The 53673-nt window shown below is 52.6% G+C and carries 69 protein-coding genes and 3 pseudogenes (1 of these 72 only partly in view); 66 read left to right on the plus strand and 6 right to left on the minus strand.

Annotation, left to right across the window (positions count from 1 at the left end):
* The 9 genes and pseudogenes from K1567_RS26915 to K1567_RS26960 form a co-directional block, all read left to right on the plus strand.
* Positions 1-336: pseudogene (locus tag K1567_RS26915) on the plus strand (TrbI/VirB10 family protein); the annotation flags it as partial.
* Positions 337-346: 10 nt separating this feature from the next.
* Positions 347-1400 (plus strand): annotated as a pseudogene (gene virB11, locus K1567_RS26920) (P-type DNA transfer ATPase VirB11); the annotation flags it as partial.
* Positions 1401-1935: 535 nt separating this feature from the next.
* Positions 1936-2133: a hypothetical protein gene (locus tag K1567_RS26930; RefSeq protein ID WP_220699068.1), complete on the plus strand. Its 198-nt coding sequence runs from the start codon at positions 1936-1938 to the stop codon at positions 2131-2133.
* A gap of 66 nt (positions 2134-2199) precedes the next feature.
* Positions 2200-3740 (plus strand): annotated as a pseudogene (locus tag K1567_RS26935) (type IV secretory system conjugative DNA transfer family protein).
* 55 nt (positions 3741-3795) lie between these two features.
* Positions 3796-4158 (plus strand): TrbM/KikA/MpfK family conjugal transfer protein, encoded by a 363-nt coding sequence (locus tag K1567_RS26940; RefSeq protein ID WP_259445120.1) that lies wholly within the window; start codon positions 3796-3798, stop codon positions 4156-4158.
* A gap of 37 nt (positions 4159-4195) precedes the next feature.
* The gene (locus K1567_RS26945) at positions 4196-6349 is read left to right on the plus strand and encodes a type IA DNA topoisomerase (protein ID WP_220699069.1); all 2154 of its coding nucleotides are present in this window, start codon (positions 4196-4198) and stop codon (positions 6347-6349) included.
* 33 nt (positions 6350-6382) lie between these two features.
* Entirely contained in the window at positions 6383-6997 is a 615-nt protein-coding gene (locus K1567_RS26950) for a single-stranded DNA-binding protein (RefSeq protein WP_405046006.1), read from the plus strand.
* Positions 6998-7133: 136 nt separating this feature from the next.
* Complete coding sequence (locus K1567_RS26955; RefSeq protein ID WP_220699070.1) at positions 7134-7931, plus strand: conjugal transfer protein, TraL family; 798 nt, start codon at positions 7134-7136, stop codon at positions 7929-7931.
* Between the two features lie 2 nt (positions 7932-7933).
* Positions 7934-8572: a hypothetical protein gene (locus K1567_RS26960; protein WP_220699071.1), complete on the plus strand. Its 639-nt coding sequence runs from the start codon at positions 7934-7936 to the stop codon at positions 8570-8572.
* A gap of 35 nt (positions 8573-8607) precedes the next feature.
* Here K1567_RS26960 and K1567_RS26965 read toward each other — a convergent pair whose 3' ends face one another.
* Entirely contained in the window at positions 8608-8985 is a 378-nt protein-coding gene (locus K1567_RS26965; protein ID WP_220699072.1) for a hypothetical protein, read from the minus strand.
* A gap of 277 nt (positions 8986-9262) precedes the next feature.
* Between K1567_RS26965 and K1567_RS26970 the strand changes: the two genes are divergently transcribed.
* The 32 genes from K1567_RS26970 to K1567_RS27120 all read left to right on the plus strand — a co-directional run bounded on the left by K1567_RS26970 (position 9263) and on the right by K1567_RS27120 (position 31257).
* The gene (locus K1567_RS26970) at positions 9263-9607 is read left to right on the plus strand and encodes a plasmid mobilization protein (RefSeq protein ID WP_220699073.1); all 345 of its coding nucleotides are present in this window, start codon (positions 9263-9265) and stop codon (positions 9605-9607) included.
* A gap of 986 nt (positions 9608-10593) precedes the next feature.
* Positions 10594-10992: a relaxosome component, NikC family protein gene (locus tag K1567_RS27715; RefSeq protein ID WP_259445121.1), complete on the plus strand. Its 399-nt coding sequence runs from the start codon at positions 10594-10596 to the stop codon at positions 10990-10992.
* A gap of 626 nt (positions 10993-11618) precedes the next feature.
* A complete protein-coding gene (locus K1567_RS27720; protein ID WP_259445128.1) occupies positions 11619-14228 on the plus strand; it encodes an LPD7 domain-containing protein in 2610 nt (869 codons plus the stop codon).
* A gap of 55 nt (positions 14229-14283) precedes the next feature.
* Positions 14284-14712, plus strand: a complete 429-nt coding sequence (locus K1567_RS26980; protein WP_220699074.1) for a hypothetical protein — start codon at positions 14284-14286, stop codon at positions 14710-14712.
* A 790-nt stretch (positions 14713-15502) separates the two neighbouring features.
* The gene (locus K1567_RS26985; RefSeq protein ID WP_220699144.1) at positions 15503-16273 is read left to right on the plus strand and encodes a hypothetical protein; all 771 of its coding nucleotides are present in this window, start codon (positions 15503-15505) and stop codon (positions 16271-16273) included.
* 708 nt (positions 16274-16981) lie between these two features.
* Positions 16982-17416: a LexA family transcriptional regulator gene (locus K1567_RS26990; RefSeq protein ID WP_220699075.1), complete on the plus strand. Its 435-nt coding sequence runs from the start codon at positions 16982-16984 to the stop codon at positions 17414-17416.
* On the plus strand, positions 17413-18711 hold the full coding sequence (umuC, locus tag K1567_RS26995) for a translesion error-prone DNA polymerase V subunit UmuC (RefSeq protein ID WP_310794511.1): 1299 nt from the start codon (positions 17413-17415) through the stop codon (positions 18709-18711). The genes K1567_RS26990 and umuC overlap by 4 nt, the downstream gene beginning before the upstream one ends.
* A 28-nt stretch (positions 18712-18739) precedes the next feature.
* Positions 18740-19375, plus strand: coding sequence for an SOS response-associated peptidase (locus tag K1567_RS27000; RefSeq protein WP_220699076.1), 636 nt, complete (start codon positions 18740-18742; stop codon positions 19373-19375).
* Positions 19376-19429: 54 nt separating this feature from the next.
* Positions 19430-19627: a hypothetical protein gene (locus K1567_RS27005; RefSeq protein WP_220699077.1), complete on the plus strand. Its 198-nt coding sequence runs from the start codon at positions 19430-19432 to the stop codon at positions 19625-19627.
* Between the two features lie 103 nt (positions 19628-19730).
* Positions 19731-19970 carry a hypothetical protein gene (locus K1567_RS27010; protein WP_220699078.1) on the plus strand — a complete coding sequence of 80 codons (240 nt, stop codon included), beginning with the start codon at positions 19731-19733 and terminating at the stop codon, positions 19968-19970.
* A 156-nt stretch (positions 19971-20126) separates the two neighbouring features.
* Positions 20127-20399, plus strand: coding sequence for a hypothetical protein (locus K1567_RS27725; RefSeq protein WP_310794512.1), 273 nt, complete (start codon positions 20127-20129; stop codon positions 20397-20399).
* Between the two features lie 30 nt (positions 20400-20429).
* On the plus strand, positions 20430-20717 hold the full coding sequence (locus tag K1567_RS27020; protein ID WP_220699079.1) for a hypothetical protein: 288 nt from the start codon (positions 20430-20432) through the stop codon (positions 20715-20717).
* 51 nt (positions 20718-20768) lie between these two features.
* A complete protein-coding gene (locus K1567_RS27025) occupies positions 20769-20966 on the plus strand; it encodes a hypothetical protein (RefSeq protein WP_220699080.1) in 198 nt (65 codons plus the stop codon).
* 94 nt (positions 20967-21060) lie between these two features.
* A complete protein-coding gene (locus K1567_RS27730) occupies positions 21061-21501 on the plus strand; it encodes a hypothetical protein (protein ID WP_259445122.1) in 441 nt (146 codons plus the stop codon).
* The gene (locus K1567_RS27035; RefSeq protein ID WP_220699081.1) at positions 21498-21728 is read left to right on the plus strand and encodes a hypothetical protein; all 231 of its coding nucleotides are present in this window, start codon (positions 21498-21500) and stop codon (positions 21726-21728) included. Before K1567_RS27730 ends, K1567_RS27035 begins: the two co-directional genes overlap by 4 nt.
* Before the next feature lie 10 nt (positions 21729-21738).
* A complete protein-coding gene (locus tag K1567_RS27040; protein WP_220699082.1) occupies positions 21739-21993 on the plus strand; it encodes a hypothetical protein in 255 nt (84 codons plus the stop codon).
* A 100-nt stretch (positions 21994-22093) separates the two neighbouring features.
* Positions 22094-22816: a hypothetical protein gene (locus K1567_RS27045; RefSeq protein WP_220699083.1), complete on the plus strand. Its 723-nt coding sequence runs from the start codon at positions 22094-22096 to the stop codon at positions 22814-22816.
* A 14-nt stretch (positions 22817-22830) separates the two neighbouring features.
* Positions 22831-23193 carry a hypothetical protein gene (locus tag K1567_RS27050; protein WP_220699084.1) on the plus strand — a complete coding sequence of 121 codons (363 nt, stop codon included), beginning with the start codon at positions 22831-22833 and terminating at the stop codon, positions 23191-23193.
* Entirely contained in the window at positions 23193-23414 is a 222-nt protein-coding gene (locus K1567_RS27055; protein WP_220699085.1) for a hypothetical protein, read from the plus strand. The genes K1567_RS27050 and K1567_RS27055 overlap by 1 nt, the downstream gene beginning before the upstream one ends.
* Before the next feature lie 156 nt (positions 23415-23570).
* On the plus strand, positions 23571-24188 hold the full coding sequence (locus tag K1567_RS27060) for a hypothetical protein (RefSeq protein ID WP_220699086.1): 618 nt from the start codon (positions 23571-23573) through the stop codon (positions 24186-24188).
* A gap of 18 nt (positions 24189-24206) precedes the next feature.
* Positions 24207-24461 (plus strand): hypothetical protein, encoded by a 255-nt coding sequence (locus K1567_RS27065; protein WP_220699087.1) that lies wholly within the window; start codon positions 24207-24209, stop codon positions 24459-24461.
* A gap of 101 nt (positions 24462-24562) precedes the next feature.
* The gene (locus K1567_RS27070; RefSeq protein ID WP_220699088.1) at positions 24563-24781 is read left to right on the plus strand and encodes a hypothetical protein; all 219 of its coding nucleotides are present in this window, start codon (positions 24563-24565) and stop codon (positions 24779-24781) included.
* Between the two features lie 141 nt (positions 24782-24922).
* On the plus strand, positions 24923-25360 hold the full coding sequence (locus K1567_RS27075) for a hypothetical protein (RefSeq protein ID WP_220699089.1): 438 nt from the start codon (positions 24923-24925) through the stop codon (positions 25358-25360).
* Positions 25361-25441: 81 nt separating this feature from the next.
* A complete protein-coding gene (locus K1567_RS27080) occupies positions 25442-25597 on the plus strand; it encodes a hypothetical protein (protein WP_220699090.1) in 156 nt (51 codons plus the stop codon).
* A 34-nt stretch (positions 25598-25631) separates the two neighbouring features.
* Positions 25632-25934: a hypothetical protein gene (locus tag K1567_RS27085; RefSeq protein WP_220699091.1), complete on the plus strand. Its 303-nt coding sequence runs from the start codon at positions 25632-25634 to the stop codon at positions 25932-25934.
* Between the two features lie 44 nt (positions 25935-25978).
* Entirely contained in the window at positions 25979-26632 is a 654-nt protein-coding gene (locus K1567_RS27090; protein ID WP_220699092.1) for a hypothetical protein, read from the plus strand.
* A gap of 67 nt (positions 26633-26699) precedes the next feature.
* Positions 26700-26987, plus strand: a complete 288-nt coding sequence (locus K1567_RS27095; RefSeq protein WP_220699093.1) for a hypothetical protein — start codon at positions 26700-26702, stop codon at positions 26985-26987.
* A 111-nt stretch (positions 26988-27098) separates the two neighbouring features.
* Positions 27099-27482 carry a hypothetical protein gene (locus K1567_RS27100; RefSeq protein ID WP_220699094.1) on the plus strand — a complete coding sequence of 128 codons (384 nt, stop codon included), beginning with the start codon at positions 27099-27101 and terminating at the stop codon, positions 27480-27482.
* 89 nt (positions 27483-27571) lie between these two features.
* A complete protein-coding gene (locus K1567_RS27105; protein ID WP_220699095.1) occupies positions 27572-29473 on the plus strand; it encodes an acyltransferase family protein in 1902 nt (633 codons plus the stop codon).
* A gap of 117 nt (positions 29474-29590) precedes the next feature.
* The gene (locus tag K1567_RS27110) at positions 29591-29854 is read left to right on the plus strand and encodes a hypothetical protein (RefSeq protein WP_220699096.1); all 264 of its coding nucleotides are present in this window, start codon (positions 29591-29593) and stop codon (positions 29852-29854) included.
* A complete protein-coding gene (locus K1567_RS27115; protein WP_220699097.1) occupies positions 29851-30972 on the plus strand; it encodes a zeta toxin family protein in 1122 nt (373 codons plus the stop codon). The genes K1567_RS27110 and K1567_RS27115 overlap by 4 nt, the downstream gene beginning before the upstream one ends.
* An 18-nt stretch (positions 30973-30990) precedes the next feature.
* Entirely contained in the window at positions 30991-31257 is a 267-nt protein-coding gene (locus tag K1567_RS27120) for a hypothetical protein (protein ID WP_220699098.1), read from the plus strand.
* Positions 31258-31295: 38 nt separating this feature from the next.
* Here K1567_RS27120 and K1567_RS27125 read toward each other — a convergent pair whose 3' ends face one another.
* Positions 31296-32255 (minus strand): tyrosine-type recombinase/integrase, encoded by a 960-nt coding sequence (locus K1567_RS27125; RefSeq protein ID WP_220699099.1) that lies wholly within the window; start codon positions 32253-32255, stop codon positions 31296-31298.
* Positions 32240-32803 (minus strand): N-acetyltransferase, encoded by a 564-nt coding sequence (locus tag K1567_RS27130; protein WP_220699100.1) that lies wholly within the window; start codon positions 32801-32803, stop codon positions 32240-32242. Before K1567_RS27130 ends, K1567_RS27125 begins: the two co-directional genes overlap by 16 nt.
* A gap of 451 nt (positions 32804-33254) precedes the next feature.
* Between K1567_RS27130 and K1567_RS27810 the strand changes: the two genes are divergently transcribed.
* The 12 genes from K1567_RS27810 (at position 33255) to K1567_RS27185 (ending at position 40222) form a co-directional block, all read left to right on the plus strand.
* A complete protein-coding gene (locus K1567_RS27810; RefSeq protein ID WP_310794513.1) occupies positions 33255-33542 on the plus strand; it encodes a hypothetical protein in 288 nt (95 codons plus the stop codon).
* Positions 33543-33594: 52 nt separating this feature from the next.
* Positions 33595-34005, plus strand: a complete 411-nt coding sequence (locus K1567_RS27135) for a hypothetical protein (protein WP_220699101.1) — start codon at positions 33595-33597, stop codon at positions 34003-34005.
* 79 nt (positions 34006-34084) lie between these two features.
* Positions 34085-34318, plus strand: a complete 234-nt coding sequence (locus K1567_RS27140) for a hypothetical protein (RefSeq protein ID WP_220699102.1) — start codon at positions 34085-34087, stop codon at positions 34316-34318.
* Between the two features lie 82 nt (positions 34319-34400).
* Positions 34401-35534: a ParA family protein gene (locus tag K1567_RS27145; RefSeq protein WP_220699103.1), complete on the plus strand. Its 1134-nt coding sequence runs from the start codon at positions 34401-34403 to the stop codon at positions 35532-35534.
* Positions 35535-35624: 90 nt separating this feature from the next.
* Positions 35625-36632 (plus strand): ParB/RepB/Spo0J family partition protein, encoded by a 1008-nt coding sequence (locus K1567_RS27150; protein WP_220699104.1) that lies wholly within the window; start codon positions 35625-35627, stop codon positions 36630-36632.
* Positions 36633-37983: 1351 nt separating this feature from the next.
* A complete protein-coding gene (locus K1567_RS27155) occupies positions 37984-38229 on the plus strand; it encodes a hypothetical protein (protein ID WP_220699105.1) in 246 nt (81 codons plus the stop codon).
* 20 nt (positions 38230-38249) lie between these two features.
* Entirely contained in the window at positions 38250-38486 is a 237-nt protein-coding gene (locus tag K1567_RS27160) for a hypothetical protein (protein WP_220699106.1), read from the plus strand.
* A 322-nt stretch (positions 38487-38808) separates the two neighbouring features.
* The gene (locus K1567_RS27165) at positions 38809-39039 is read left to right on the plus strand and encodes a hypothetical protein (protein WP_220699107.1); all 231 of its coding nucleotides are present in this window, start codon (positions 38809-38811) and stop codon (positions 39037-39039) included.
* 169 nt (positions 39040-39208) lie between these two features.
* Positions 39209-39487, plus strand: a complete 279-nt coding sequence (locus K1567_RS27170; protein WP_220699108.1) for a hypothetical protein — start codon at positions 39209-39211, stop codon at positions 39485-39487.
* The gene (locus tag K1567_RS27175; RefSeq protein WP_220699109.1) at positions 39487-39732 is read left to right on the plus strand and encodes a hypothetical protein; all 246 of its coding nucleotides are present in this window, start codon (positions 39487-39489) and stop codon (positions 39730-39732) included. The genes K1567_RS27170 and K1567_RS27175 overlap by 1 nt, the downstream gene beginning before the upstream one ends.
* Positions 39729-39974 carry a hypothetical protein gene (locus tag K1567_RS27180; protein WP_220699110.1) on the plus strand — a complete coding sequence of 82 codons (246 nt, stop codon included), beginning with the start codon at positions 39729-39731 and terminating at the stop codon, positions 39972-39974. The genes K1567_RS27175 and K1567_RS27180 overlap by 4 nt, the downstream gene beginning before the upstream one ends.
* Positions 39971-40222, plus strand: coding sequence for a hypothetical protein (locus tag K1567_RS27185; RefSeq protein ID WP_198831260.1), 252 nt, complete (start codon positions 39971-39973; stop codon positions 40220-40222). Before K1567_RS27180 ends, K1567_RS27185 begins: the two co-directional genes overlap by 4 nt.
* Before the next feature lie 4 nt (positions 40223-40226).
* Here the strand turns inward: K1567_RS27185 and K1567_RS27190 are convergent, their stop codons facing one another.
* The 3 genes from K1567_RS27190 to K1567_RS27200 all read right to left on the minus strand — a co-directional run bounded on the left by K1567_RS27190 (position 40227) and on the right by K1567_RS27200 (position 42112).
* Positions 40227-40421, minus strand: a complete 195-nt coding sequence (locus K1567_RS27190; RefSeq protein WP_220699111.1) for a hypothetical protein — start codon at positions 40419-40421, stop codon at positions 40227-40229.
* A gap of 740 nt (positions 40422-41161) precedes the next feature.
* The gene (locus tag K1567_RS27195) at positions 41162-41638 is read right to left on the minus strand and encodes a DUF6392 family protein (RefSeq protein ID WP_259445123.1); all 477 of its coding nucleotides are present in this window, start codon (positions 41636-41638) and stop codon (positions 41162-41164) included.
* 135 nt (positions 41639-41773) lie between these two features.
* Positions 41774-42112 carry a helix-turn-helix domain-containing protein gene (locus tag K1567_RS27200; protein WP_220699113.1) on the minus strand — a complete coding sequence of 113 codons (339 nt, stop codon included), beginning with the start codon at positions 42110-42112 and terminating at the stop codon, positions 41774-41776.
* 262 nt (positions 42113-42374) lie between these two features.
* Here K1567_RS27200 and K1567_RS27205 point away from each other — a divergent pair, with 262 nt between their 5' ends.
* From K1567_RS27205 to K1567_RS27265, 13 genes are all read left to right on the plus strand, one after another.
* A complete protein-coding gene (locus K1567_RS27205) occupies positions 42375-42890 on the plus strand; it encodes a transcription termination/antitermination NusG family protein (RefSeq protein WP_220699114.1) in 516 nt (171 codons plus the stop codon).
* Positions 42891-43204: 314 nt separating this feature from the next.
* Positions 43205-43519 carry a hypothetical protein gene (locus K1567_RS27210; RefSeq protein ID WP_220699115.1) on the plus strand — a complete coding sequence of 105 codons (315 nt, stop codon included), beginning with the start codon at positions 43205-43207 and terminating at the stop codon, positions 43517-43519.
* A 37-nt stretch (positions 43520-43556) separates the two neighbouring features.
* A complete protein-coding gene (locus tag K1567_RS27215) occupies positions 43557-43880 on the plus strand; it encodes a type IV secretion system protein VirB2 (protein WP_220699116.1) in 324 nt (107 codons plus the stop codon).
* 22 nt (positions 43881-43902) lie between these two features.
* Positions 43903-44316 carry a VirB3 family type IV secretion system protein gene (locus K1567_RS27220; RefSeq protein WP_310794514.1) on the plus strand — a complete coding sequence of 138 codons (414 nt, stop codon included), beginning with the start codon at positions 43903-43905 and terminating at the stop codon, positions 44314-44316.
* A complete protein-coding gene (locus K1567_RS27225; protein ID WP_220699117.1) occupies positions 44231-46642 on the plus strand; it encodes a conjugal transfer protein in 2412 nt (803 codons plus the stop codon). The genes K1567_RS27220 and K1567_RS27225 overlap by 86 nt, the downstream gene beginning before the upstream one ends.
* A gap of 5 nt (positions 46643-46647) precedes the next feature.
* A complete protein-coding gene (gene virB5 / locus K1567_RS27230; protein ID WP_220699118.1) occupies positions 46648-47361 on the plus strand; it encodes a P-type DNA transfer protein VirB5 in 714 nt (237 codons plus the stop codon).
* Positions 47362-47425: 64 nt separating this feature from the next.
* Positions 47426-47770 (plus strand): hypothetical protein, encoded by a 345-nt coding sequence (locus K1567_RS27235; protein ID WP_220699119.1) that lies wholly within the window; start codon positions 47426-47428, stop codon positions 47768-47770.
* 10 nt (positions 47771-47780) lie between these two features.
* Entirely contained in the window at positions 47781-48728 is a 948-nt protein-coding gene (locus tag K1567_RS27240; protein WP_220699120.1) for a type IV secretion system protein, read from the plus strand.
* 503 nt (positions 48729-49231) lie between these two features.
* Positions 49232-49501 carry a toxin co-regulated pilus biosynthesis Q family protein gene (locus K1567_RS27245; RefSeq protein WP_259445125.1) on the plus strand — a complete coding sequence of 90 codons (270 nt, stop codon included), beginning with the start codon at positions 49232-49234 and terminating at the stop codon, positions 49499-49501.
* Positions 49498-51270, plus strand: coding sequence for a PilN family type IVB pilus formation outer membrane protein (locus tag K1567_RS27250; RefSeq protein ID WP_405046007.1), 1773 nt, complete (start codon positions 49498-49500; stop codon positions 51268-51270). Before K1567_RS27245 ends, K1567_RS27250 begins: the two co-directional genes overlap by 4 nt.
* Positions 51258-52589 (plus strand): type 4b pilus protein PilO2, encoded by a 1332-nt coding sequence (gene pilO2, locus K1567_RS27255; RefSeq protein ID WP_259445126.1) that lies wholly within the window; start codon positions 51258-51260, stop codon positions 52587-52589. The genes K1567_RS27250 and pilO2 overlap by 13 nt, the downstream gene beginning before the upstream one ends.
* Positions 52579-53127 (plus strand): type IV pilus biogenesis protein PilP, encoded by a 549-nt coding sequence (gene pilP, locus K1567_RS27260; protein ID WP_220699123.1) that lies wholly within the window; start codon positions 52579-52581, stop codon positions 53125-53127. Before pilO2 ends, pilP begins: the two co-directional genes overlap by 11 nt.
* Before the next feature lie 12 nt (positions 53128-53139).
* Positions 53140-53673, plus strand: partial view of a GspE/PulE family protein gene (locus K1567_RS27265; protein ID WP_220699124.1) — the start only. The gene runs 1116 nt beyond the window's last position; 534 of the gene's 1650 nt are visible here — the first part of the coding sequence; it begins with the start codon at positions 53140-53142; the stop codon falls past the right edge of the window.

The raw sequence follows: 53673 nt of genomic DNA on the forward strand, positions 1-53673 counted from the left end.
GTGTTCGTGCACGACTGGATAGCTTGGGGGCCGGTCCAATGGGCGCGAGTGGGACGAAAGCCTGGATAGATAATCACTACCCGGAGCGTTACGGCGGCGCAATCGTGTTGTCATTCATTCAGGATGCGCTAAAGGCCGCTACAACAGCGACAAAGAGCAGCGATTCTGGTGGCTACACCGTGAATAACAGTGAGCAGAACGTCGAAAGCATGGCGGAATAAGGCACTGAACAGCACCATCAACATTGCGCCTACTGGTTACATCCTGCCAGGCACAGTCATCACGGTGATCGTGGCCCGTGATATCGACTTTTCGAGCGTCTTTGAAAACCGTTAAAGAGGTCAATATGAACAGCGATCCAATAACACCGGCCGGGGAGGCCGAGCCGGCCGATTTGCTGGTGGATTCAACACTGCTCCAAGATTTTTTAGCCCAGGCCGGTATTACCCAGCGACTACAGCGCCCGGATGTCACCGAAGTATTGATCAATCGTCCTGGCGAAATCTGGCCAGCGACGGACACTGACCCGAGCGGCGCTCGTGAAGACGCCCCATGGTTGAGCCATGACTTGTGCTGGAGGGTTGCAAACAGCCTTGCTGCCTACAATGGTGTTGTTCTGTCGCCGGCAACGCCAATCCATACCTTGAAGTTTCCTCGTTCGTTCCCTGAGGGGGTGCGCGCTCAGTTAGTGATTCCTCCGGCCTGCGAAACCGGCACCATTTCATTCTCGATTCGAAACCCATCATTGGAACGCTTTTCCCTTGCGGACTACATCAATAGCGGCCGTTTTGCTAACGCCAAGGCCATCCGGTCAGCGGCTGTGGAGTTGGCCGATTGGCAGAAGGAAATTCTGACCGCGCATGCTGCAGGCGATTGGGAAACGTTCTTCGAAATGGCGGTGTTCCATAAGCTCAATATCATCATTTTTGGAGGACCAGGCAGCGGTAAAACCACCTTGGCTAAAGCGCTGGTGGACAAGTTCCCAAGGCACCGGCGGATGATAACCATCGAGGCGATCAACGAACTATTGCTGCCGTTGCACCCAATCATGTGCACCTGTTATATGGCCCCACGGTTGCGCCTAAAACTCTTTTGCCAGCACGATGAGGATGAAGCCAGATCACCTATTTTTGGCAGAGCTGACGGGTGATGAGGCGTGGCACTACATCGAAATTCTCAACACGGGCGTACCAGGCACCGTGACCACAGCTCATGCAAATGATTGTGTATCTGGTATCGCGCGCGTGTGCGGCCTGGTGAAACAGTCTGAGGTCGGTATGGGCCTCGACTACAGCTATGTAGAGCAGCTGGTGAGAACATCCTTTGACGTCATGGTTTACATGGAAAAAACGCAAATTCTTGAAGTGCATTACGAACCCGAACAAAAACTGAAACTGCTCAAACACTCGGGCTGTATGAGGAGGTTTATGTGGTGGATAGCGCTCGCTGTCTTGATCCTGGTAGTGACTGTGTTGTGTTTCGCTTTGGGCATCTACGCCGGCGGCTGGCTTTTCCTGATGCTCAACGATGAGGGTCATATAGGGGTGACATGGCATACGCTCCTCGATGCATCAAAGTTGACGTTGGACGATTATCGACTGGTTTATTTGCCCTGGGCCTGGTGCGCTACCGCAGCGATTACCTTTTTGCCCATCGGCATCACCATTCTGGCCTACCTGATGAAATTCAAACGCGTGTCGTCGCTACACGGGGACGCGCGATTTGCAAACAACAAAGAATTGAAGTTGTTTGAATATAAGGGGGAGTACCAATAAAAGTTTTCGGTACGCACTGTTTGGTGCGCTACTTCCCATTAACACAGCTTATAAATACCTAATTACTACCGCGCCACTTGCGGCTTGGTGGCCCCTATACACCTGCGCGATGAATCACCCAGCCATATAGGGACTCGATAAACTAACAAAGAGCAGAAGTATGAAATCAGAAGCCCAGCAATCACGCGACGCTGATTTGTTCTTGGCGCGCCAATTTGGTCATGCCTTTGTCCGGGAGAAGAACTCGCACCAGGTGCGGGCAGACTTCAACCGTGTGTTCAAGGATGACAGTGAAGCCGTGGAGCAGTTTGAGCATGGTGTGGTAGAGGAAGACCAAAAGCGCCTTGCGCTTGCATGACGCCGGAAGCCTTTCATGCCTACCACCTTGGCAAGCAAATCGTTTTTTCGAAGAAACGGAGGGCACATGGCAGCTCTAGCGTATAGCCCGAAACGCCCTCAGAAACGAATCGACAAGCACCCAGCGCTTTTGATCGGCAAGCACCCCAAAAACGATTCGTTCCTGGCGTCCTATGGTCAAACTTTCCTTATGCTCGCTGCCCCGCCTGGAACGGGCAAAGGCGTCGGTATCGTGATTCCCAACCTATTGAGTTATCCGGATTCAGTTGTCGTAAACGATCCGAAATTCGAGAACTGGGACACCACTGCCGGATTCCGTGCGGCGATGGGCCAAAAGGTGTTTCGATTCTCGCCAGAACGTATGGAAACCCATAGATGGAACCCGCTCGCTCGGGTCAGTCGGGATCCACTGTATCGGTTAGGTGAGATTCGTTCGCTTGCCAGTGTTTTGTACGTGTCGGACAACCCGAAAAACCAAGAGTGGTACAACAAGGCAGCGAATGTTTTTGGCGCAATCATCTTGTACCTGATGGAAACGCCGGGTATGCCTTGCACACTGCCCCAGGCGTACGAAATCGGAGCCTTGGGCAGCGCGATGGGTGTGTGGGCTCAACAGGTCATTGAGTCCAGGAGCGACGGCCCTGATCGCCTGTCGGTTGAGTGTTTACGCGAACTGAATGGCGTATACGAGGCGTCAAAAAACAAGAGCAGCGGTTGGTCAACTACTGCCGATATCGTGCGCGACATCCTGGCGATGTATGGAGAAAAAACGGTTGCCTGGGCGGTGTCTGGTGATGACATTGACTTTTCCAAGCTGCGCGAAGAAAAGATGAGTGTTTACTTCTGTGTGACAGAAGGATCACTCAAAAAGTACGGCCCTCTGATGAACCTGTTTTTTACCCAGGCCATACGTGAAAACTCAAAGGTGTTACCGGAGCAGGGTGGGCACTGCCCGGACGGTTCTTTGCGGCTCAAGTACCAGGTGCTTTTTTTGATTGATGAGATTGCCATCATGGGACGTATGGAGATCATGGAGACGGCGCCGGCGCTGACGCGGGGTGCTGGCCTGCGATATCTAATTATCTTTCAGGGCAAAGATCAGATGCGCGCCGAGCGCACCTATGGTGAGCAAACTGGTAACGGCATCATGAAGGCGTTCCACATTGAAGTCGTTTTCAGCGCCGGAGATATCAAGCTAGCGGAGGAGTACAGCAAGGCGCTAGGAACCAAGACGGTGCGAATTAAAACCAGTCCATCAACAAAGGGAAAAACGGATCTGCGACTGACAACTACAGCGAAGTTGCACGGGCGCTGATGCTTCCGCAGGAGGTAAACGAGCTGCCATACCACGAAGAACTGATTTTCGTGCAGGGCACTAAAAAAACACCGCCAATCAAGATTAGGGCGCGGAAGATCTTTTGGTATGAGGAGGATGTTTTTAACGACAGGGCTCACATGACACCCCCTACGATCCCGTTGGGTGACGCCGCGAAAATTGATGATTTGACAGTGTCTGTCCGTACAGTCGAAGCAAAGGTAGCCGTCGCCGCACCGCATGACCAGCAACTGCGTAACGAACAAGAAAAACGCAATAACCCGCCTGCATAACCCTGCATAACCCTGCATAACCCTGCGTCACCGCCAAAGCCCAAAGGTATTACTCATGATCAGAATCAAAATGGTCGCGGGCCAGTTGCGCCTGCCGGAACGTTGCTTCCCGCTAAGGTTGCGGAAGTCCATCACGGTAGTAGTTCTAGCAGTTGCAGTATTGGGCACGCCTCCCGCGTTTGCTGCAGATCCATGCAAGACAGCTTTTTGTATGTTCGGTTTGCTCACCGGAACTAATGAGAGCCAATGTGATGATGCAATCAAAGATCATTTCCTCATTATAGTCTTCAAGAAGAAAAAGAAAGTCGACTGGAACCAAACAGCAAAAGCGCGATTGGGGTTCACTAACAGTTGTCCAGGAGCAGATCCAGTAACAAACAAATTAATCAATGACAAGTTTGGCAAAGTGTCTGGTTAAACAAACTTATTCAACCTATATTTAAGGTGGTTTTCATATGCGCGTATTTATTGCTGAAAAACCTGCTCTTGCCAAAGTTATTGCTGAGGCACTCGGTAATCCACGAAGCAAAGGCGGATACATCGAGTGTGGACAAGACGTTGTGACCTGGTGCATCGGTCACTTGCTAGCCCTGGCCGGACCGGAGGCGCACAACCCGGAGTATGCAAAATGGAATGCCGAACATCTCCCTTTGAAGCTTCGGCCAGAGAAGTACGTGCCCATTTCTGCTACTCAGGACCAGCTCAAAACGGTAGGTGAATGGATCGGCAAGGCGTCGGAAATTGTTCACGCCGGCGACCCCGACGACGAGGGTCAGCTGCTGGTTGATGAAGTGTTGCTGTACTTCGCAAACAAAAGCCCAGTGAAACGACTGCTGATCAGCGATATGAACGCGAATGCCGCGCGTAAGGCGCTGGGCAATATGAAGGACAACGGTGAGTTTTATGGTTTGTCGCAAAAAGCGCTAGCGCGCAGCATTGGCGATCAGCTCTACGGATTCAACATGACCAGGGCTTACACGCTTGCTGCTCAGTCCAAAGGTGTTAAAGGCGTTTTGTCAGTCGGTCGCGTGCAAACGGTAGTGTTGGGCCTGATCGTGAATCGTTATCTCGCAAACCGAAGCCACGCAGCGACTTACTTTTACAACCTGAGTGCAAGTCTGACCTTCGGTGAAAACAAGCTTGGGGCGCGGTTCTTGGTGCCGGACGGCGCGCCGGTAAACGATAAAAACCGAATCATTGATGAGGGCTATACAAACATCGTTGCCAGCGCCTGCCGTCAGTCGCCGGCAAACGTCACTGCGGTCAGCGTGCCAGAGAAAACTACCCCCGCACCGCTGCCGTTTTCTCTGTTAGATCTGCAGGTTCACATCAGCAAAGAGCATGGTTTGGATGCCGAAAAGACGCTTGCTATCACTCAAGCACTGCGCGAGAAGCACAAGGCGATCACGTACAACCGTTCTGACTGCAGCTACCTGACTGACGAGCAATTTTCCGAGGCCCCGGAGACCCTGGCGGCACTGGCACTTGGGCTGCCTGAGTTAGCCGGGGCTTTCACCAGCGTGGATCCGACGCGCAAAAGCAGAGCATTCAATGATTTAAAGGTATCTGCGCATACGGCGATCATTCCCACAGCGTCGAAATTCGATGTCGCACAGCTGACCAGTGATGAGCACAAGGTCTATATGGCGATTGTGAAGCGTTACTTAGCTCAATTTTTGCCGGAAAAACGCTATTTGGCAGCGGAAGTGCACTTTGACGTTACGGGTTACGAATTTGTCGCTAAAGCCAACAAGACGACCGTCGCCGGTTGGACCTCACTCATTTCAGAGGATATGGAGAATGAGGAAGGAAAGGTCGAGGAAGAAGACCAGGTTGAGAGCCGGTTTGATGTTTTGTCGGTCATGGCTGTCGCTGATACATGCTTCTGCGCCGACGTGAAGGTCTCCAAGGAAAAGACCCGGCCTTTGCCCCTCTACACCGAAGACACCTTGCTCAAGGATCTGCAGCGCGTTTCTAAGTACGTACAGGATCCGCGAATCAAGCAACTATTGCTGGAGCGGGACAAGGGCAAAGCTGCAGGCGAAAACGGCGGGATTGGAACGCCGGCAACCCGGGGTTCTATGCTCGCAAAACTGCGAGAGCGGAAGTTCTATTCGGTGGAGAAAAAGAAGTTCGTACCGACGCCTCTAGGGCTGGAGTTTGTCGCTGCGCTGCCTTCTATCGCCACTACGCCAGATATGACGGCGTTGTGGCATGAGCAGCAACAGCGGATTGAGCGAGGCGAACTGAGTACCGACGCTTTCCTGGATGAACTGGAATCATTTATTGCTGAACAGGTACGCAATGTCGACGTGGCCAATATCCAGATCCAGGTTCAAGCCCCAGCCTTTCAGATCAGCGCTAAATGTCCAATGTGTGGTGGCGAACTGGCGATCACATCGAAGGTTGTCGCATGCAAAGGCTGCGTATTCAAAGTTTGGCCTCAGATAAGTGGCAAAACCCTGACGTCGATACAGTTAGAAACGCTGCTGACAAAAGGCAAAACGGCGACGTTGAAGGGTTTCAAGTCTACAAAAAATGGCACCACCTTTGACGCGGCGTTGCGGCTCGATGCGCAAGGCAAGGTTCAAATGGTTTTCGCTCGCTAACTTACATTAATCGAATCATATGAGGATTTACCTATGGCACGCGGAGTGAACAAAGTCATTCTGGTTGGCACCTGTGGGCAAGACCCTGAGGTCCGCTACTTGCCGAATGGCAATGCTGTGACCAATTTGAGCCTGGCGACAAGCGAGCAATGGACGGATAAACAGTCCGGCCAGAAGGTTGAAAAAACTGAGTGGCACCGCGTATCACTGTTCGGCAAAGTCGCTGAAATTGCCGGCGAATACCTTGGCAAAGGCTCCCAGGTTTACATCGAGGGCAAGTTGCAGACTCGCGAATGGGAGAAGGACGGGATCAAGCGTTACACCACTGAGATCGTGGTGGACATGCAAGGGACTATGCAGTTACTCGGGGGCGACCCCAGGAGGATAAGCAGGGATCGCGCAGCGGGCAGCAGCAGCGGCCACAGCAGTCTCCCCAGGCAGGCGCTGATGATGGGTTGGATCCAGATATTCCGTTCTAGCAGCGTCTCCTCCGCCCGTCGCACAGTCAGGTGCCGCGCTCCCGGCTCGGCGGAACAGCTTTACCGTTCCGGTGAACGGAAGCACGGGCGAAGCGCACACTTGACGGCACAACCACAAAACAAGGCTCACCGCAGGAGTGTGGGGGTTGCTTCTCCCCCACGCTCCTGAGGTCCACGCGGCCGCTGGCGAGATGACAAGGGCAGAGCCCTTGGTGTTGCTCTAGCCAATACATCCAATTTCTTAATTTTCTTGCGCGGTCATTGATGACTTCGCAGTCATTCCATTTTTATTGTGAGTTAGGTCTATGACTAAAGTACGCAAGCCTGAAAATCCATTAATTGCATATGACTTCCTTTTGAACACAACGCACTGGACACTTCAAGGCAAAGGTGGAGTAGGGAAATCATTTATATCATCTGTATTGGCGCAATATGCGGTTGAGCGTGGCCTTGTACCGGTTTGCGGTGATACAGACCCTGTAAACAGCACTTTCCACCGTATTAGCGCACTCAACGTGCAGTTGGTTCCGATTACAGAGGGCGGTACCGTAATTCAGCGCTTGTTTGACCCATTGTTTGAGGCGATCCTTTGCACTGAGCAGGTATCTATTGTTGATAATGGAGCATCAACGTTTTTGCCTGTTGCAAAGTTTATTAGCTCCAATATGATTCTTGAGACCATGCAAGAGTATGGCAAGCAAGTTTATATTCATTCAGTTGTGACTGGTGGTCAAGCCAAGGACGATACTGTAACTGGTTTGCTCTCTATGATCGAATTGGTGAGGAAGTCAAAGACAAATACCAAGATCGTCGTATGGGAGAATGAGTTTTGGGGAATTCCTGAATTTGATGGTAAAGCACTTTCGGTAATGCCTTGGGTAACAGCTAATTCCGATATTATTCAGGGTGTAGTGAAAATCGAGGATCGCAATAGCGACGCATACAGCACGGATATTCGTTTGCTGACGGAAAATCATATGACTTGCCGAGAGTTTAAGGAGTCCGATAAGTTTGGCTTCATAGCTAAGTCCCGAGTTAATCGCGTATTTGAGTCCCTCTACGCCGAACTGGATAGAGTGTTCGGTTATGTGCCAGAGGTATAATTATGGATAACAATAACGAACTTTTTGAACAGATCAAAATGGACGTTTTCGCCGGGCTTGGAATTAAGCTGTCAAATCAGGATCCAATTTTCGCCATGGTCATGGCGAATCAAGCAGCGATGAGAACATTCTCAGCCCCGATTGTTGAAGCAATCGAAAGCATTCCCCTGGTACTTGAAAGTAGCTTAAACATTATCGCCGGAGCTGTTGAGGAAGCAGAAAGGAGTGCCGGCCAATTGACTACTGAAACAAAGGCTGTTTTGGCAGCCCTTTCAAAAGTCGAGTTGGAGTCGGCTCATCGCCGTATTAAAGACGCAGTTGAACTAAGTGTAGATTCGGCCGTAACTGGTTCAGTACAGCGTCTGAAAAGCGAAGTGGTAAAGCTGGAAACTGACCTTCGATCCCTAGGCGCCCACACAAAAAGTAAAAGGACGTTTTTCGCCAACCTGCTGTTATCGTCGGCTGTACTCGTTCTGCTCGGAGTATTTTCTACTGCGGCCTATGTGTTGTATGGGGTAGGTATCGACAATCGGGATGCTGCAGATTACTGGCGTAGCAAGTACAGCGACCAACAACAGATAGTTGGAACACTTCCGCCAACGTATAAAAAACTATTCGTCGAGCAGCGAAAACCTAACTAATGCGTCGAGCCGCTTAACGCCGCTCGCTAGCGGCGTTATTCATTTATCTTGTCGGGCGTACCGTAGATTTTTGAGAGGTCAGGTACGGAGTTATGAAAGTCTTTATCGCTGATCCTCCTGCGCTCGCCGTTGGCTGTCTCGCGATCTTTAAAGTTGAAGGGATGTTCTTGAGGGGCTGCTAGTTGTGTGGCTGGGCTAGTTCGTTGAGTAATAACCGTCGGTTTCGCAATTTTCAGATGCTGCCTGATGTACCTGGAGAATTGGTCATAGCTGATCTTGACCAACTCCTTGTCCATCAAGTCATCGTGAATCTGTCGATTTGTTTCTCCCAAGGCCAGGCGATCCTGAATTTGCTGCATCAGTGGGAAAAATTGGCTTTTCCCGGTCCTGGATTTGGGCTTTGTAGCAGTCATCGTGAAAATCTCCTCATAACGCAATTCACTGCAAATTAATGCAAATCTGGAGCTTACTCAAGGCTCCAATGCAACCTAATGCAAATCTACGCAAATCTATGCCAATCGAAGCAAGGGCCTTAAAAAGAGAGGCACGTTACCGATTGTTTACAAAAGTGCTTCGCATTTTGAAAACAGTCGTCCGCGCCAAAGGGGAAACCCCTTTGAAACCCCGCAAAGCGGGAAGCCTGCAATGCCTGTTGTCTATTTCGTTGGTTGATCCGTTGGGGTGTTTGCCATGTCAAAAAACAAAACCCGCGTGGTCTCCTTCCGGCTGCGCGAGGAGGATATTGCGCCATATGAAGAGAAGCTCCGTAACAGTGGAGTTAAGCAGTCAGACTTTCTAAGAGAGATATTATTTAACTCTAATGCCGTGTTTGAAGCGCCAACGTTATCTAAAGATAATAGCCGCCTACTTTTTCTATTTAACAAGTCAAGTAATAACCTGAATCAGATAGCGTATCGATTTAATAGTGCATACCGAAAATCCGAGATTATATCTGAGACATTATACATTAAGGCGATCAATGAACTTGTACTAATTCGTGAGCTGATGCTTGCCGGGGTGAAGCATGCTGATTAGGTGCAAGGGCTACAACACTGGTGCCAAGGAGTATCTTGAAGAGGGTAAAAAAGAGGGGCGAGAGTTTTCACGTAGCGAGCTTGATGAGCGCGTCATTTTAGACGGTGATTTAGATTTAACTAAAATGGTCTATGAAAGTATTCCGGATAACGGACAGAACCGTTATTTATCTTTCACTATGGCCTTTCGTGAAGACAATGTCTCTCACGAAACGTTAACGGCGGTCACTGCTGAATTCAAGCAGTTCCTGATGCATGCCTATAAAGATGATGAGTTTAATTTTTACGCGGAAGCGCATTTGCCAAAAATTAAGCATATTAAAGATCATAAGACCGGTGATTTGATTGAGCGCAAGCCTCATATCCACATAATTATTCCTCGTAAGAATTTGCTTAGTGGTAATGAGGCTAATCCTGTAGGTATGTACTCTTCGAATGAGCGCTATTTTGAGGCTTTTCAAGAATACATAAATCAGAAGTACGAACTTGCGTCGCCTAGGGAGCATGTTCGTGTTGATCCAAAGGATGCAGCAAGTGTTTTGTCTAGATATAAAGGTGACGACTTTTACGGGAAAAATCGTGAGTTCAAGCAGAAGTTAGTCAAACAGATTATTGAAACAGGAGTTTCGACGCGTCAGGACTTTTACGAATTGGTCGCCTCTCATGGTGAAATTAAGATCCGCAACCAAGGCAAGGAAAATGAATATGTCGCTGTAAAGCTGCCAGATGACGCGAAGTTTACCAATCTTAAAGACACGATTTTTCAGGATGATTTCGTTGTCAGGCGCCAGTTGAGAAAACCTCCTCTGGAAAAGCACGTTATTCAGGAGCGACTTACCGAATGGCCTCGCAGGGCTAAAGAGCTTAAATACGTTAGTAAGGCGACGCCATCTTTTCGAAAACTTTATAAAGATGCCTCACCAACCGAAAGAACCGCTCTGTTGAACCAGCGCGAACATGCATTTTACGCAGACTATGGAGACTCTCATGACATCAGTCCAAGACACAACAAGCCAAAGAATCGTGGTAAGCGAAGTGCTGCTGAAATTGGAACCACGCGACCTCTTGAAGCTGCCAATGGCTTGCAAAACATGTTCGGCAGCGATGTGGCAGTTGACCGGCAAGCCCGACCAACCCAAGAGCCTGGTGGTGCGCAATTACTGCAGGGCGATGCACACTTTCACCTGGGACAGCCGGACACAGGAGGAGATACTGGATTGCGACCAACTCTACCAGGAGGAGGATCCAGACGAGCCCCGAATGGACGAGGACGACCCGGAGGACGTGCCGGCGTTCTTACGCCAGCAGCAGACGGGGGCACTGCCGACACAATCCCCAGCGACGGCCGACAACAGCGAATACGCGGACGTAGATCTGGAGCCGTAATTCCGCCCTATGCGCGGGACCCACGTAGAAGGGCGACTATTGCAGACATCGAACAGCGCGGCCGACGGCTTTTCGAGCCGTTGAATCAATCCGTCGAGTCGCCCCTTGAGATAGGTTTGGTTGCTACGTTCGATCCAGGAGATGGGACATCTCGGGATCCACCAGCAGCTGATCCAGGATCCGGTCAGTCCGGTAAACCTCGCAAGTCCAGAAGCAGTACCAGCAGCAAACGAAACATCCCGCCTTACGCACTGAATCCTCATCGTGTTGCAACCATCACTGATATTGAAGCCCGGACTCGGCGTTTGTTTGCGCCTTTGAAAAGTCCGGTTGAGTCAGCGCTGGTGATGAAGTTAGCAACTTTTAAAACAGTTGCTGTTAACCGCAACGCTTCAACTGTAGCCGCTTATTTCAATCGGCAAATAGAAGAGAACAAGTTATTACCCTCGCAGCGCAAGGCTGTTCAAAGGGTTAATAAGCAGTTTTTTCAAACACGACGCTCAATTTTCTCAGACGACCGTTTATCCAAACGAGATAAAGCACAACTTGTTTCGGTTCTGACGTTTGAGCGAATGAAAGCACGCGACGCAATACAAAACCCGAGTCTTTATAAAGAGGATTTTTACATGGGCAGTGCTGAAATTCGTGGCTTAGTTAATAAAGAGCCCCAAGAAGAGTTATCTAATTTTACCATCAGCGGTCCGGGACCAAATGCACCTGCTCGTGATCGAGTAAAAGCTTTGATCACCCGCCTGACGCTCCAAACGAATGAGAAGGTGAGCAAGGAGCGCGAACGCGAGTTGAGCGCAAAGGACATCTACACCAAAAAGTCCCGTTTTGGGCAGAACGTCCATTACCTCAGCAAAACCACTGACAAGACGCTGTTCGTCGATACGGGGACAGCAATCGCCATGCGTCGTACTGGAATCACCGAAGCCGGTGTTGGTGTCGCGCTACAGCTCGCAACACAGCGTTTTGGCAGCACGTTGACCATCAACGGTTCTGCTGAGTTTAAGCGCCTGGTGGTGGAGGCAGCGTCAAAAAGCGGTATGGATATTCACTTCACCGATAAGAAAATGAACGAGGCGCTCACGCTGCGCCGTGCAGAGCTGGATATCGAAAAAGAAGGTCAGCAAATCCAATCACCAGAGGCTGCTGGTTCAAAAGCTGCTGTTCAGGAAGTAGTTACATCGGGCGCAGAAGCGGCTCCGGTGGTGGTCGATCGTTCGATAATCACTGGTGAATTGGTTGCCCATGGTCCAGCTGATTACAAGGGAGACCCTAACAACGGTCCAAGCTACTTCGTTACGCTCCAAACCGAGACAGGACCAAGAACGCTTTGGGGTGTCGCGCTAGAAGAAGTGATGGCTGATCAAAACTTAACTCTCGGTGAGCGCATTGTCCTCAAAGACCTAGGGCGTCAGCCCATCACAATCCCGCAGGCTCAAGCTGACGGCACTATTAAGCATATTTCAGGATTCCGTAGAGGTTGGTCGGCTGAACGAGAAACTGTTTCGATCAACCGCAATGAACCGGTCACCGCGTCGACGGTTGTTATGCCGGCAGCTTCAATCGATCCAGTGCGGCAGGCAACGGCGTTTTCGTCAGTAGCAGAAAACCTTGCAGTGGCTGCTCAGCTAAAGGCGCAGGGGCCCCTGAGTTTTGAGCCACGTCCAGGCATTGATCCTAGAGATCGTGATGTGCATGTGGATCAACTGGTTATGGATGCGTTGCCGCGTTACATCACGGTTGTTCCGGATATCAAGTCGGATGCTGATCAAGCGCAAACGTTCTCTGCGTTTGTTGGTGATTTGAAAATCGATACTTACGAAAGCCGTGAAATTGCAGAGCAGAGCGCTGCAGGTCACGCCTTTGCGTTCTTGACCAGTGATCAGCTAATCGAGCAGATGACTCGGCTTGAGCAGCTTAAAACCTCGGCTCCTGATACAGAGGCGTCAACGATAACCAAAGCTGTTGAAAGGTCGCCAGAGCCGGTGCACGCGCCTCTGAATTTTGAGCCACGTCCTGGCATCGATCCTAGGGATATTGATGTACATGTGGATCAACTGGTTATGGATGCGTTACCGCGTTACATAACGGTTGTTCCGGATATCAAGTCGGATGCCGACCAAGCGCAAACGTTCTCTGCGTTTGTTGGTGATTTGAAAATTGATACTTACGAAAGCCGTGAAATTGCAGAGCAGAGCGCAGCAGGTCACGCTTTTGCGTTCTTCACCAGTGATCAGCTAATCGAGCAGATGACTCGGCTTGAGCAAACTGCATCCTCTGTTACCGGAAAAGAGCCTCTTGCACGGGCACCAACAGTAGAACAGGCCCAAAGCCCTAGTGAGATGGTTCAGCGTGAACAAGCCTGGCGCGCTAAGTTCCCGTTGGTAGAAGGGTCAATTCTGAGTGAGGCAGAAGTTCTTTCATCGGACTCCATGATGGGGCTGCGTGGGGAGGATCACGCTGTTTGGCTGGTGGCAACCAGCGATCACACCAAGGAAGGTGTGGCAATGATCACGGCGTACATGGAGAACGATGTTTACCGCGATCGCTTCAAAACGACGCTTGAAGACATTTACGAACAGCATCAGGAATCCCCGGAAAGCATCAAGTTTCTTGATGAGGCCACTGATTTTGTAGAGCCCCTTGTAAATGCGATCGAGCGCCGCTTGTTAGCGGAACATACCTCTGTAGATCAAGCGCATCCTGGATTGGCTGTTCACGTTACTCCGCCGTCGCTGAATTTTACTCACCAGGGCCAACCAGCATCCTTGGGGTTGGCTCCTGTCGTGGAATCGGCGCCGGCAGCACCAACAGCGACGCCAGTTACGACTACCAGTGCGCCAGGACCGCTGAATTTTACTCACCAGGGCCAACCAGCATCCTTGGGGTTGGCTTCTGTCGTGGAATCGGCGCCGGCAGCACCAACAGCAACGCCTGTAACGACAACCAGTGCGCCAGCACCTCTGAATTTCACCCACCAGGGCCAACCAGCGTCCTTGGGGTTGGCTTCTGTTGTGGAATCGGCGCCGGCGGCTCCAACACCAACCCCTCTGACGACAACCAACGCACCAGCTCCGCTGAATTTTACTCATCAGGGCCAAGCGGCATCACTGGGCCTGAGCAACGGCGAGGTGGCTACCAAAGAAACCGAACAAGAGGTTACTCAAACAATCGTCGTAGAAGTTCTCGATGTCGATGTAGAGGAATACGGCCCTGAAATGAATTGACAACTGCATGCCTCCCCCGCTGTGCGGGGGAGGTTTTGTGTAAGGAGTTTGGAGCGTGAAAAAAGAAGACAAACAGGTTCAAACAGCTCTAGCCAAAGCAGGATATGAAGGTTGGCCAGCGGGTAGTCGCGGTGAGCTGTTCGAAACGTTGGCACGTATTCGTAGACAATACCCATTGGTTAGCGAAGATTTTGTTGATCAGCAGCGTGAGATCTTGAGTAAAGCGATGCACCAGGAGGAAGTCGTCGAGCTTGGATTAGTCAGAATTCTCCACCCATTTATCAAAGCCTGTCCGGAGTGCCGCCATAAGCCCGATTTGGGGTCGAGCTACACCACTTCAAATGGTGAATATTTGGTTGTATGCATGAACCACCCCTTAGGTGCCGTCACCAGAGGCGGTGTTACGCTGGCGGCGGCTGTCAAAAGTTGGAACGCAGACGATTGGTTTCACGAGACCACCCCCCGCGACCTTTTTCCTCTCTAAGACGTTTTTCGTAAATCCACCAATTCATGCACATCATGCCCAATAAATAGGGCACTTAACGGTGGGCGTCTTGCATGAATTTGCTTTTTCATGCGCCGACGCTTAGGCTTGTTTCGTTATTACCACAACGATTCGAGGGGCGTGATGGCCGTGGATCTCTCAGCGATGCGCAAATTGTTTCAGGATGGCGGACTACGGTCCGCCATCGTAGTTCCTGTTCCTATGCAGCAAAACGCGTGGGAACTGATTGCCGTCTGTACCGATGGATCTAAGGAACACATGACAGTTGCTCGGTCGGACCGCCGCAAGATTTATAAGAGTCTTGAGTCGGTGCACGCCGATGCGAAACGTGTGGGGTTTGTGGAAGTAACTACTCAGGTGGAGACAATGCAAGTGGCTTAACGGAATAGCAGAAACCAAAAAGCCCGGCTGGTAACCGGGCTTTTTGGAAAATCGAGAACAGGTCTTTCTCTTTCGACGGGGGGAGACCTGCTCAACACATCAATTGGTGAGCTGATTATGGCTGGCACTACGGATTCTTGCAACCCGGAGAATGTCAACAAAATTAGCTTGCCGCCGAACGGCGCATACAAATGGATATGATTTCTACGATCGAAGGTGCCCAGGACATTCACAGCACCTCTGTTGTACCCCCTTATTTCCTCTCTTACGTTGCGGTCGTAGCCTCTGGTGTTCTATGCCTAGGCGGTGCTGCATGAAACGCCACCTAACTGCGGTTAAACTACCCGCTTCTAATCCTCATGCTGCTTTACGCCACCCGGCACGGACTATGCCGCCGTCTTATGCGGCCCCCCGGCGATTGTCCGAACAGCAGCTGAAAAACCCCCTTATTCGATCAGCCTTTGAGCGGCTGGGTAATCTGGTTCAGAACCGAGGCCGCTACTTACGTCGCCTTGATCGCGTCAATGGCGATCGCCGCACACGCGTTGAGGTGTTTATGGCGTTCCAAAAATCTGCAGAGCAGATCCTCGTGCGTTATGACCTGGCCACCGGCGTGCTGGGCTACCTGGATGAGAATAGCGGACGCTACGTGCTCAACACGCAGCGCCGGATTGCTGAAGACTCCCCCATCTCCGCGCCGGTCCTATGTCGACTGTTTAAAACCCTCGACGCCGCCGGCTACGTTTATCGGCGCATCGAGCGTGTACGCCTGGAAGAGAAGGACGAAAACGGCCTGAACCTGGTGCGCACACGCGTGCTCGTGCGCTTTACCAAGCTGTTTTGGAAGGACCTGGGCCTGCTGCACGTGCATGAGCGCGTGCAGGCATCGGCGCGTAAGCGACGCAAGGTGCAACTGGCGAACGTTGGCCAGAAGCGTATGGAGGCTATAGCGCGTTATTCCCAGGCTCAGCACCGACGTGAGGTGTCCCGTGCGCGCTGGCAGGCTAAGGAAAATCCTGACTCACTCTTTCATGAGAAAAAGCCCTCCCTGCGTGAGAGGGCTGCAGAGCGGCCGCCGTCGCAGTCAGCGACACGTGTTAGCGAGCGTTTGAGTCAACTGTTGGACAGCGTGGCCAACAAGGCTGGCCAGCGCGGGTAATTTAAGCCGCACAGGCATCTATCGAGTTTTTTTGCATCCGCTCACGCGGAGGCATTGTCACGCCTGCGATTTGTGCGGGTTAGCCGGTACCGACCAGGTGAGGCCAGGAGGTGGATGGAAAACGCATTTTGGTGGGCATTGCCGGCACCATCTTGGGGTGAAAGAAGGTTCTGGCCGTAAGGCTTAGAAATAAATGGAATTTTATACCCCCTTCAGTAACCCCCAAGGGTAAAAAACAGGGCTTTTCGAGGTGTACCACCTCTTGAGTAATGCCCGCGCACTGTCGTGCCTATGGCACGGCGCGGTTACAGCATGGGGCCAGGCCCCAAACCCCGGCAGGAGCCTGCGGCCCCTGCACCCGCAACCAATAAAGCAAACCCCACTACCGTGTGTATGCCTGTCTAAGCGGCCCAGGGCGATGAAACTGCCCTGCCCTGGCCTTCGGCCACCCTGCGGGCGCTAAGACCCGGATAAATCGCCCCAGGACGGCAAGCCGCCCTGCGCCTCAACCGGGTGCGTGTGCGCACAGGCTGCAACAAGATAGCCTAAACACTACTGCCGCCATGTGCCTTCGGTGAAGGCATGCATTTTGAGGTATGAGCCCGACGTGGCAACCTCGGTGAGCAGCATTTGGTCGGCTCAAATTGACGTGCAATCAGCGGCAACGTTAACTGTCTATCCATACAGCTATTTGTTCAGGCCAGGTTTATGAGCGTGACCCTTCTTGGTCCCATTGCCAGCGGTGGTGTATCACTTCCGCTGTATTCCTCCCAGGTGTCTGCCGGTTTTCCATCGCCGGCAGCGGACCACCTTGAAAAATTGATATCGCTCGATGAGCTGTTCGAAATCCGAGCCCCCCACATTTACCTGGCCAAGATCCAAGGCGACAGCATGCAAGGCGCCGGCATTTTCAGCGGGGACTTGGTGATTGTCGATCGAAGCAAGACCGCGAGGCACGGCGATATCGTCATTGCGGCGCTCAATGCCGAATGTGTATGCAAGCGTTTGCATCACCGAGATGGGCAAGTGGTGTTGATGGCCGAAAATCCAAAATTTCCACCCAGATACGTGATGGAAGGTGACGATCTGGTGATTTGGGGGGTGGTCAATTACAGCGTGCGTGACCACGAGCGCTCGACATGAACATGAAAAGTGCGCTCAATCTCGGTGCCCCGGTATTTGCCCTTGCGGACTGCAACAGCTTTTACGCCAGTTGTGAGCGCGTTTTCCGACCGGATCTGGCTGGCACGCCTATCGTCGTACTCTCTAACAACGACGGGAATGTTATCGCACGCAGTTACGACGCCAAACCATTCGTCAAAATGGGGGCACCGTATTTTCAGATCAAGGACACCTTGCGCCGGCATGGCATATTGGCTTTCAGTAGCAATTACGCGTTGTATGGTCAAATGTCAGAACGGGTCATGACCCTAATAGAATCAATGGTTTGCGATTCAGAAATTTACAGCATTGATGAAATATTTTGTGAGCTCTCGGGCATGCCAGGCGACCTCACCGAATTCGGCCGAACCATTCGGGCCAAGGTCCTAAAACACACCGGTATTCCCGTAGGCGTGGGCATTGCCCACACCAAAACCCTCGCCAAGCTGGCGAACCACACCGCGAAGCGTCTGCAGGCGCAGACCGGCGGCGTCGTAGATCTGTGCGACCCGTTTAAGCGCGACTGGGTGCTGCGCAATACGGCTGTTGAAGAGGTGTGGGGCATTGGTAGACGGATGACGGCGCACATGCACGCCTTGGGCATTCACACAGCGATGGACCTAGCCAAGGCTGATCCGGGGTTGCTCGGCCGAAAATTCAGCGTCGTGCTGGAGAAGACGGTGCGTGAGCTGACCGGCACGTCGTGCCTGGCCCTGGAAGAGGCGGCGCCGGCCAAGCAGGAGATCTGTTGCAGCCGAGCGTTTGGTACCCGGCTGACCACGATGGAGCCGATCAAGGAAGCGGTGGCCACCTACGCGCAGCGCGCCTCAGAAAAACTGAGAGCCCAGCATTCTCTGTGCAAGAAGATCCGCGTGAGCATTCGCACCGGCATGTTTAACCCCGACGAGGCGCGATACGCTAACGGCGTGCTGGTGGAGCTGCCCTATCCCACCAATGACGTGCGCTTGATCACCCGCGAAGCCATCCAGGCGGTGGAACGCCTGTTCCGGCCTGGGTTCCGATACAGCAAGGCTGAGGTGTTGCTGATGGATCTGCGTCAACCAGGTGAATTTACCGATGACCTGTTTGCGCACACGCAGCCAGCCACGGCCGACAAGGTGATGAGCGTCCTGGACGAAATCAATAACCGCTGGGGTCGAGGCACGCTGCGCACGGCCGCTGTGCCGGCGGCGCCGGCCTGGGCGATGCGCCGCGAGCTGAAAAGCCCGAGCTACACCACCAGACTCGACCAGTTATGGACCGTCAACGCCAATTGAGGCGTCAGGATCTGCAAGGAGTGTGAGTATGTGCAGTCATTACGAAGCGCCTTCGCCGCAGCGAGTGGCCGAAACATTCGGCATTGAGCCTTTTGAACAAGGCAAACTGGACCTTTACCCGGGCTACAGCGGGCCGTTCATTCGGCGTGCGGAGCGCTTCGACGACGAATCGCCGGCGCCGCTGGAAGTGCTGCAAGGTGCGTTTGGGCTGATCCCGACCTGGAGCAAGGACACGAAAATCGTGCGAAGCACCTACAACTGCCGATCGGAGACGGCCAGTCAAAAACCGTCGTTCCGCACGGCTTGGCGTAACGCGCAGCACTGCATTATCCCGGCAGCAGCCATTTATGAGCCTGACTGGCGATCAGGAAAGGCGATCGCCACGCGTATTGCGCGGGCAGACGGTGAGATAATGGGTATCGCTGGCCTGTGGGAGCAGTGGCGCAATCCCGGTACCGCAGAGACTGTTCATAGCTTCACCATGCTGACCCTCAATGCGGATGATCACCCGTTTATGTGCCACTACCACAAGCCTCAGGACGAAAAGCGCATGCTGGTGATCCTGCCTCGGGGGCTGTATGGCGATTGGTTGAATGCCGGCGCCTCCGACAGCATGGAATTCATACGTCAGTACCCGGCCGACCGCCTGGAAGTCGCCATGTAGTCCTGGGCAACTGCTACGCGCTGCCCATGCGCCAATAACGACGAGAGCGATTGAATGACCAAAGAAGAACTCAGAAAACAGCTGCAGGAGCATTTTGAGCAGCACCTGCAGGTGAATCCTGACGCGGTGACGCTTTACGCGGCCGTGCCTGAACCCGAAACCAAACCTTGGAAAAAGAAACCGAGTTTGCTCGATCAGGCCTTTGCTCAAGACCTAGCGGATATTGAGAAGGAGTTGGAGGGGAAGGTCTAATTTTCCTGGATGCCCGCCGTTGCTGGTCGGCAGTTCCTGATAGAACTATTATCAGACGGCTACCAACCGCAGTTCGCGGACGGGCATACCCTGGGACATAGCCATGGGCAAAATGACAATGAAAGACGGTATCAAGCAGTACGTTCACGCAGCGCTGGATGCTAAGGACGAACTTGCAGCAAAAATGATGGAGGCAGGCGTTGACCCGAAACAAGCTCTGCTTGCCTCTACAGTCGTCACCAAAGAGAGTTCGGATGCGATGATCGACCGGCATTATCAAAATGCCAGCGCATCCGAATTCAGCACGCATCTCAGCGATGGCGTACCCCCGACACTCAATTGATGGTCTACCCCAAACTAACCCCGTTCTTCACGGGGTTTATCCCCTGCGATTTTCCGTGAACATGCCGAAAACATTGGTGTTAGGCTTCGCTGGAGGCCTACCACTAACTCTCTCAGGATCGACCTCGATCCGTGTTCAATCCTGACAAAGAGACCTATGACCGATATTCGCCGTGCAGCATCCCTTCGCCATGGCCAATTCAAACACCTCATTCGCGTTGCATCAGTTACCGGGCGAAATCCTGAGCGTGACGTGATGCTGCTATGGATCACGCACACGACCGGTATTCGTGTCACCGAGCTGGCCCAGGTCGAAATTTCAGACGTGCTTTATCCAAGTGGAGCGGTGCGACCAGAGCTGGAACATACGAAGCCATACCTGACAGCGAGTCAAGAAACCATTAGACCGGCTTACGAGCTGGCTTTATAGTTCTGTTTATCAGTACTTAGTGAGTATGCAATGACCGACTTACCCGTAAACGACCATGGCGTGCCGCTCTATCCGAAAGGGCACGCGGGCCGGCTCTTTGTGACGATGGCAGCGATAGACGCCCTGGACAACCCGACTGCGGCCAGCGTGGCTGCGCTGACGGGCTTGAGCAAAGGGAACATCGACACTTACGTTGCTGCCCTGAACAGCGAAATGGGTGCGCAGATCCTCAAAGAAGGGCCGGTCTATCGCATTGAGTCTTGGGGGCCAATCCTCAAGAAAGCAGGGGTTAAAAAGATGTTGACCGGTTCTGTTTAACAGAACTATAATTGACTCATCGAAACGAGCAACGCCCCGGAGGGCGCGACGATGAGCCTTGAATTGAAAGCCAACATTGCAACCCTGGCCGCGCTGGAAGCGTTGGATCTGATGGCGAAGAAAGCCGGAGTCGAGCCGAAGGTAATCATGGATACCGTCGTGGCCGATCCCGAGGGCAATACGGCGAGCTACTTCTGCGACCTGGTGCAGATCGCTCTGCGTGAAGTGCCGAAGCTGCTTGCAGCCTAACCTGCCCGCCCGGTTCTCCGGGGCCTTCAAGGAAAATGCCGCAATGAAGTATTTCGAGTGGGAAGGCGCAGTTACCGCGGCGGTGGCCGAGTAGATGACCATCAGTCATTCCGACGCCGCCGGCATCGTCGAGGCGCAGCCGTTGTACATGCAGCAGTCTTGGGGCAAGGGCATGGACGCGCAGCTGACCGCTGCCAAGGTAATTGAAGCCGCCCAGGAGCAAGCCGAGGAACGGGCCGTGACTCCAGCCCCCAAGCAAGAGCGCATGCTGTTCGGTGATGAGGCTGACGCGCACGCCTTTTGGAAGGACAAGGAGTTCAAGGTCTTTGCCGTGGATCTTGTCCAGGGCAATGGCAAAAAGCGGAAGGTCATTCGCACCATGTACGTGCGTGCGCGAACGGCGAAGGGAGCAGCTGAGTGCGCGAAGGAAAATGACTGGACTCCCAGGCCCAAACCCTATTACTCCCCCCGGCTTGCTGGGCCACGTGAACTGGACTGTATCACCAGCTCCACGAACAACGGAAAACAGCGATGAAGACCGGCATGAAAATTTCAGACCTCCAAGCTTGGCTTGAGGAGCAAAAAGCGTTGCATGGCGATATCGGCGTTGTCTGTATGACCGCGTTCGGCAGTGTCGCGGAGGGGGAAGCACTTACTCGCGATGAACTCGGCGTGAGTACCCCTAACATGCTTGGCCTGCTGCGCGATGGTCTGGACGAAGACAAGAAAGTCGTAGCAATCGGCTACGGCAGCGACTTCTAGGAATTCAACGATGAAATTTGTTTGGCCAAGACCCAAGAAATCCAAAGTGCTATTGGCCGCGCTTTGGGGGGCACTGTTGTTTGTGGCCATCTGCTATGGCCTGAGTTTTTTCCAGCACCTCGGCTCAATCCCGATTCCAACTGGTGGACGGCTTGACCTTGGCATGCTGGGTACAACCCCTGTGTCATTTGCTGCTATTGGCGGAGCGTTGTTGGGTGTTTTTGTCGTGTGCGCGCCCACCCCCGTAGCCGACCCAACCAATTAACGGAAATCGAACCAGGTGCACACAAGCCCCGCCTAACCCGTGGGGCCGCTGCAGTAGGAGAGGCGCAATTCTCGCGCCCAGGATCGAGCAGGAAAGAGCCATGTCTGATTCCGATTTGTTGGAAGTACAGCAACCGATCAACCCAGCTGCAGCGAGCGTCGATGTTGCATGTCCGCATTGTCACAGCATTGAAGAATTCCACGCCTCGGCCTGGAGCAAGCAGAACCAGCAAGGGCGTTTTACTTTGTCGCCGATCCACGCTTATGGCGTGACCTGCGCGGGGTGCCGCAATGATTTCTGTTTCAAGCTCACCGCTGCTGAGCATCCATGGCCATCAGGCCCTACACGCGAAGTGACGTGCCCTGCTTGCCAGCACACTGTCACAACCCAAATTTCCGTGATCCGCATGACGGATGGAGAGTGCAGGCCGGAAACCTGTGACAAGTGTGGTGCAGATTTTGAAGTGTACGCCGATGGTCGCGTGGTCAAGATCGAGTACGAGCAGCGGTCAACCGCACGTACGCCCGAGGAGATAATGAAACACTTCGAGGGGCTTGAGTTCGACCCGAATGGTGCCCGTGACTGGCCGTTCACCACCGAGGTTGAAATTCTGCTGACAGTGCCAGTGTTGCGCGTATTTGATGATGGCACCCTGCAATTCATGGACGACGATGCGGTGGAGCTGGTGTACAGCCCCCGCCTAGATCCAGAAGCCCTTGAGCGTTTTTGCGAAACGAATATCGAGACGTACCGAGCGTTTCATGAAGAATACGAAGCCGCACTTGACCGTCGCGAGTCCGTGCCAATGACGCCTTTCTGGTAACAGGGATATATCCGATGAAGACCACCATGACACCAGACCAATTCACCGCTGTTCTTGAGCGGGCCACTGAGGCAGAGCGTGAAGCGCTTGATGCGGCTCATTGGCGTTACATCAGCCTGATTGGGCTTGTTCACGATGCCGTGCCAGCAAAAGTGGTTGTTGCTGACCAGGAGGCGTTCCCGCACTTCATCAAGCAAATGGATGGACGCCCAGCCTATAGCGATGCTGACTGCACCTCGTTCATGGTCGCAGTCACCGGGCTTTCGGCAGATTTCTGTGAGGCTTGGAAGGATCACGATTTCTACGAGTTGCACGGTGAAACCGTCGAGGAAATGGCTGCCGTGAAAGTGCAGCCAGTTGAGGGAAAACATCAGTGATGACCCTATACATCCTCTCAGGCACGGTGGTGCTGTTGCTTCTGATCTGCGCCGTCTGCCTGTCCGCCGTTTGGAAAGCGGTACGACATGCTGATTACGCTGAAAAGGAACGTCACTACATTGAGAAAGCACTCAAGGCGCGTGGCCTTTGGGACGACTACCAACACGCATTGCGCGACTCCTTGGAAATTTGGGGTCGCGAGGAACAAGCCGACAAGTAGGAAAACGACCAATGAGCGTCACGGCTGATGACCTCGATTTGATGGTTGAAAAGTCAGCCGCGACTTAACGGAAAAATCGGTTTCATACCACCGGCCCGAAAGGGCCTTTTGCAGTACAGGGATGCGTTTTTCGCGCCTATTACTAAAAGGAAAATCATGAAAAGCTCAATCAATGATATGGCGTTCACTGAGCGTCGCCGCGTGCCTGTGAGGGCTTTATTAGGTGGCATTGTATTCTTGGCTATGGCCATCCAAGGGTTCCGTATGGAGTCCAATGGAATCGCTACGCTGCTACTCGTTTGTTCGTTTTGGTACTTGGGCATGGCGTGGCTGAATCGCAACGCCGGCTCCCAAACTTTGATGATCCTCAAGGACAAGGGCATCTGGTTTTTCAATGCCGATGGGTTAGTCCCCTACACATCGATTGAAGCCACAGAGGTGGAATCGTATAGCGGGATAGTTCAGATGCAACTCAATACGGTACTTCACATCACTGCCGAAAAGGCTGACACCCTGCCGAACTTTAATGACAGCCGGTTGAAGATTTTTTTCAAAATGCCAAGTGCGCGTAAGGGCAAAGGGTTTCGTAAGCACCTTGTAGTGTTCAACTATGGTGGGCTGCGCGACGAGGACGGCAAAAACGTCGACTATGACAACCTTGAGGATGAAATTGCGTACCGCATCGAAATGGCCTACCAGAAGGAAGCTGCGCAGAGCGAACCAGTTTATGTGCCCTCATCGTCAGCAAACGATGCGCTGTCGCCCGTTTGCTGAGTTGAAGGAAAATGACCTATGAGCGTCAAGGCTGAAATCGAAGCGATCATGGCATCACCGGACACCAGCGATTGGCTGAAAAATGCTCTCACGTCAGCGCTAAAGCGCGACTGCAACGACACGGTGGGGGATGCAGAATTCTTGTTCCACGTTCTTGAGCGGCATGCCATTGAGACACTGGAAGCGGCTCGCGGAACGTTGAACCTGCGCCCTGATCTTGACCAATACAGTATTGCTGACTTGGGCCTATCCGCCCAAGGCATCAGCCGATAGGAAAGCGAACCAGGTGCACCCAAGCCCCGCCGTCAAAACGTGGGGCTGGGTAGTTAGGAGAGGGTGAGATTGTCGAGCCCGCCTAGAACAAGGACATACCCATGAGCCAAACAGTGGCAGATGCACAGGCCGCGCTTGATGCAGCGAAGGCAGCTTACTTGGAAGAACTGCACCGTGACAGCGAGCGCGGCGAAGGGAGCCACAACCATGAGCGTCGTCGCGAGGAACACCAGAAAGAGCTGCAAGAAGAAGTATGGCAATGCGAGCAAGCACTGAAAGCAGCCAAGCTGCGACAAGCAGGTGCGGCCGACAGCGCGTGAGAATGGGCCTAGAATGAGCCCCGGCCTGACCAGCGCGATACCGAGGAAAAATCGCAGCATACCACCGGCCCTTGATTGGGCCTTTTGCAGTAGGAGTTGGGCACTTTGTGCCCGCTGAGTCAAGCAGCAAGAGAAGCCAAAATGACACGGATCGCTATAACACTCGCCAGTGCGCTAGCACTCACTGGCTGCGTAACCCAACTGCCCGAATCCGATTACCATCACATCGCCACGCGCGTCGCCCAAGCCAGTATCTGCAAGCGCGAGCAGTTGATGAGTGTCAACCAATTCAACCATTACGTGGTTTTTCAGACTCAGGGGTATCCCAGCCAATACCTGTACGACCAGGCAAAGCTAGGCAACATGGTCCAGGCGAGCCTGGCACAGGCCGGCGCCACCGTAGTGGGTGAAGCCGATCGCCCGGTTATGGAATTGACGTGCGCGGATCTGGCCACAGTGGCGGATCGTGTAGGGGCTAGGATGCAGCCCTCCGTCGTAGCACCCCAGAATCCGGTCTACACGCCTAAAAACACCAACTGCATCACCAATTACGGCTATACGACCTGCTCGACGTACTGAAGTCCATGAAAACGCCGCGACACCTCAAGCCACGCCAGTCGGGGCTACCCAAAACGAACCGACCTGAAAGGAATCCCCACCATGCCGAAGATCGACACCGCGCAACTCAAACCAGTCAATGACGCCGTGCAGGCGTCTCGGCTGGCGATGCAGGACGCTAATGATGAGATTGCGCGTTCTGCCGTTCTCCAAGGCCGATTCGACGCCTCGGGTGTGGAATCGCCAACCCTTAACTAAACGCATCCCATCAATAACCCAAGGAACCCCCATCATGCTGATGCAAACCCGTGAGTACCGCCCGTTCGCTTCGTTCGCCCAGGCCGCGCCTGTCAAGTTTCAGGTGTCGCCCCGGCACCTGCATGTCGACCTTGGCCAGCCGTACACCAAGCTGGCTTCGCCACTGACAGATGTGCGCTTCGAGGAAAGGACTGTGACGTTCGACAAGATTCCCGTGGTCGACGTGTTCGGTGGTACCGGCAGCGACCTGTTCTGGCAGATCACACTCAAGCCCGAGGATGCGGCCGACCTGCAGGCGACGATTGTCGAGGTGCTGGAAGCGGCCAAGTCGCTGTAAATAACCCCCTGGTTTACACCCTGCGGGTGGAATGGAAAACAGCTATGACGATCATTCGACACCCTACCAACCCTGCAATTTATGTCGGTACGCCTGAGGAGTTCGGGTTAGCTATTGAAGGTGATTTCAGCGCTGCTGGGCACTGGATTGCATCAGTGAATGGCGTTGAGCAGGATTTAATGTGTTTGGAGCCACAGCAGGCAATGCGTGAAGGGGAGCGTGTGTTTGCGTTGGCTAACGATCCCATCGCTCGGGCAAGTGCAGAATCAGCCAAGACTCATCCGCCACTTATACAGGTAGCAACCCAGGACTTGGCAGTCTTGAAACGACAGGAAAAGCTCCAGCGGTTGAACGTTGCTCTGCAAGGGCTTTGGGAAGGACTCAATATCACCCCTCGCTACGTCGAACGAGTGGAAGCCATCGACCCGCGAGACGATGAAATCCACTTCACGTTCACGTTTGAAGAGGAAGACATAGCCGATCAATTGATTCGCGCTGCACGACGAACATTGGCCAGTTTCGGGGCTGAGTATTGGCTGCCGCACTACCATCCCGGTGCAGCCCAGTTCCGCCAGGAGGAACACATGCAATTCAAGGTTCGTAAGAGCCTGATCGTGAGCCACCTGTACTGGGGCGTGTCCTTCATTCTGTGTGAACCGGAGGAAGGTTACTCGCTGGTAGAAGATCACCAACCCTGAGTTCGATGAAAACGCGGCGGATCTGCCGCCTCGGTATAGGGCGATGGAAGCGTACAAGGAGCCGCAAATGACCAAGTTTGGCGTGATTAAATGGATCGGGAAAGCTTTGATCTGCATCATTCTTCCCATCGCGTGTGCACTATTTTCTACCTTAGCCTTGCGGCATCTGCCTGGCTGGGCCTTTGGTTTGTCACTTCTGTTGCTCGTGGCTGGCTCGGTTCCTGCGGTGTTGTTCTTCAAACTGTTCCGTGAAACGGATTCTAAGGCTCCACGTAAGCGCTTTGAATTCAGCAAACAACAGGATGAATGGGATGATCTATTCAGCCCGTGGCATCGCGATGACAATCGCGACTAAATTCACAATAGAATACGCCCAGCTGCACCCTAAAGCCCTGGCCTAAAAAAACCGGGGCCGTGCCCGTAGAGGGATGTTGTTGTGGCGTCCATGTTTTAAAGGAATTAACACATGTTTAAGAAAGCCTTTGTTATCGCCGCCTTGTTTGTAGCGGTATCCGGCTGTGCGCAAATTGCGAACGTAAGCGCGCCGCTTGATTACACTACCGGTGTGAACGTCAGTCCTGCTCAAATGGCTACATTCACTGACAAAAAAACTACGAAAAACGACGTGATTAGCGTTCTTGGTCAACCAGGTAATAAGTCTGAGGTTGCGGGCACTGAAATCTGGAGCTACGGATATACCTTTATCCCTGGAGTCCCATTCACCAGCAAAAAAAACGTCAGCGAAACCACTGTATTTGAATTCGATAAGCGAGGCGTACTCGCTAAACACTACAAGACCGCAAGCAATACTCAAAACAGCAACCCATTGCTAAACGCCGCCGGTTTGTGACGGAGACACAAAAGCAAGTAATAGCCCCCTAGCAGCCCATCAGGGCTGCATTGGAAATGCGTTGCAGCTACTACCCTAAGGAAATGTACATGCAGTTTCGCAACAACATAAACGCGCTCCGGGCTTTGGCCGTTATAGCGGTGGTCATGTTTCACTTCAAGATTGAGAGTTTCAGGGGCGGATTTACCGGTGTTGATGTCTTTTTTGTGATTTCCGGGTTTCTGATGACCGGCATTATTTTCAGCGGTTTGCGCGAGGGTAACTTTTCATTACTGAGTTTCTATGCATCCAGGGCACGGAGGATAATTCCGGCGCTGGTTGTGCTGTGCGTAGCCCTGATGGTGTTCGGTTTTGTGTACTTAGCGCTGGATGACTACCGTGAAATGCTACGCACCGTTAAAAGTAGCTTGGTGTTCTGGTCGAATTTCATGTTCGCCAAGGGCGGCAGTTACTTTGACGCGCCTCTGCACGAAAACTGGTTGCTTCACACCTGGTCTCTTTCCGTCGAGTGGCAGTTTTACCTACTGTACCCGGTCGTTGTGATGGGTTTGTACAAGTACTTGGGCGACACGCGTACCCGGCTAGCCTTAGTCATCATAGGCGCCTGTTCATTGGCTGCCTCGGTCGTAGTCACATCTAGTCATCCAGTATTTGCGTTCTATATGTTGCCAACCCGGGCCTGGGAAATGATCGCCGGCGGATTGGTTTTCCTCTTTCCTTTGGCGCTGTCACGCGGAGCCAAAATAGCATTTGAAGTGCTTGGTTTGGCGTTGGTAATGACCGGCGTGTATTTTTTTTCCGAACACGATTACTGGCCTGGCTACCTGGCCGCTCTTCCTGTAATCGGCACTGCATTGGTGATTTACGCAAACACCAATTCTCTGTTCAGTTCTAACCGCGCGTTGCAATTCACCGGAAAAATCTCCTACTCGGTCTATCTGTGGCACTGGCCGATTGTCGTGTTCCTCTACACCTGTGGGCTATTGGACAGCACAGTCCATGTGGCTTTGGCAATTCTGCTGTCCTTTGCACTTGGCGCCCTGTCGTTCTACGCGGTCGAAGCTCGCACAACTAAATCAGCCAAAGCGAACAATACGATATTCAAATACGCCGGCAGCGGACTTGCCGTGGTGGCGGTCGCTGCTATCACTGCGTCAGTGGTCAAGGATCATCCGCAAGTGCGTTTTGCCTTTGTCGACCAGGGCCAGCCGGCTTACTCCAGCAAGCTTTACAATCAGGAGTGTTTTCCGAACGATTTCGGCGCCTCCGACTGCAAGCTTGGGTCAGGGAATGTGTCTGTGATCCTGTTTGGTGACAGCCATGCCCAATCAACTGCTGCAGCCGTACAATTGGACAACAAAGGTGCGGCGCTGTCTTGGGCGCGCGGTGGCTGCCCCACCTTGTTGGATTTTCAGATGCAAGACAAAGATCTAGAGAGCAAATGCCACAGCTTCAACCAGGTCAAGTTGGCGGCTTTGAAAGAGTCTTACCAGGGAATACCTGTTGTGCTTTTTAGTCGCGCCGCGCTTTACTCAGATCACAGTCGAGATAATGGCTTTCGGGTGTATTTCAACGGGGATAAGTATCAGCGTGAGAAGGATTTTGCTGAGTCGTTCAAGGCTGAATACGCCAAAACCGTTTGTGCCATTGCAGAGCAGCATCCTGTGTACATTGTACGACCAATTCCTGAAATGCCGTTCAGCGTGTACAAGGGGCTCAACCTGCAGTCACGGATCCTTGGCAGCAAGTCAGATATAACAGTGCCGCTGGCCACCTACGAACAGCGTAACCGATTGGCGAATGCCGCTATCGATTCTGCCGTTGCCCAATGCCACGCCAAAGCCGTGGATCCTGTGCCCTACCTTTGCCCGGATGGGCAGTGCATGGGCTCCAAAGGTGGCGTGCCGCTTTACTTCGATGACAATCACCTGGTCGACGCCGGTAACGAGTTGCTACGGGGGTTGTTCAAACCGGTGTTCAATGCGATCTGATGCTATTGACCCCGCTACCCATAATAGGGGCGCGGGGGACGGCCCTAGTCGGACCACTAAATCTGATATACTGATACGAGGAAACCCAGTAATTTCGTCTCGACTCAGGGGGTTGTCATGGCTCAATCGCTATTCGAAGAAATCGGTCTCGATAAGGTTTCCGAAATCATGGCTGTTGCCACTGCGAAAGCTGCGAGAAAGGCAGACGAACTTGGCCTACCCCATGCCGAAGAAGTGAACGGCAAATGGGTGTTTCGCTTTCCAGATGGCTCCTCGAAACCCTTCATCACGAAGGGCGACGTCCGGGAATCAGAAGTGCAAATCGCTGCGCCTAAAACTGTACCGGCCTCCAAAGGCAAGGTAGTCAAACGACACGCATGACTCATGTAAATACTCGGATCGGACCTCGCGCCATCGTTTTCGCAGGTCCGAATGGCTCAGGGAAGAGTACTTTGATAGGCGGCTTTCAGGCTGCTCAAAGCCTTCCTGATGTGTATATCAATGCTGACGATATTGCCCGGACAGAGTTCGGCAATATTTCTGACCTCAGGCAACGAAATCTCTTTGCCGCGCAAACAGCTGAAACTCGACGTAGGGATGCTCTTGCGAGCGGGGCATCCTTTGCCTTTGAAACAGTTATGTCTACACCTGGACGTGTAGCCCTTCTTGATGAGGCCCGGGTACGCGGATACCAAGTTGAGCTCGCTTTTGTTGCAACTCGGGATCCCCATATAAACATCGCGCGTGTAGCCGCGCGTGTAGCGCAAAACGGCCACGATGTTGACCCACAGAAAATTATCGAGCGGTACCACCGTACCCTAGCCCTGCTGCCGTCCGCTCTGGACCTTAGCGACTTCGCCTACATTTTCGACAACAGCAGTCATAACAATGGCGCGACACCGGTACCGCCTGTACAACTTGGCTTTAAAAAAGACGGAGTGATCGCACGCGTGCCGCTGGAGGGAGTCAGTTGGTTCGATGAGAAGGTACTTCCTATTTGCAATGATCGACTCATCGAAAGATCGCTAATTCAAGGCGTTTTGCTGCCAGGCATTGGCAATTCTCAGTCATACGCAGGCAGCGTTGAAATGAGTTCGACCAATTTCGTTTGGCTCCGTCTTGACGACCAGTCGATCACGATCCACGACCGCGCGTTGATCGCTCCTCAGCGTTTTAATGTAGGTGATCGTGTTGTGATTTCTTACCAATACGGTGCAGATGGGAAGGCCGTCCGGTCCCAGGCTGTGGATGTGTCTAAAGCCTCACCTGTGCGGGAGCGCTTCAATAACCTGGTGTCTAATACACGTACGGTGTTGGAGTCTGCTGGATTACAGCATGGAGCTGTCAAGCCCGAGAGCCGGGGCCAGGAAAGTGCCGCGCCACTGTCGCAGACAGACCATAAGCCCCCTCGGCTTGAGCTGTCGAAGAAAGACAAGAGTTCTCGGGATATCCAATCAGGGCCTGATCATGAACCTGACGACCTGGGAATGGACATTTGACATCACGGAAAATCGACTATGCGCAATGAACCCAACATCACGATTCTTCCTGGAGCCAGATTCCGCTTAGGCGCTGGGCCGTATGACCAGGCGACCAATACACCGAGGTACAGCTTTGAAATTTTGGCCGCAACTGACGCGATGCGGCATCAAGTGATAGACAGCTCGCACCTCATGGGGCCAGAAGGTAAGAATTTTTGGGTGTGGGACATCGTCAATGAATCCAGCATGCCTGTACTTATCACATTGACCAAAAATGGCACTCCGTTCCATCCATTGGCTTGACGTGTCGCGCATGCTGGTGGACGCGGCGAAAACACATTTCAGTACTTCACCTTGTAGGTCGGTGAATCTTCCGGCCGCTGGCCGCGACGGTCATAGAGGCGCGTCGTACTGATATTGGCGTGACCTAGCCAAACCTGGACCTTGGCGATATCGGCGTCATGATCCAGGGCATTGGTTGCGGCTGTTGCGCGCAGGCCATGCACACCCAGGCCATCAACATCGATCCCCACCACGCTGGCCCACTGAGCCACGATCTTATATATCCCATTACCCGTCACTCGGGCGCCGGTGGTCTTGCCACGCATCGAGCGGAACAGCGGGCCGTTACCTGGCTCGCGTTTGTTGTCGCGCTCCAGGTACGCGTAGATCCGTTCTGCGGCAACCGGGTGCAGCGGCAAATAGCGTGTTTTACCGCCCTTCCCTCTCACCTGCAGGTGTTTGATACCACGGCGCTCCTGCAGATCGCCGTTCATAAGTTGCGCGGCCTCTTCCCGGCGTAGGCCGTGATACAGCAGCACCGCCAAAATCGCCCGGTCGCGTCGACCTTTCAGGGTGTCAGGATCCGGCGCATCGAGCAGAGACTTGGCCTGGTGATCCCCCAGTGCCGGCGTTTTGCCCTCATTGGTTTCAATTCGCGGCCGTTTGACGCCGTGCACGGGATTGCCGCCGGCGACGGCATTGTTCTCCAGGAGGTGATCGAACAGGCTTGCCAGCGCCGCCAGTTTGCGTCGAATCGTGGCGCCGGCCAGGCCCCGGGTTTCCAGCTGGGCCCGCCAGGCGAGTACGTGCGCACGCGTGACTGCGCGAAATTCATCGGCGCCGGTGAGCCCGACAAAGCTGCAGAAGTCTGCTAGGTCGATCTGGTAGGCGCGTCGAGTGCGCGGGTTATCGATATTGGCGAACCATTCGGCCGCTGCCGGCACGCTGGCCAGCTGCTGGAACTCGGCGGCGTTCAGGCGTCGTACGCCGGCGCCGGTGGCGATCAGTCCTTGTCGCATGGGCCGTACTCCGCTTCCATGCGGGCCTTGATGGCCGGCCACTCCGGAGAAGCCTTCAGTTCCCGGATCAAGCGTTCGTGTTCCGGCTCGGGCACCAGATGCTGCCAGCGCTCTTGTTCCAGCGCCATTTGCTCCTGGCCGCGCAGCTCGGGCTCAAGCACTGCGCCGGCGGCAGCCAAGCGCTGGCGAGCCCGGTACCAGAAACCATCGGATGAGGTGTATTGGTACAGCGGCACTATCGGTACCTGGTGCGTGCACCACAGCTGCCACAGCACACTCAAGCCGGTGCCTTTCTGCTGCTGCACAGGATCGATTTCGAGCATGTTGATGTACAGGCGATCGCCCAAGGGATTAACGCCGTAATCGACGTGGCCAACACGATGGCCATAGACCTCGATGTCGTCCAGGTAGTCGGTACCGGGAAACACAAAGTTGCCCCGGGGCGATTCTTGCCGGCGATTGACCAGATGCACCCGCCCTGCCCGTTCATTCAGGTTTTTGGCTGCGCGTCTACGAAAAGAGCCCTGCACTTGCTGAAAAATCGACATACGGACGAACCTTTCTAAAAGTGGTGATAACCTATTTTATCACCACTTATTAAACGCGCGAGCGGAATAGCTGATTTTGTCGCAAGGTGACCAGAATGTGGCCCTTGTTCGCGATAAGAGCAAAAGCGGGTTAGTCAGTATTGGAGGCGTTTTTGAGGCCGGAGTCAGCCAGATCGATCAGCGGAGGGCGACCATGTGAGGGAGTGCTGCGCGGGGTCGCCTCGGCCGGTGTGACCGAGGCGAATTGTAGGAGGGGGTGATCAAGGCGCCGCGACAGAACAGGCCGGAAAGCGAGTTATAAGTCACAGCAAGCAAACTATTAGTTAGGCTGATTTAGCCTAATTATTTCTTGCTACTTAGGCTGATTCAGCCTAAGATGATGTTGTTGGTGGCACGCAGAGAGCCACTCGACTCTTGAGGAGGCTAGTCGTTGCCGCTGACGGAGAACGAGATGAGACTTTCAGATGTAGCGACGATTCAGACTAACTTTCCAGAGGCTCATTTCTGGATAGTTCGGAGAGGGTCAGCGGATCGATGCGGGGAGCCCAGCCGTGAGTTCAACCCTGAACATATCGGCATACGGATTACCCGGCTAGACCTTCTGTTACCTGACTACCTTTTCTATGCCCTGATGCACATTCACCAGGGCGGTCATTGGAAAACAGTAGCTACAGGAACTCTGAGTTTAGTAAACATCCGTGTTTCAGACGTTCGACGTATCGAGCTGTCGCCACGGTAGAGAGCGGGGGGGGAAGCCCCCTCCCAACTCTGACCCTTACAGGAGCTGCACAATGTTTATCGAATTGCCAGGCATCTCCACACAGCAGGCAATGGTTTTTGAGGAAGGGACGAAAGCCGCAATTGCGCAGCTTGAAGCCAACCTTAAAGCCCCCAGGCTACCGCCGCAGACCAAGGTTGATGAAACCCAATACCCACGCACCCATCTGCTGAGAAAAAATGAAGGATGGGTACCACCAGCCCCGGAAATCGTTCGTGCTTACTTTGAACACTTCCAGGAGCACTTTAAGGAGTTTGACACAGATAAGAAGCTTGCTCAGTTGCTTGAGCTGTCCGGGAATCGACGCATAAGAGCGTTTAAGAATGGAGAATTTACGGTGCCATATGAAGTATGGCGAAGCTTCTTGGTGATGACTGGGCGTGTACCGCAGGACGCCATAAAGGTTTTGGCGTTCATGGGGTAAAACTTTGAAAAGAGGATCGCCAGGGCGCGGCTGCAACCACCCCTAGCGTGAGACAAAACTACCTGGTTAGGAGCAATTTATGTCTGTCACAGAATATACCACAGGTGTTCATTCCGTATTGGAGGTGCCTCTCGTTGAGCTGGCCCATCCAAAAAACCTGCCAAGCGTTCTTGAGTTCATCGCGAAGCTCGCACCGCCATGCATCGCTGAAGCGCTGATTACCAAAATTATTGCGGATTTGATTTCAATCAGCGGTTGCACCCGCAAAGCCGCTATTTCATTAGTAAATCGCATGATTCAGGTATATGGCTGAAAAACACGATAAAACCTGAATTCGTGCTATTTTGTCGTAAATTTATGAACTGCGGTAATCGCCACTCAATTGGACGCCTGCTATGAATGTCGAAAACGAAACATCGGATGAAATTCAGAATTTCGTAGATTTTCAAAACCTCGTATATCCGCCAGCCTTTGCGGCCGGCTGCTTTGGACTAACTACCCGACGCTTGAAGGACATTGAAGAAGAACACGGTGTCAACATTCGCCGTGTTGCTCGCGGTTCTGTGCCCTCACGGGCTTACACCATCCCGGATATTTTCGAGATTTCAGCTTTACGTCGCTCGCTCAACCAGGCCAAAGGCCTCCCCCGTCAGATCGTAGTTTCAACGTTCGTTCCCAAAGGTGGGACATCGAAGACAACCACGGCGGTAAATCTGTCGATTTACTGCCAGTTAGCGGGCTTGAAGGTTCTATTGATCGACAATGATCCGCAGGGTGACACCTCAGGTACGTTGGGCTATGACCCCGATCTAGGTCCTGAAGACTTAGTGGAAATGGGCATACCAGCAGACCGACTGGTTGATGGTCACTTGGGTAACCTAATAGGGCCTTTGCTACGCATGCGACCATTTGAAGAAAAGACGTTGGACCAGGTTATTAAAAAACCCTTCGGTGAGAACGGTATCCACCTGATCCCCGCTGACGCCTATTTAGAAGACTTGGGGGTTCCACTGGATGCTTCCAACAACTCTGACATGTGGTACGCGAAATGGATCGAGGATGGCAACACGGGTCAAATCCCTGGTTGTGACTTATCGGTTTACGATTTGATAATTTTCGATAATGCACCGTCTGGCTCTCGACTGACCAAGAATTCCGTTGCGGCCAGCGAGTTACTGTTGTGCCCTGTACGCATGGATAAATTTTCATTCCGTGCGCTGATTCGCTTGCATGACTGGTGTGCCAGGTTCGCCAAGGAATACAAATTTGCCCCGGCAATTTCTGCGATACCTACTATGTTCAAGCGGAATCGCAGCCGTTTACTGAGCAATCTCGTGACTCTCAATGAACTGTTCCCAGGCGGTGTTACTGACGAAAAGATTTATTTTTCCGAAGACTATGAAAAGGCGCTGGACCTGGGGATCCCGTTGATGCTTTGGAAGGGGGCAAATAAGGCAACGCTTGATGCTGCCAGGGATGTTTACAGTGAAATTCTCGGGCGTATCCGAACCTTGGCAAACGAAGGGTAGTGTGTTGCTACTAGCAACACTCCTCTCTTCACCCGGTCGATGCAGCGGTGTTGCTACTAGCAACACCAATAAGAAAATTGAGGTTAACCCATGAAATCTAATGACTTTCCAGGGAACAAGCGGAACCGAACGATGGTAGGGCTGCGCCAACCCGAGCCAATTCCAGGTGCGAACTCAAGTGTTGTTCGCAGATCCACTGCGCGCGCCGATATGCTTAAAAATGCCGGAATAAATAATGAAGCAACGCCCGAGGATGTTCCGACTATAAAACCCTTGGAAGGTGAATGGCTCAGTGGGAAGTCAGCTCTGAGCGATATTCCAGTCGCAAATATCGTGCAGTCTAAATATCAGCCACGCATGGTTTTCGATGAGAAAGCTATTGATGAACTGGCTACCTCTATCCAGGCTATCGGCCTTGGTAAACCAATTCTTGTTCGACCTTTGCCTGAGGGTAAATATGAGCTAATCGGCGGGGAGCGCCGATGGCGTAGTGTGAAATTGCTTGGATGGACAACGATCCAAGCACTGGTCCGCGAAATGTCTGACGGCGTGGCAATGCTGTTAGCGCTCACCGATAACAACCAAGAGGATCTTAGCGATTATGAGCTTGGACGCAGCTATCACCGGATCCTTGAAAATGGCGAAGAACAAAGTCAGCGAGCGTTGGCGCGTAGGTTGGGAGTTAACGTATCGACCGTGAGTCGCTGTCTCTCGCTTATGCAGCTGTCAGAGAAAATACGTAGCTTGCTCGATACAAATCCAACACTAATTACTGGGAATTACGCCAAAAGGTTTCTTGAATTTTCCAAGACCCATCTGGAGCTTGTAGAAACTACGGTTATCTCCATGGCCAAGGATGGCGTTCAGCAGGAAGCGGCGCTTCGGCACATTGAAAAAGCAATTGCGGCCGCCACCAAGTTTCCTGCTTCAGCGAAAGTCACCGGCATAGGGTTTGAAGGTCTAGGGAAACTGAAGATCGTTGGATCGCGTGTTGAATTTAAGTGTATGAAAGGCATCAATCCCGAATTGTTGAGCCAGCATTTTGAGAAGTTGCTGCGATCTTTAGATCCTGCAAAAGTTGTTGAAAGTTCGGACTGATGACTTTCTCCAATGGGGGCTGCCTACAGGCTCTTTTCTCCACACGGCTTGTAACGCTGTTTGAGCGGCGCGCCTCGTTAGGGCTGGCAAGCGCATGGCATGCCGCCCTAAAACGTCCCTGTCGCGATTTTACGAGGTCGATTTCAACCGCCTATAGAGGGCAAGTTGTTATGACGCCTAGATAAGGAACGGGCTGGTCAACACACCAATATTTACATCTGTGAACAGGATTCCCAAAGGTGTATGCCATTAATGAGGCGCGCCTGCTGTGCCCTTCGGTTGTTTCTGCCCAGTCTGATTCTGATATAGGGCGATCCTGGATCCCGAAGGGCTCCCCATGGGGCCTGGTGATCCTGATGACCCATACCGCGCATTTAATACGAGACTGACGCGGGCATGATTGATAGCAAAATGCTCGCAACTACTGCTGTGGCTAATGCCATCGAATTGAAGGCTTGTCGCCGGCAAACGCGGTGCAGGGAAGACCAAGCGAATTGACGGCCTTCGACCCTGCTACGGATGCTAGGGTGCGGGCTGTTGCTCGCCCTGGGGAAAGCTGGGCCACGGCCCTGGAGCTTGCTCGGGTTCTGTACCAGTGGCCACGTGACCTGTGGTCGCGTCAGATGCTGACGTGCCCGCACTGCCAGCTGGTTTACCCGAGGTGGCCAACGTTGTGGTGATGGATCGAGGTTTGCCCAACGTCCCGCAGCATTCCTGCTGTGTGCGGGATATATGAGGCCGACCCCCGGCAGTCGTGCGACTTCAACGCCAAAGTTAGCGGCAACTATAAGGCGACTTAGAAAGTTGGCAACTTCTTCAACTTGGGTATACTTTCAAGTACTATAATATTTATTGAAAAAAGTTTGTCTTGGCTATTGTGTTTCTACTTTTAAATGTTATCTTATTTATGTCGGGAGAACATTGAGCCTTATAAAGATACTTTTATAGTGGTAATTTGCCGGCAAAAAACTAACTATAAGAGGACTTTTATGTCAAAAAATAAACAGATGTATAAAACAATAAGAACGGTTGCGGTAGTTGTTATGATGTTGTTACAAGGTGGCGATGTGCCTACGGGTGATGGCCCGAGAGGCCAACAGTACGGGCCTGTAAGGCCGAGTGAAAGGCTGATTTGTCAGCCGGAGGTGATACCTCAACAGCGGTAACACTGAGTTAGTAAGCATAAAGAAAGTGACCATGACGGTCCTTTTTTTTTGCCCTTAAAAAGTGGAATAGGCAAGTTGGCCGGCCGGCACAATATTATAATGTGTGAAGAGGTGTTGGGATAGACCAAACCTTACCATGTGTAAGCGGTCTATCCAGGTATATCCAACTTATCGAAGGCTATCCAATGAAACAAACCACGCATAACCCTAACCTGGAACAGTGGCAATTGATCTATGATGATCGGGCCGCGTTGCTGGAAAACCCCGAAGCCCAACAGCGGACGCTGATCGAGCTGGCCAATACGTTGCATGCCAATGGTGTGATTGATGACAGCGAGCTGGCCGAGCTGCTGGAGCAAGCCGACGCGGCGTATGCGTGGGGTGTGGAAGAACAGCTGAGCGCAGAACTCAATCACCCTGACGTGAACTGAGCAGAAAGGAGCCCCCCGCCATGCCCTTAATTGACAGTAAGCCCCTGGCCGAGCAGCTGAGCCGAATCCGCGCGGCCAATGCCCGCTGTGACGCGCTTGTAGAGGCATCCCGGGGCCAGCATGTGACGGACAGCCATGCCGAACACACCGAGCGGATGCGCGGCATCGACGAAGCCCAAGAGGCGTACCACCTTGAATTGGTCCGGCTGTCGGCCCTGGTGCAATCGGCCATCGAGCGGGCCGAAGGCGTGCGGTAGGGCGCGTTACCCATAACGAACGCAATAGAAAGGAACCCCCGGCGCCGTCATGACCGCCACCACTCCCACGCCGTACGAAGGGCCTGCCGGATGGCGGCGCGTAGGAGTTGTTGCAGCAGCCAGAGCAGTACGGTTTTCAAAATGCGCATGATCGTTGTCGCCTCGGTTGGAATGCCTACAGCGTGCTGTCACGACCTGGGCGGTTCCACTTGGGGTTTTTCCGCGCTGGGTCACGACAGTGCCGGCGTCCACCGTGAGGCGACGAATAGCCTTACTTTTTTCACGTTTCCGAAAAGCTTTTAACTTGAAAGGAACCCCCGCCATGCCGATGATCGAAACTGACCAACTCAAGCCCGCCAGCGATGCCGCCCAGTCTGCCAAACAAGCCTGGTATGCCGCTGTGGAGGTAATGAATGCACACGACAAGGCTGATATTGAAGGCTTGGCCCTGGCCACTGAGCGCGTCGTAATGGCCCGCGAGGTGTACAACGACCTGTGCCGTGACCTGGCCAGGGACGTGCATATGCTGTTGAACGCTGCCCATAGCGAGTAACCCGCCTTACGAATAACGCCACTTATGTAAAAAAGGCCCCCACACCCAGGCCAGGTGTGGGGGCCTTTTTTTAGGCCCACGGCAACCAATCCCCCATAGACTGGCGCACCGCACCCCCCTAGACTGGTTTTACGCACTATCACCCCCTCACGCGAAAAGGAATCCACGCATGTACGAACCCCTGACCGACCCGGCCGCCATTGAGGCCGCCAATCAGTATTTTGATGACCTGATCGCCCAGGCTGATCCTGCCGGGGCCTTGCCGCATTTACGGCCCACGGTTGAGGGGCTGCGCGATGAAGCCCTCACGCATGCCGGCATGCTGCGCACACAAAACCAGCTGCGCGGCTTCTTGTGGGGCTTGATGGTGGCCGAGGCCTTGACGACTGAACAGGCGCGCACCCTGAGCCAGCGCCTAGATAACGGCCGCGCCGCTGGGTGGCTGTAATGAGCGCGCGTGACAGTAACGCGGCCCGCTACCGCTTGCAGGAAGCCCTGGAATTTTGGGGGGAGCGTTGGGTGCTGGACGGCCTGCAAGTGACCTGCCCAGGCTGCCTGGCCGAACAACTCGCCCAGGACGCGCGCGCGCCGTTCATCCACGTCGACGGCTGCCCCTTGGCCACCGAGTTTGCCCAACACCCCTGGATTGAATTACGCGACCTGCTGGTCGACCTGCCGGCGGTGCCGGCATGAGCCTAATCGACCCGCTGGGCGGGATCGTGCTGCCGCCCAAGCCGCACAAGTGTGTAGAACAGCACCTGGCCTGCATCGAGCGCGCCGAAAACAGTCGCATCGTGCAGATATGGGTCGACCGTGCGCAAAGTCTAATCGAGGGCCTGGAGGCGGCCGGGGCACTCAACGACACGACGATTGAGGCGCTGTATGTCCACGTCGATAACGTCGCCACGGCGCGCCTGGAGGCGCTGAAAGAATGATCGGTGAGGCGATACAGTTAGATTCCCTGGCGCACCTGGTGGCCCAGCACGCGATCCGTGACGTGGTGGTCGGCCGGGTCAAAGGGGATAACGCGCAGTGGACGCTTTCCGTGCGCCTAGGCGGCCCCACGGCGCGCCTGGTGCCCGTGCGCAGCCGGCGCGAGCCCCTGCGGATCTGGACCAGCCTAAAAGCCGTGGTGAAGTTTGCCGACAAGGTGGGCATTACCAGCTTTAGCGTGGAGCTGTGACCGGTCACACGCCTTGTTTGTGGGCCGCTTTGTCCAGGGCTTCGGCCAGGATCTGCGCCGAGGTGCTAAGCGCGCTGTAGAGCTGGGTCAATTCCAATTCCGGCGCGCTCGATGGGGTGCGCTGGGATTGCGCGTAGTACTTGCGAAAATCCTGCAGGGTTTGCAGCTCAAACGGCGACAAGTCCAGGGTGATCAGCATCGGGCTACCTCGGCGGCGTTATGCGTAACGGCGATAATCAGCAGGCGAAAAAAAACCGCCTTAGAGGGGGCGGTTTTTTCGTGCAATCCGGTTAGAGGCCGGGCTTGCGTTCTCACAGGGAGCATTAGCGTGCGGGTCAATGTTAGCGCCCGGGCGCAAGCAAACACAAGATAAAATCGTTAATAACGGTCTGGAGTGGTACGAAAGGGTGCATTTCGTCATAAAGTCATGCCGCTGAAACCCCCGCCTTGCGGGGGTTTTGGTCAAAAATGAAACGAGTTTTGTAAGGCAAAGCGCCACGCCTCAACACAAACCTATGTTTCGTCGATATTATGGGCGTGTTCCGCGTTCGTCACCTTTGAGGTTGGCCGGGCCAGCGCGCGAATTTTGGACCGACTGCCACGGATTAGAGACCCGTACCGGTTAATGCAGAAGGACCATAAGCCCAGCCGCCTCATAGGGAGCATTAGCGTGTTTCCCGAAGGTGCGCAAGTTCCGGTAGAGCGCACTGGAGGTATGGCCCATCTACGGGGGGGCCAGGTATGTCTAAGTTAAGACGTGCGTGGGACTTCGTAGTGGTTTGTTTGCGTGTTCATCACGTTTACGAGCTGCTGCGAGACTACTTTGACGGCCTGTAACGGCTAAGAGGTGGGGCCGCTATGACTTCGGTCATAGCGGTTTTTTTTTGCCTACAGAACACCCCAGCATTTAATGAGCTTTCATGTCACTGCGCTAGCGATTCAGTTTCTGTCGATGAGCGAAAAGACAATTCGGTCAACATGAAGGCTTTCAGAGTACTGAAAATCAACAAGGGCGGTGTCATGGAGTGTGTGAGGTAACTGATAGCTATCCCAGCCGCCCATAGTCTCTATGGACCCGGGTATTTCTACCGAGTTGCTTGTTCGTAGGGGGGGGCCAAAAATGGCCCTGACCTGCATTTGGGTTTTCGCAACGCTATAAGGTGCAGGCAATTCACCGGCGTAAACCGGTGTGCCGCCGCCCAGCACACCATCGCGCAACGTGATTTGTATCGCTTCGAATCGCATTGTTTCAGCCCAAAAACTCAGTTCTACACCCGACTCTGGTTCAAGCTCTAAGGATTCACCATCCCCGTATAGGTCGTGCAGCGGCTGGCTTGAAATGATTCCCTGAGTAACCAGGTGATCATGCGAACCTCCTAGGTTCTTGATCCAGCTTTCTAAGGTCCCAACGTCCATCGCTACCACCTCAATTCATCAATTATGTTTTTTCCCCAAGCTGCTGACGGCTTGGTGGCTGCTGCTCAATGCTCATTGCGTTACCTCGACCACGTTTTTCGCAAAAGGTGCCCGAAGCAACGAGGGTGCAGATGATTAGTTTTTCTCGATCAATTGGATGGTCTTGATCAGCTTTTCCAGAAGGTGGGGGTTATCGATCTTGTAGATCAGCTCCAGGAGCTTAGTCCGCAGCTCTATTACCTGCGCGCGCGACACTTCATGCTCAGACGGAAGGATATCCATAGGGGATACCCCAAAAAGCGCTGCAAGTTTGATGAGTTGTTCGCTATCTGGAGAGTGTTGCCCGCGTTCATAGCGGCTAATCGTCGCTATTTCGCATTCTAAGGCTTCCGCTAAAACCGCCTGTGTAATCCCTTTTTCTTTTCGAAGTGCGCGTATCCGGCCTCCGATGAATTTCCTTGTGGGCGAGGTCATTTGCGGCGCCTGAAAATTCTGTAGTTTCAGGCGTTTAACGGGAAAAAAAAGGCTAAAAATGCAAAATTTACACTAATCGTTGTTTTCGGCTCAAAAAGACCATAAAATTTCGACTGCTAAAGATGTTCTCGCAACGAAATGCACTGTATATTTGAACAGTGCTGGTTATTCGTACAGCACAGCACAGGAAATTGCTTCATCAGCTCAGGCTCGCTCACGGCGCGTTTGTGGCGGGTTGCACCCAAAAGGGAGAGGTTTAGGGATGCAAAGCTGGTATTTGATAACTCACAATCTCCATGGTTTTCAGACGGTTACGACGAAGCTTGAAGCTCTCGGCGTGGAAATCTACTCACCTACCATGACTGAGATTACAAAGCGCAAGGATTGCAAGGGCACTCGTGTTAAGCAGAAGCAGCTGTTCCCTGGCTACCTGTTTGTTCGCTTCGACTATGAAGACATACACACAGGTACTGTCTCTGAGGTGCCTGGCGTTAAAGGTTTTGTCCGATTCGGGCAAACGATCTGTACAGCGCCGGACACTTTGATCGAGGCATTGAAGCAATCGCTCATCCTTAAGGCCGACCAGGCGTTAAGCAGTATTGAATGCCGGAACGTAACGCAGGACGTCGCGGATGCTTTGCATTCGATTACACGCATGAAGGACCAGTTACAGCGGCAGACAGCTTTTTTTGCGTTACTCCAGAAAGAGTCAGACCTCATCAATATGGCGAGCCGCCCATATTCACGTATCAGTTCGGCTACCAATAACGCCTGCTGATTGCGCAACACCTTTATCACAACTTACCCCCTATCTCACTGCCCGGCTAACACCGGGCGGTGCTTTTGTGCATCCGAGGAGACTTAGTATGGTCCAAAACCATATGGGCAAAAAGAAATCTGCCGTAGCCCATGTTGGCTATGAGCGGTTTAACACACTAACCCAAATCGCGATTGATATTAGCGGCCAATCTAGACAGCAAATCACTGGCTCCGCTTTCTTGAAGTTCGTTATTGACAATTTTTCCGGTCAGGCAAAAGAACTATTGCTTCGCCAATGGGCCGAGGAATCGAATACATCAGAGGGTTAGTAAGATGGCAGCTCAATTATTTGCCGCCGCCGTAATACTGCAACTCGTCGCAATTACTGCGATGGCAGCTGATAACGCTACGGACCGTCCGAGCGCAGTGATTGAACCAGCTAAGACCTCAGTACCAGGCGCAACGGAAGACTACTCAGGTTTATTCCCTGGAACCGGCTGGGAAGGGGGGCATGAATTGCCTCAACAGAAACCGGTTACAACTTCGCCGATGCCGACCTACGAAAGCTGGGATGTATTGAGACAGTACCCACGCTTCGTTCCAATCCCAAAATCTACTGTGATTAATGAAATTTCAGAAGATAAATAGTGTTGCGTGAATTATTTAATAATGAAGGAGAAGTTCAATGTTACGTAGAAAATTTGTGGTGCGGTTGTTGGGGCTACTAATCTGCTTGGCGCCAATGTTCGCAATGGCCGACGACTGGGCTCAAACGTTAGTAGCGCAGGGCCGTAACGTCCGCATTGGTATGTACGCTATTGGCGGGTCCATGGCTCTCGTAACGCTTGTCTGGACGGGCATTCGCTGGCTGATGGCCCGTGCAAGTGGGGATCATTCAACTACGTTCATGACCTATCTTGAACAAGTTGGGGTGATCCTCGTTGTTGGTGGTGCTGTCGTCTTAGGCGCAGCGGCATGGCAAATTTTTGGTACAGGCAATCCGACCTAAGCCGTGTTGAGGAGAGCCAGCCGTGGCTGATGATGAACCGCTGTTATTCAACAGCTATAACGCTATGTCTAGACCAGCTACACATTGGGGCATTCCCATAATGCCTATGCTTGGCCTGGTCATGAGTGGCTTGATTGCTTTCGGCGCAGGTGCTGCCATCTTGGGGTGGGAATGGGGCCTAGCATTAGCGCTTCCTTTCCTGATAGCGCTGCTGGCTCTCCGGCTAATAACTTCTGTAGATGATCGTTATCTGCGAAGAATTCGGTTCGCGCTAAGACGCATTCTACGGAATTTGAAATATGGCAAACAACTTTTGTTAACTCCTTCTAACCCTAAGTGGAGCCAATATTATGGCAGACGCTTTTCACAAAAACGTTATGTCTCCGGAGGAAATGGCTCCGATGATGAAATATCACGTTCACGAGAACATGGTTAGCCTCACGGGAAACCGGTTGCTCAGCCTTATTCGGTTAAAGGGTATCTCTCATGAGACCCGCAGTGACGCAGAATTGAAACAACAGTTTTTTCAGCTAAATCGATATTTCTTAGCAATGGGTAAAAAAGAGGGTAAGAACCTATTGCTGCAAGCCTACATCAGTAAAAGTGGTGTGGAACTGAATCATGAATACAAGATGTCTCTGCCTGTCCTGCAAGATTTTGTCGACGCTTACACGGCGCCATTTCGTAACGGTACGTTCCGACAAATAGGGTATACCTTAGCGCTGGTTCTTAAATACAGTGACCTTGATAAGGGTATCAGCTCGATGCAAGAGCTTCTGACCATATCCTCGACCATGTTAGCGAAGTATGACGTTGCCATTATGGGGATGGAAGAAAACGAGCATGGCGCGCTATATTCCCAAGTTGGACGATTCTACAGCGGATTATTCAACGGTCAGGAGAAAGATATTCTCTGCAGCGATACTCGGTTAGGGGATGCGGTAATCGATAGTGTCACAAACTTTGCAGAATACGATTTTGTGGAAAATCGACCTAACCGTGGCGGTGTTCGCTTCGCAACGACGTACGATTTACGTGACTATCCATCTGCAGGTTCATCACCAGGAATGTGGGATGAAGCGATTGAACAACAATTTGACTTCACTCTAGTACAAACATTTCTTTATGAAGATCGAACCAAAATTAAGCGCGAGTTTAAAAAGCACGTTTCGGACCTTGGCTCAGTGGAGGGGAACTCTAAGCAGACTAAAGAACTTGATGACGCTGTGCAGCAGATTACCCAGGGCGATTTAAGTTTTGGTCGGTATCATGCAGCTCTTATTGTGTACGGTGATTCGCCCGATGATGCTATCGATAACGGCGCAAAAATGGAGTCCATTTTCACTGTTCGCGATACAACGTTTGTTCGATCTACGATGAGTAACATTGAGACCTGGTACACGCAATTTCCGGCTTACCTAGACGTGCTGTACCCCCTGAGTAAGTCGACTGAGAACTTCGCTAGCACCTTTTCTCTGCATGCAACACCTACGGGCAAGGCACGTGGCAACCCTATCGGAGACGGCACTGCGCTGATCCCCATGCGCACTGATAAAGACGCTTTATTCCTGTTGAACCTGCATGACAGCCCGTTAGGTCAAAACAACCTAGGCGAAATGCTGCCAGGCCATGCATCTTTCACCGGACAAACAGGCGCGGGTAAAACAACAGCGGAAGGGATAATTCTGGCCTTCGCAAGTCGCTTTGAGTGTGCTTTTTTCGGGATTGATTACAATCACTCGTTGAAGAACCTACTGGATGCATTGGATACCAACTATTTTTCGCTTGTACCAGGTATCTACACTGGAGTTAACCCCTTTCAGTTTCCGGACAACCCGGAATTGCGAAACTTTCTGTTCGACCAAGTAGCCTGCTGTGCAGGTGGCAAGGCAATGAACACGGCGGAAGACGAGCGCGAAATTCAGGATTCTATCTCTGCTGTGATGCAGCATTCAGTTGTAGGCAACCGAGGAATGTCACTGCTACTGCAGAATATCTCGCGCCGGGGTGGTAACTGCCTCCACACGAGGTTAGCAAAATGGTGTCGAAAAGCTGGTGGCTACGAAGGTCAGAACGCATGGGTACTTGATTCACCCGCTAACTTGTTTAATCCGCAGGACTTCTGGCGTATCGCGTTTGACTGCACAAAGATTCTGAATCGAGATTTCGCCAGTAAGCACCCCGATGTTATGGAGGTTTTGCTGAATACGCTTTTTTATATGAAGCGTGCGATGCATGCCGCCAGGCCGGGTAAATTGCTTATCAACTTTATCGCTGAGTACTGGGTGCCGTTGTCGTTTGAAAGTACAGCCGAAGCGATTAAAGAGATTTTGAAAAGCGGACGTACTCGGGGTGAGATGCTTTTAATGGATACTCAGTCACCGGAAGACGCGTTAGACACTAAATATGCACCTGCTGTTATTCAGCAAGTGATAACTTCGGTTTGGCTGGCTAACGAGAAAGCTGACCGCGAAAAATATGAGCGATTCGGTATTAAAGGTAAGGTTTTTGATGCAATAGCGGAAATGCATCCGTTGGGCCGCGAAATGGTAGTTGTTCAGGGGAACCAAGCAGTAAAACTAAAGCTTGTACTGAATGATAAACTTAAATACTGGTTGCCATTGTTATCCTCCTCACCAAAGAACATTGCAGTGGCTGAGCGGATTAAAAAGTCTTTGAATACAACCGATCCCAAGATTTGGGTATCGGCATTTCTTGATGAAATGGCAAGGCTGTCAGATCTGGAAAGGCAGAATGGGTAAATACTATGAAACGTATCTTCATTATAACAGCATTGTCGGTAGCGCTATTTGCGGCTATCCCGAGTGCTAACGCTATCGGCATACCTACACTTGACTCTACAACTGCTGGTCTTTTGGTAGTGAATGCTACCGCACAGGCTAAGCAGGCTCTTGATGCGTTGAAGCAGGCTAAGGAGGGTATTGAGCAAGCTAAAGCTGAATATGACCATTATAAAAGTCTGATTTCGGGAAATTCCAATTATGGTGATTTTCTTAATAATCCAGAACTGAACAAAATCTTGCCACTTTCAGAGTGGGGCGACATGTATAAGGACGCTAAGCGGTTGCCTGAACTGCGGCAGCGTTACGGAATGGTGTCGGATGATGTTCATGTGCAAAAAGCCTATGACAAGCTGCTGGCAGCAATGGGAGCCCTTGAAGCCAACTATGAGGCCAGTAATGAGCGCGTGAAAAACGCTGAGGAACTCAAACGTCAAATAAATAGAGTCGAAACACCTCAGCAAAAACAGGACTTACAGATCCGATATCAACAGGAGCTGATCGAGCAGCAGAATCAAGAAATGCGCCTGGCTAACGTAATTGCCCTGTCCGAGCAGAGACAGAAACTTGAGAACAAACGGCGTGCCCAAGAGTTTCAGGACCATATGCGCGGCAAAGGCAAATATCGTTCGATACAAGAAATGGATGCCGACTACGACAGGACCCTCGGCAACGAATGAGGTCTGTGCGAACCACTAAAAGGTGTTTTACACTTGCGGTCCATCCAATTAGTGTGAGGTTTTTATGTATAAATTCAGAAATTACAGTTTGGCGGCGCTCCTATTTGCTGTTTTGACAGGATGTGATGGGAATAATACGAATGGATTCGTTGGCCACTGGGTGGAAGTTCCTGGAACTGAATCAAAGTACCTGGGAGCAAGCAAGCCAATGACGTTAGATATTTCCTACAGCGAAAATGTTTTTCACATTGACGAAAGTAAAAATGTCTTGGGCAAGGACTTTGAGAGAAAACTCGAAGGGCGGTCGGAATCCTCTACCACGCTTAGCGCACTTGGCGGTTCATTGACCATGCGATTGGAAGATTCCAAATTGTTCTACAACGGTCGGGTATTGGTGAAATCACCATGATGGAGGTTAGATGGATTTTCAGGTTGCAATAGCCGCCGATCTGTTTCAAGCCATCGATGCCGCTCTTAAAGGAACTTTAGGAAGCGGCACTTCCAAGGTTATGCTTGGCTTAGGAGCATCGTTCGGTTCGATGTGGTTGCTAAATTTTACAATGAAAAGTATTTACTGGTTGCACCAGGGAATGGATGCCGTTTTTCAGGATGTTCTTATATCCATCATGAAAATGGCGATTATTGTTTACTTCGCGTTCAACGTCTCCTGGTACACATCCACAGTCGTTCCGATCGTCACGGGTTTACCTGACTGGATGGGAGGTGTTTTAGCCGGTAATGAAGGCCCGGCGACCAATCAGGTTGACGGCCTAATAAACAGTTATATCGGCTCTCTCGATACTCTGATTTCTGCAATGCAGTTTGGGTGGACGGAAGATTGGGCTGTCATGTTTTACGCTGTTTTGGTGGTCGCCTTCTATTTGATGGGCGGTATCCCATTTCTAGGCGTATGCATTGGGACGATGATTACGCTTAAAGCCGCCACAACAGTAATTCTTGTTGTCGGGCCGGTATTTATTGCTTTTGCGCTGTTCGACCAAACACGACAATGGTTTTGGGGCTGGGTGTCCGTGATCGGTGGCTTTATGTTGACACAGGTCTTGTTCGCCATTGTTATCGGGCTAGAGTTGAACTACATAAACAACAACATTGTGAAGAATGGTCAGATTGAGACTACTCTAGTTTCCGCATTCGGCATTCTATTGATATTTGGCGCATTTACATATCTTGCTACTGAGCTTCCAAACTACGCGGCGTCTATTATGGGTGGGGGACCATCTGGTGGCGTAACCGGGGTCGGAGGGGTATTAGGTAAGGCAACTGGCTTGAATCCAGCTGGCCGTATGGCCAAGTCCGCTGCGCAGTTCGCCGCACGACGCTTTAAAGGGCGCAATCAAATAAAGTAGCCTTGTCCTCCTCAGCTTCTAACACTCATTTGTAAAACAGGTAAATAAATATGAATTGCAAACTCTTGTTGAGTGAGTTGCTTTGTGCTGCGCTGCTTTTAGGTTGTAGTTCTGCACCTAAGTTAACAGTCCCTTCCGGAGACTGGGAGGAAGTTAATCAGCCAGGAGCCATGCCAATATTCACTACTGCTAATACAACATCATTAACCCCTGCATCGATCCCAACACCGCGTGCCCCCATCGCGTTTGGTGCGCCGCCCGCTAAACCTATAGTGCCAGCGCCTGTGCCTGCGCCGCCAACCGTAACCGTGCCCGCACCGCAACCGCCTATTGCTGTTGGTACCAAGCCCTCTACGGCACCTGCTCCCGTTGTTCAGACAGTGGTAGCGAAAGTAGCTGCACCAGTTCCCGCGTCAGCGCCTGGCAAGGCTGGGGCCGCATCGGTTGTACCTGCAAAGGCTTCCACGCCGTCCACCGTGTCGCCAGTAGCCCCCGCCCGACCTATGCCGCCGCCGTTGCCCAGCTGGACTGCGGCAGTGGGTAGCACTCTGCACCAGACCGTGGCCGAGTGGTGCAAACGTGCCGGCATTCAGCTGATTTGGAGTCAGGAGGATCTGGATTATCCAATCGAAGCTCCTTTGAAATTCCAGGGCACTTTCAGCCAAGCGATTGACCAGATTTTCCCGCTCTATGACGGTGCCAAACGCAGTTTTCTTGTAGACGGAAACACGTCTAGCCAAGGAATCCTTTACGTGTCCGAGAGGAAGAAATAATGAAATCGCTCTTTAAATTGAGCTGTGTGGCCGTTGCCCTGTTGCTCAGCAGCAGTTGCACCGTTCAGCGGGTAAGCGAGTCGTCAGCTCGGGCAGAAAAAGATGGTGCCGAGGCAGCACAGTACGCAGAAAACTTGCGCAACCAGAAGCCGGAACCTAAACGCGCAACGGTAATTTTTAGCGATAAGCCCTGGGTTTCTACTCAACCAGTCCTAGCGAAACGCGGCCTGCCGGCAGTATTGGATTGTGAAAAGACATACCGGCCTTCTGGCGGAGTAACGATCACTGAGATTGCTCAGTTCATTACCAATGAGTGTGGCATCTCGGTCTTGGTATCTCCGGAGGCGGTCAATCCTGGCCTCAGTGCGGCAGCGAGCGGGGGAGGGCAACAACCCCTGCAGACGGCTACCAACACGAACCCTGAAAGTCTTGTAGGTTTGTTCCCTGGAGCTACTTCGGTGCAGGCCCAGGCTGGGTTTTCAGGCTCGGCGGCATTTACAGCACCAAGCGTTGTGAGCGGTATCAAGTACAACGGCCGTATTTCTGGTCTGCTCGATCTAGCGACCTCTCGACTTGGGTTGTCTTGGCACTACTCACCGATCGAACGCGCTGTACGAATCAACTACTTCGATACGAAGGTCTTTGATGTTTACGCCTTCGGCGATAAGCAAGAAATTGAAACAGTCGTTAAATCGGGTATGACCACCACAACGGGCACCGGGTCGGGATCCAACGGTGGTTCCAGCTCCGCGTCGGGGGCAACTGGTGAATCGGGCAGTAATCAAAGCACCAAAGTCACGCTCAACACATCGATCCTCAACGATATTCAGAACAACGTTCAATCGATGCTCAGCCAGTCGCCGCCGGGGCGCCTCTACATGGCGCCTTCCACCGGCACGCTCACAGTTACGGACCGTCCTGACGTGCTGGCCCGGATCGAAGCTTATTTGAACAAGACGAACGCAGAAATCACCCGTCAGGTGCTGTTCAATGTGAAGGTGTTTGAGGTCACTTTGACTGATAAAGATCAGTTGGGTTTGAACTGGCAGGCCGTTTACAAATCGTTGTCGAGCAACTTTGGCTTTTCACTCAACAATGCCGTTACAGGTATCAGCGGGAACGCTATTGCCGGCTCTATTGGGATTGTCGACTCAGCCAACTCACCATGGGCAGGTTCGACCGCGATTATCAAAGCCTTGGCCGAACAGGGACGCGTATCCAACGTGCGCTCGCCATCGGTAACGACACTCAATTTGCAGCCTGCACCCATTCAGATCGGCAATGTGAAGGGGTACATCCCTTCTAGCTCTACCAGCAGCACGCCGTCCGTTGGAACAAGCACCGCACTGAACGCTGGCACGATCACCTCAGGCTTCAATATGACCCTGTTACCTCGGGTCATTGAGAACGACGATCTACTGGTGATGATTTCAATCAATATGAGTTCCAAGCCGACTTTCACCACGTTCACCAGCGGCGGGTCGAGCGCGCAAACCGCCGACTACGACACGAAGGGATTGAGCCCAAAAGTCAAGCTACGCAGTGGGCAGACACTGATCCTGTCCGGCTTTGATGAGATGAGTGAAGACGCCACCAAGTCTGGTGTAGGTAGCCCAAGCTTCTTTGGTCTTGGCGGCTCCCAGGTACGGACTTCAACACATAGCGTCCTGGTTGTACTGATTACCCCGATTCTGCTCGGCCAGGTCGCGAATGACGACTTTGCCCGTATTGCCGTGTTGTCGCCTATGTCTACTGCATGGGCAGCGTAGCCATGGCTCCTAACGCGAACGTAACAAAGCAGACAAGGGTTCAAATACTGACGTACCACGGCAACTCCTTTGTCACCGGCTTGCAATGGCATCCATTGGATAGCCTCACAGGCTACATGCGCGAGGCTCGGCAGTTTGGGCGTAAGCACCAGATGGATATCGTGGCGATTAGGCCAACGAAATCGATTATTCAGGCCGGATTTGTCGCTTACAACGATGGTGCAGTGAAAGGAATGTATTCCCTCGCGGCGTCGTTGGCCGGCCAGCTGGGAGACTCATGGATTGCCGCATGGCAAGTCGCCCCGGGGGAGGATCGATATGTCCTGATTGCGGTTGATCAGGGCGCCGTTCTTCCCGGTTGCGATCAAGTCGGTTCAGGGGACGACACGAGACGCAAAGTCGCACAGATGCTCAGCAGTTCGATTTCCTTTCGGGATATCTACCTCCCGAAAGAGTTCGAGCGTGGCGGTGCCAGCCTTGATGTGGAGTCATTGCTGCAGGCGCAAAATCTGCGACGAGATTATCGATTACGTCAACTCACTTTTGGGCTGTCAAAAAATGAGTGGGGACGAGTTGCCGCCGTTGCCGTCCTGGTGAGTGCAGCATTGGTTGGTTGGGGTCAATGGGAAGCCTACAAGGGTCGGCAAGCGCTCGCCGCTGCAATGCAGCGTCAGGCTGAATTGGATGCACTTAACGCGCGTTCCAGTCAGGAACAGACTCTGCAGGCGTTGGAACACCCCTGGGCAAAACAGCCTGATGTGGCGGGATTCGTAAACGGCTGTACCGAAGCCGTGGAGCGTTTACCTCTGAGCATTGCCGGATGGGTTTTCAAGTCAGCGCAGTGTGATGGTGAACTGGTTTCTGTGACGGTTGAGCGCACTGGCAACAGCACCGCTATCGAGTTGATTCGGGCTACCCGTGACCACTTCGCGGATGAACCAGCGTTTTTCAACGGCGGCAACAGTGCCGCGCTCAAAATCAGTTTGAAGCTGAATTTGGCTGGTGATGAATCGCTACTTCAAACGAGTGAAGCGCTACCGCTACTTACGTCCTGGTTACACGGACAAGGCATCGCCCCAACTCTCAAAGAATTACCGGTATCCGTTCCCGCACCTGCAGCCCTCCCAGGAGGTGCTGCGCCACCGCCACCGCCATTGCCGGAATGGAAGCATTTTGAGCTGCAATACAGCAGCTCATTACCACCGGCGGCCGTATTGCTCAACGTACCGGACACAGGCTTTCGCTTGCGCGAAATCAGTACCGAGTTAAAGAACTATCAATTGATCTGGTCAGTGACTGGAGACCTTTATGCAAAGTAGAAAACTACTCCTGCCAGTGTTGCTGGGCATCCTCGGTTTACACCAGGTGGTTCAAGCAGAAGAAGGCACTTCAGCTGTCACCGTGGGTGTGCTGTCGGAAGTCCAGAGCCAAACCATTTTGTACAAAGCACAAGGTGAGCGAGCCAAGGCATTGCGCGAAATCAACGACCAGGGGCAGACGCCCGGGCAAACGGTCACATCTCTTTACCCGCCGATGCAGCCACAGGCAAATATCGATGAGCCTTTACCCGTAGTGAAATTGGTATCGGGATCTGCAAGAAATCTACGCGTCACGCTTCTCTACAGCGGTGGATTTGAAATTGATGCACAAACCGGCGGTCCGGAGCTTCCAGGCGGCTACAGGCTGGAAAGCATCAGTCTGGATAACGTAGTGGTGACCCGTGCCGGCAAGCGCTACTCGCTTGGTTTTTCTTCCTCCCCGGCGGTCTCGAATCGACCGCCAACCTCGGGCCTCCCCGGCTTACCAGGCGCGCAAGTCGGCTCACCAACCCCTGTTTTTACGCTCGGACAACCATAGGAAGTTTTCACTATGAATAACCTTGCTCAGCAGCAAATTGCTTCATCGCAAGAGGCTGACAACAACGAATCAGCACGCATCGCCTTAGTGCTGCCTCCTGAGCCCACCGGTGATCAGGAGTCAGCACCGGTACTCGATTTTGGCGTAGGTCGTATCCTCACGGCCGTAGGTGAGGAATGGGAGGCACAATCCTCATTACGCCAACTGTGTGCGCTCACGGAAACAGGCGTCCTCTACGTGTCGGCCCAGCATCTTATGGACCATCACGTAATGTCGTTCATGGATCGCCTTGACCGTGCAGACGTGCGGTACGAAATCAAACCGGTGACGATGAGCGAAATCCTGTCTATCTATCAGGCTCAGTCACGGGATAACGGTACAACTAACGCCGCTACTAACAGCACGTTACGTCAGAAAGAAGTCATTGCGTTGATGGGGCAGGCGCATAAAGCAGGAGCGAGTGACATTCACTTTGTGGTAGGTCATGACATTACACGGATCTTTTTCCGTATCCACGGTCTGCTGACTCAAGCGAGTGAAATTCCT

The organism is Pseudomonas sp. S5F11 (assembly GCF_019641515.1).
GTDB lineage: Bacteria > Pseudomonadota > Gammaproteobacteria > Pseudomonadales > Pseudomonadaceae > Aquipseudomonas > Aquipseudomonas rhodesiae.

Excerpts from the sequence above, each read along its gene's own strand:
- K1567_RS27235 (WP_220699119.1), top strand. The coding sequence starts at position 47,426 with ATGTATAAATTCAGAAATTACAGTTTGGCGGCGCTCCTATTTGCTGTT.
- K1567_RS27810 (WP_310794513.1), top strand. The coding sequence starts at position 33,255 with ATGAGACTTTCAGATGTAGCGACGATTCAGACTAACTTTCCAGAGGCT.
- K1567_RS27240 (WP_220699120.1), top strand. The coding sequence starts at position 47,781 with ATGGATTTTCAGGTTGCAATAGCCGCCGATCTGTTTCAAGCCATCGAT.
- K1567_RS27135 (WP_220699101.1), top strand. The coding sequence starts at position 33,595 with ATGTTTATCGAATTGCCAGGCATCTCCACACAGCAGGCAATGGTTTTT.
- K1567_RS27205 (WP_220699114.1), top strand. The coding sequence starts at position 42,375 with ATGCAAAGCTGGTATTTGATAACTCACAATCTCCATGGTTTTCAGACG.
- K1567_RS27140 (WP_220699102.1), top strand. The coding sequence starts at position 34,085 with ATGTCTGTCACAGAATATACCACAGGTGTTCATTCCGTATTGGAGGTG.
- K1567_RS26950 (WP_405046006.1), top strand. The coding sequence starts at position 6,383 with ATGGCACGCGGAGTGAACAAAGTCATTCTGGTTGGCACCTGTGGGCAA.
- pilP (WP_220699123.1), top strand. The coding sequence starts at position 52,579 with ATGCAAAGTAGAAAACTACTCCTGCCAGTGTTGCTGGGCATCCTCGGT.
- K1567_RS27075 (WP_220699089.1), top strand. The coding sequence starts at position 24,923 with ATGACACGGATCGCTATAACACTCGCCAGTGCGCTAGCACTCACTGGC.
- K1567_RS27045 (WP_220699083.1), top strand. The coding sequence starts at position 22,094 with ATGTCTGATTCCGATTTGTTGGAAGTACAGCAACCGATCAACCCAGCT.
- K1567_RS27165 (WP_220699107.1), top strand. The coding sequence starts at position 38,809 with ATGCCGATGATCGAAACTGACCAACTCAAGCCCGCCAGCGATGCCGCC.
- K1567_RS27070 (WP_220699088.1), top strand. The coding sequence starts at position 24,563 with ATGAGCCAAACAGTGGCAGATGCACAGGCCGCGCTTGATGCAGCGAAG.
- virB5 (WP_220699118.1), top strand. The coding sequence starts at position 46,648 with ATGAAACGTATCTTCATTATAACAGCATTGTCGGTAGCGCTATTTGCG.
- K1567_RS27095 (WP_220699093.1), top strand. The coding sequence starts at position 26,700 with ATGACCAAGTTTGGCGTGATTAAATGGATCGGGAAAGCTTTGATCTGC.
- K1567_RS27110 (WP_220699096.1), top strand. The coding sequence starts at position 29,591 with ATGGCTCAATCGCTATTCGAAGAAATCGGTCTCGATAAGGTTTCCGAA.
- K1567_RS26945 (WP_220699069.1), top strand. The coding sequence starts at position 4,196 with ATGCGCGTATTTATTGCTGAAAAACCTGCTCTTGCCAAAGTTATTGCT.
- K1567_RS27100 (WP_220699094.1), top strand. The coding sequence starts at position 27,099 with ATGTTTAAGAAAGCCTTTGTTATCGCCGCCTTGTTTGTAGCGGTATCC.
- K1567_RS27715 (WP_259445121.1), top strand. The coding sequence starts at position 10,594 with ATGACATCAGTCCAAGACACAACAAGCCAAAGAATCGTGGTAAGCGAA.
- K1567_RS27215 (WP_220699116.1), top strand. The coding sequence starts at position 43,557 with ATGTTACGTAGAAAATTTGTGGTGCGGTTGTTGGGGCTACTAATCTGC.
- pilO2 (WP_259445126.1), top strand. The coding sequence starts at position 51,258 with ATGGGCAGCGTAGCCATGGCTCCTAACGCGAACGTAACAAAGCAGACA.
- K1567_RS27210 (WP_220699115.1), top strand. The coding sequence starts at position 43,205 with ATGGCAGCTCAATTATTTGCCGCCGCCGTAATACTGCAACTCGTCGCA.
- K1567_RS26965 (WP_220699072.1), bottom strand. The coding sequence starts at position 8,985 with ATGACTGCTACAAAGCCCAAATCCAGGACCGGGAAAAGCCAATTTTTC.
- K1567_RS26990 (WP_220699075.1), top strand. The coding sequence starts at position 16,982 with ATGAGCGTGACCCTTCTTGGTCCCATTGCCAGCGGTGGTGTATCACTT.
- K1567_RS27125 (WP_220699099.1), bottom strand. The coding sequence starts at position 32,255 with ATGCGACAAGGACTGATCGCCACCGGCGCCGGCGTACGACGCCTGAAC.
- K1567_RS27035 (WP_220699081.1), top strand. The coding sequence starts at position 21,498 with ATGAAGACCGGCATGAAAATTTCAGACCTCCAAGCTTGGCTTGAGGAG.
- K1567_RS27195 (WP_259445123.1), bottom strand. The coding sequence starts at position 41,638 with ATGGACGTTGGGACCTTAGAAAGCTGGATCAAGAACCTAGGAGGTTCG.
- K1567_RS27730 (WP_259445122.1), top strand. The coding sequence starts at position 21,061 with ATGACCATCAGTCATTCCGACGCCGCCGGCATCGTCGAGGCGCAGCCG.
- K1567_RS27115 (WP_220699097.1), top strand. The coding sequence starts at position 29,851 with ATGACTCATGTAAATACTCGGATCGGACCTCGCGCCATCGTTTTCGCA.
- K1567_RS26960 (WP_220699071.1), top strand. The coding sequence starts at position 7,934 with ATGGATAACAATAACGAACTTTTTGAACAGATCAAAATGGACGTTTTC.
- K1567_RS27145 (WP_220699103.1), top strand. The coding sequence starts at position 34,401 with ATGAATGTCGAAAACGAAACATCGGATGAAATTCAGAATTTCGTAGAT.
- K1567_RS26955 (WP_220699070.1), top strand. The coding sequence starts at position 7,134 with ATGACTAAAGTACGCAAGCCTGAAAATCCATTAATTGCATATGACTTC.
- K1567_RS27010 (WP_220699078.1), top strand. The coding sequence starts at position 19,731 with ATGGGCAAAATGACAATGAAAGACGGTATCAAGCAGTACGTTCACGCA.
- K1567_RS27150 (WP_220699104.1), top strand. The coding sequence starts at position 35,625 with ATGAAATCTAATGACTTTCCAGGGAACAAGCGGAACCGAACGATGGTA.
- K1567_RS26930 (WP_220699068.1), top strand. The coding sequence starts at position 1,936 with ATGAAATCAGAAGCCCAGCAATCACGCGACGCTGATTTGTTCTTGGCG.
- K1567_RS27080 (WP_220699090.1), top strand. The coding sequence starts at position 25,442 with ATGCCGAAGATCGACACCGCGCAACTCAAACCAGTCAATGACGCCGTG.
- K1567_RS27000 (WP_220699076.1), top strand. The coding sequence starts at position 18,740 with ATGTGCAGTCATTACGAAGCGCCTTCGCCGCAGCGAGTGGCCGAAACA.
- K1567_RS27060 (WP_220699086.1), top strand. The coding sequence starts at position 23,571 with ATGAAAAGCTCAATCAATGATATGGCGTTCACTGAGCGTCGCCGCGTG.
- K1567_RS27120 (WP_220699098.1), top strand. The coding sequence starts at position 30,991 with ATGCGCAATGAACCCAACATCACGATTCTTCCTGGAGCCAGATTCCGC.
- K1567_RS27180 (WP_220699110.1), top strand. The coding sequence starts at position 39,729 with ATGAGCCTAATCGACCCGCTGGGCGGGATCGTGCTGCCGCCCAAGCCG.
- K1567_RS27160 (WP_220699106.1), top strand. The coding sequence starts at position 38,250 with ATGCCCTTAATTGACAGTAAGCCCCTGGCCGAGCAGCTGAGCCGAATC.
- K1567_RS27020 (WP_220699079.1), top strand. The coding sequence starts at position 20,430 with ATGACCGACTTACCCGTAAACGACCATGGCGTGCCGCTCTATCCGAAA.
- K1567_RS27200 (WP_220699113.1), bottom strand. The coding sequence starts at position 42,112 with ATGACCTCGCCCACAAGGAAATTCATCGGAGGCCGGATACGCGCACTT.
- K1567_RS27175 (WP_220699109.1), top strand. The coding sequence starts at position 39,487 with ATGAGCGCGCGTGACAGTAACGCGGCCCGCTACCGCTTGCAGGAAGCC.
- K1567_RS26970 (WP_220699073.1), top strand. The coding sequence starts at position 9,263 with ATGTCAAAAAACAAAACCCGCGTGGTCTCCTTCCGGCTGCGCGAGGAG.
- K1567_RS27720 (WP_259445128.1), top strand. The coding sequence starts at position 11,619 with ATGGGCAGTGCTGAAATTCGTGGCTTAGTTAATAAAGAGCCCCAAGAA.
- K1567_RS27055 (WP_220699085.1), top strand. The coding sequence starts at position 23,193 with ATGACCCTATACATCCTCTCAGGCACGGTGGTGCTGTTGCTTCTGATC.
- K1567_RS27085 (WP_220699091.1), top strand. The coding sequence starts at position 25,632 with ATGCTGATGCAAACCCGTGAGTACCGCCCGTTCGCTTCGTTCGCCCAG.
- K1567_RS27190 (WP_220699111.1), bottom strand. The coding sequence starts at position 40,421 with ATGCTGATCACCCTGGACTTGTCGCCGTTTGAGCTGCAAACCCTGCAG.
- K1567_RS27040 (WP_220699082.1), top strand. The coding sequence starts at position 21,739 with ATGAAATTTGTTTGGCCAAGACCCAAGAAATCCAAAGTGCTATTGGCC.
- K1567_RS27130 (WP_220699100.1), bottom strand. The coding sequence starts at position 32,803 with ATGTCGATTTTTCAGCAAGTGCAGGGCTCTTTTCGTAGACGCGCAGCC.
- K1567_RS27725 (WP_310794512.1), top strand. The coding sequence starts at position 20,127 with ATGACCGATATTCGCCGTGCAGCATCCCTTCGCCATGGCCAATTCAAA.
- K1567_RS27245 (WP_259445125.1), top strand. The coding sequence starts at position 49,232 with ATGCCGCCGCCGTTGCCCAGCTGGACTGCGGCAGTGGGTAGCACTCTG.
- K1567_RS27225 (WP_220699117.1), top strand. The coding sequence starts at position 44,231 with ATGGCAGACGCTTTTCACAAAAACGTTATGTCTCCGGAGGAAATGGCT.
- K1567_RS27025 (WP_220699080.1), top strand. The coding sequence starts at position 20,769 with ATGAGCCTTGAATTGAAAGCCAACATTGCAACCCTGGCCGCGCTGGAA.
- umuC (WP_310794511.1), top strand. The coding sequence starts at position 17,413 with ATGAACATGAAAAGTGCGCTCAATCTCGGTGCCCCGGTATTTGCCCTT.
- K1567_RS27065 (WP_220699087.1), top strand. The coding sequence starts at position 24,207 with ATGAGCGTCAAGGCTGAAATCGAAGCGATCATGGCATCACCGGACACC.
- K1567_RS26985 (WP_220699144.1), top strand. The coding sequence starts at position 15,503 with ATGCCGCCGTCTTATGCGGCCCCCCGGCGATTGTCCGAACAGCAGCTG.
- K1567_RS27050 (WP_220699084.1), top strand. The coding sequence starts at position 22,831 with ATGAAGACCACCATGACACCAGACCAATTCACCGCTGTTCTTGAGCGG.
- K1567_RS27105 (WP_220699095.1), top strand. The coding sequence starts at position 27,572 with ATGCAGTTTCGCAACAACATAAACGCGCTCCGGGCTTTGGCCGTTATA.
- K1567_RS27090 (WP_220699092.1), top strand. The coding sequence starts at position 25,979 with ATGACGATCATTCGACACCCTACCAACCCTGCAATTTATGTCGGTACG.
- K1567_RS26940 (WP_259445120.1), top strand. The coding sequence starts at position 3,796 with ATGATCAGAATCAAAATGGTCGCGGGCCAGTTGCGCCTGCCGGAACGT.
- K1567_RS27155 (WP_220699105.1), top strand. The coding sequence starts at position 37,984 with ATGAAACAAACCACGCATAACCCTAACCTGGAACAGTGGCAATTGATC.
- K1567_RS27005 (WP_220699077.1), top strand. The coding sequence starts at position 19,430 with ATGACCAAAGAAGAACTCAGAAAACAGCTGCAGGAGCATTTTGAGCAG.
- K1567_RS27170 (WP_220699108.1), top strand. The coding sequence starts at position 39,209 with ATGTACGAACCCCTGACCGACCCGGCCGCCATTGAGGCCGCCAATCAG.
- K1567_RS27185 (WP_198831260.1), top strand. The coding sequence starts at position 39,971 with ATGATCGGTGAGGCGATACAGTTAGATTCCCTGGCGCACCTGGTGGCC.